The organism is Rhodococcus parequi, assembly GCF_046042785.1.
Classification (GTDB): domain Bacteria; phylum Actinomycetota; class Actinomycetes; order Mycobacteriales; family Mycobacteriaceae; genus Prescottella; species Prescottella parequi.
The window spans coordinates 57672-113544 of the sequence record NZ_JBDLNV010000010.1 but is presented as its reverse complement, the minus strand read 5'-3'; the positions used below and the strand labels follow the sequence as shown (position 1 = coordinate 113544).

General features: G+C 68.1%; 60 protein-coding genes (2 of these 60 only partly in view). 40 read left to right on the top strand and 20 right to left on the bottom strand.

All coding sequences use genetic code 11. The annotated features are described in order from the left end of the window. The 9 genes from ABEU20_RS23975 to dprA all read left to right on the top strand — a co-directional run. Positions 1–918: the 3' portion of a formylglycine-generating enzyme family protein gene (locus ABEU20_RS23975; RefSeq protein ID WP_420166885.1), read on the top strand. 57 nt of this gene lie to the left of the window's left edge; only the last 918 of its 975 coding nucleotides appear in the window; its start codon lies off the left edge, out of view; it ends in the stop codon at positions 916–918. Beyond that, on the top strand, positions 918–1802 hold the full coding sequence (locus tag ABEU20_RS23970; RefSeq protein WP_420166884.1) for a hypothetical protein: 885 nt from the start codon (positions 918–920) through the stop codon (positions 1800–1802). The genes ABEU20_RS23975 and ABEU20_RS23970 overlap by 1 nt, the downstream gene beginning before the upstream one ends. A 73-nt stretch (positions 1803–1875) precedes the next feature. Beyond that, positions 1876–2217: a 50S ribosomal protein L19 gene (gene rplS / locus ABEU20_RS23965; RefSeq protein WP_420166883.1), complete on the top strand. Its 342-nt coding sequence runs from the start codon at positions 1876–1878 to the stop codon at positions 2215–2217. Between the two features lie 97 nt (positions 2218–2314). Next, positions 2315–3088: a signal peptidase I gene (gene lepB / locus ABEU20_RS23960; RefSeq protein ID WP_420166926.1), complete on the top strand. Its 774-nt coding sequence runs from the start codon at positions 2315–2317 to the stop codon at positions 3086–3088. Further along, positions 3085–3777 (top strand): ribonuclease HII, encoded by a 693-nt coding sequence (locus tag ABEU20_RS23955; RefSeq protein WP_420166882.1) that lies wholly within the window; start codon positions 3085–3087, stop codon positions 3775–3777. Before lepB ends, ABEU20_RS23955 begins: the two co-directional genes overlap by 4 nt. 48 nt (positions 3778–3825) lie before the next feature. Next, positions 3826–4143: a DUF2469 domain-containing protein gene (locus ABEU20_RS23950; RefSeq protein WP_005513927.1), complete on the top strand. Its 318-nt coding sequence runs from the start codon at positions 3826–3828 to the stop codon at positions 4141–4143. A 212-nt stretch (positions 4144–4355) separates the two neighbouring features. Further along, positions 4356–4712, top strand: coding sequence for a YraN family protein (locus ABEU20_RS23945; RefSeq protein ID WP_420166881.1), 357 nt, complete (start codon positions 4356–4358; stop codon positions 4710–4712). After that, complete coding sequence (locus ABEU20_RS23940) at positions 4712–6220, top strand: YifB family Mg chelatase-like AAA ATPase (RefSeq protein ID WP_420166880.1); 1509 nt, start codon at positions 4712–4714, stop codon at positions 6218–6220. Before ABEU20_RS23945 ends, ABEU20_RS23940 begins: the two co-directional genes overlap by 1 nt. Beyond that, complete coding sequence (gene dprA / locus ABEU20_RS23935; RefSeq protein WP_420166879.1) at positions 6217–7338, top strand: DNA-processing protein DprA; 1122 nt, start codon at positions 6217–6219, stop codon at positions 7336–7338. Before ABEU20_RS23940 ends, dprA begins: the two co-directional genes overlap by 4 nt. An 11-nt stretch (positions 7339–7349) precedes the next feature. On the opposite strand, the gene hadA is transcribed toward dprA, so the two are convergent. Continuing rightward, positions 7350–7883 carry a (3R)-hydroxyacyl-ACP dehydratase subunit HadA gene (gene hadA / locus ABEU20_RS23930; protein ID WP_420166878.1) on the bottom strand — a complete coding sequence of 178 codons (534 nt, stop codon included), beginning with the start codon at positions 7881–7883 and terminating at the stop codon, positions 7350–7352. A gap of 151 nt (positions 7884–8034) precedes the next feature. Here hadA and ABEU20_RS23925 point away from each other — a divergent pair, with 151 nt between their 5' ends. Both ABEU20_RS23925 and ABEU20_RS23920 read left to right on the top strand, forming a co-directional pair. Next, positions 8035–9168, top strand: a complete 1134-nt coding sequence (locus tag ABEU20_RS23925) for a GIY-YIG nuclease family protein (protein ID WP_420166877.1) — start codon at positions 8035–8037, stop codon at positions 9166–9168. A 76-nt stretch (positions 9169–9244) separates the two neighbouring features. After that, entirely contained in the window at positions 9245–10024 is a 780-nt protein-coding gene (locus ABEU20_RS23920) for a siderophore-interacting protein (protein ID WP_420166876.1), read from the top strand. An 18-nt stretch (positions 10025–10042) separates the two neighbouring features. Here the strand turns inward: ABEU20_RS23920 and ABEU20_RS23915 are convergent, their stop codons facing one another. Beyond that, a complete protein-coding gene (locus tag ABEU20_RS23915; RefSeq protein WP_420166925.1) occupies positions 10043–11194 on the bottom strand; it encodes a multidrug effflux MFS transporter in 1152 nt (383 codons plus the stop codon). Positions 11195–11279: 85 nt separating this feature from the next. Between ABEU20_RS23915 and ABEU20_RS23910 the strand changes: the two genes are divergently transcribed. Then, entirely contained in the window at positions 11280–12221 is a 942-nt protein-coding gene (locus ABEU20_RS23910; RefSeq protein WP_420166875.1) for a tyrosine recombinase XerC, read from the top strand. On the opposite strand, the gene ABEU20_RS23905 is transcribed toward ABEU20_RS23910, so the two are convergent. Then, positions 12206–12796 (bottom strand): M23 family metallopeptidase, encoded by a 591-nt coding sequence (locus ABEU20_RS23905; RefSeq protein ID WP_420166874.1) that lies wholly within the window; start codon positions 12794–12796, stop codon positions 12206–12208. The two genes, ABEU20_RS23910 and ABEU20_RS23905, sit on opposite strands and share 16 nt — an antisense overlap. Positions 12797–13141: 345 nt before the next feature. Between ABEU20_RS23905 and rpsB the strand changes: the two genes are divergently transcribed. From rpsB to ABEU20_RS23870, 7 genes are all read left to right on the top strand, one after another. Continuing rightward, positions 13142–13990: a 30S ribosomal protein S2 gene (gene rpsB, locus ABEU20_RS23900; protein WP_420166873.1), complete on the top strand. Its 849-nt coding sequence runs from the start codon at positions 13142–13144 to the stop codon at positions 13988–13990. A gap of 111 nt (positions 13991–14101) precedes the next feature. After that, on the top strand, positions 14102–14926 hold the full coding sequence (gene tsf, locus ABEU20_RS23895; protein ID WP_420166872.1) for a translation elongation factor Ts: 825 nt from the start codon (positions 14102–14104) through the stop codon (positions 14924–14926). Positions 14927–15208: 282 nt separating this feature from the next. Then, positions 15209–15937 carry a UMP kinase gene (gene pyrH / locus ABEU20_RS23890; RefSeq protein WP_420166871.1) on the top strand — a complete coding sequence of 243 codons (729 nt, stop codon included), beginning with the start codon at positions 15209–15211 and terminating at the stop codon, positions 15935–15937. A gap of 67 nt (positions 15938–16004) precedes the next feature. Further along, a complete protein-coding gene (frr, locus tag ABEU20_RS23885; RefSeq protein WP_420166870.1) occupies positions 16005–16562 on the top strand; it encodes a ribosome recycling factor in 558 nt (185 codons plus the stop codon). 2 nt (positions 16563–16564) lie between these two features. Then, positions 16565–17434 carry a phosphatidate cytidylyltransferase gene (locus ABEU20_RS23880; protein WP_420166869.1) on the top strand — a complete coding sequence of 290 codons (870 nt, stop codon included), beginning with the start codon at positions 16565–16567 and terminating at the stop codon, positions 17432–17434. Next, a complete protein-coding gene (locus tag ABEU20_RS23875; protein ID WP_420166868.1) occupies positions 17431–18165 on the top strand; it encodes a class I SAM-dependent methyltransferase in 735 nt (244 codons plus the stop codon). The genes ABEU20_RS23880 and ABEU20_RS23875 overlap by 4 nt, the downstream gene beginning before the upstream one ends. 60 nt (positions 18166–18225) lie before the next feature. Further along, complete coding sequence (locus tag ABEU20_RS23870; protein ID WP_420166867.1) at positions 18226–19524, top strand: lipase family protein; 1299 nt, start codon at positions 18226–18228, stop codon at positions 19522–19524. On the opposite strand, the gene ABEU20_RS23865 is transcribed toward ABEU20_RS23870, so the two are convergent. Together ABEU20_RS23865 and ABEU20_RS23860 are read right to left on the bottom strand one after the other, a co-directional pair. Further along, a complete protein-coding gene (locus tag ABEU20_RS23865; protein ID WP_420166866.1) occupies positions 19517–20359 on the bottom strand; it encodes an HpcH/HpaI aldolase/citrate lyase family protein in 843 nt (280 codons plus the stop codon). The genes ABEU20_RS23870 and ABEU20_RS23865 overlap by 8 nt on opposite strands. Positions 20360–20429: 70 nt before the next feature. Beyond that, the gene (locus ABEU20_RS23860) at positions 20430–20828 is read right to left on the bottom strand and encodes a LapA family protein (RefSeq protein ID WP_420166865.1); all 399 of its coding nucleotides are present in this window, start codon (positions 20826–20828) and stop codon (positions 20430–20432) included. 80 nt (positions 20829–20908) lie between these two features. Between ABEU20_RS23860 and rlmN the strand changes: the two genes are divergently transcribed. After that, complete coding sequence (gene rlmN / locus ABEU20_RS23855) at positions 20909–22018, top strand: 23S rRNA (adenine(2503)-C(2))-methyltransferase RlmN (RefSeq protein WP_420166924.1); 1110 nt, start codon at positions 20909–20911, stop codon at positions 22016–22018. Between the two features lie 69 nt (positions 22019–22087). Here the strand turns inward: rlmN and ABEU20_RS23850 are convergent, their stop codons facing one another. Next, positions 22088–22357 (bottom strand): DUF2631 domain-containing protein, encoded by a 270-nt coding sequence (locus ABEU20_RS23850; RefSeq protein ID WP_420166864.1) that lies wholly within the window; start codon positions 22355–22357, stop codon positions 22088–22090. Between the two features lie 160 nt (positions 22358–22517). On the opposite strand from ABEU20_RS23850, the gene dxr reads away from it, so the two are divergent. From dxr to ABEU20_RS23830, 4 genes are all read left to right on the top strand, one after another. Beyond that, the gene (dxr, locus tag ABEU20_RS23845) at positions 22518–23675 is read left to right on the top strand and encodes a 1-deoxy-D-xylulose-5-phosphate reductoisomerase (RefSeq protein ID WP_420166863.1); all 1158 of its coding nucleotides are present in this window, start codon (positions 22518–22520) and stop codon (positions 23673–23675) included. A gap of 6 nt (positions 23676–23681) precedes the next feature. Beyond that, positions 23682–24914 (top strand): M50 family metallopeptidase, encoded by a 1233-nt coding sequence (locus ABEU20_RS23840; RefSeq protein ID WP_420166862.1) that lies wholly within the window; start codon positions 23682–23684, stop codon positions 24912–24914. Between the two features lie 61 nt (positions 24915–24975). Further along, positions 24976–26130 (top strand): flavodoxin-dependent (E)-4-hydroxy-3-methylbut-2-enyl-diphosphate synthase, encoded by a 1155-nt coding sequence (ispG, locus tag ABEU20_RS23835; protein WP_420166861.1) that lies wholly within the window; start codon positions 24976–24978, stop codon positions 26128–26130. A gap of 114 nt (positions 26131–26244) precedes the next feature. After that, on the top strand, positions 26245–27081 hold the full coding sequence (locus tag ABEU20_RS23830; protein ID WP_420166860.1) for a GNAT family N-acetyltransferase: 837 nt from the start codon (positions 26245–26247) through the stop codon (positions 27079–27081). A gap of 6 nt (positions 27082–27087) precedes the next feature. Here ABEU20_RS23830 and ABEU20_RS23825 read toward each other — a convergent pair whose 3' ends face one another. After that, entirely contained in the window at positions 27088–27879 is a 792-nt protein-coding gene (locus ABEU20_RS23825) for a prepilin peptidase (RefSeq protein WP_420166859.1), read from the bottom strand. Between the two features lie 324 nt (positions 27880–28203). Between ABEU20_RS23825 and ABEU20_RS23820 the strand changes: the two genes are divergently transcribed. The 8 genes from ABEU20_RS23820 (at position 28204) to ABEU20_RS23785 (ending at position 35968) form a co-directional block, all read left to right on the top strand. Next, a complete protein-coding gene (locus ABEU20_RS23820; protein ID WP_420166858.1) occupies positions 28204–28410 on the top strand; it encodes a Flp family type IVb pilin in 207 nt (68 codons plus the stop codon). Between the two features lie 81 nt (positions 28411–28491). Beyond that, positions 28492–28893: a TadE/TadG family type IV pilus assembly protein gene (locus tag ABEU20_RS23815; RefSeq protein WP_420166857.1), complete on the top strand. Its 402-nt coding sequence runs from the start codon at positions 28492–28494 to the stop codon at positions 28891–28893. A 38-nt stretch (positions 28894–28931) separates the two neighbouring features. Next, on the top strand, positions 28932–29846 hold the full coding sequence (locus ABEU20_RS23810; RefSeq protein WP_420166856.1) for a pilus assembly protein TadG-related protein: 915 nt from the start codon (positions 28932–28934) through the stop codon (positions 29844–29846). Between the two features lie 9 nt (positions 29847–29855). After that, positions 29856–30593, top strand: a complete 738-nt coding sequence (gene cpaB, locus ABEU20_RS23805) for a Flp pilus assembly protein CpaB (RefSeq protein WP_420166855.1) — start codon at positions 29856–29858, stop codon at positions 30591–30593. After that, positions 30590–31789 carry an AAA family ATPase gene (locus tag ABEU20_RS23800; RefSeq protein ID WP_420166854.1) on the top strand — a complete coding sequence of 400 codons (1200 nt, stop codon included), beginning with the start codon at positions 30590–30592 and terminating at the stop codon, positions 31787–31789. The genes cpaB and ABEU20_RS23800 overlap by 4 nt, the downstream gene beginning before the upstream one ends. Beyond that, positions 31786–33183, top strand: a complete 1398-nt coding sequence (locus ABEU20_RS23795) for a CpaF family protein (RefSeq protein WP_420166853.1) — start codon at positions 31786–31788, stop codon at positions 33181–33183. The genes ABEU20_RS23800 and ABEU20_RS23795 overlap by 4 nt, the downstream gene beginning before the upstream one ends. Then, entirely contained in the window at positions 33180–35051 is a 1872-nt protein-coding gene (locus tag ABEU20_RS23790) for a type II secretion system F family protein (protein WP_420166852.1), read from the top strand. Before ABEU20_RS23795 ends, ABEU20_RS23790 begins: the two co-directional genes overlap by 4 nt. Before the next feature lie 26 nt (positions 35052–35077). After that, complete coding sequence (locus ABEU20_RS23785) at positions 35078–35968, top strand: type II secretion system F family protein (RefSeq protein WP_420166851.1); 891 nt, start codon at positions 35078–35080, stop codon at positions 35966–35968. Positions 35969–35980: 12 nt separating this feature from the next. Here ABEU20_RS23785 and ABEU20_RS23780 read toward each other — a convergent pair whose 3' ends face one another. Next, entirely contained in the window at positions 35981–36781 is an 801-nt protein-coding gene (locus ABEU20_RS23780; RefSeq protein WP_420166850.1) for a nuclear transport factor 2 family protein, read from the bottom strand. Positions 36782–36841: 60 nt separating this feature from the next. Next, positions 36842–37714 carry a helix-turn-helix transcriptional regulator gene (locus tag ABEU20_RS23775; RefSeq protein ID WP_420166849.1) on the bottom strand — a complete coding sequence of 291 codons (873 nt, stop codon included), beginning with the start codon at positions 37712–37714 and terminating at the stop codon, positions 36842–36844. Positions 37715–37811: 97 nt separating this feature from the next. Here ABEU20_RS23775 and ABEU20_RS23770 point away from each other — a divergent pair, with 97 nt between their 5' ends. Continuing rightward, positions 37812–39434, top strand: a complete 1623-nt coding sequence (locus tag ABEU20_RS23770; protein ID WP_420166848.1) for an AMP-binding protein — start codon at positions 37812–37814, stop codon at positions 39432–39434. Positions 39435–39568: 134 nt separating this feature from the next. Here the strand turns inward: ABEU20_RS23770 and ABEU20_RS23765 are convergent, their stop codons facing one another. Genes ABEU20_RS23765 through ABEU20_RS23740 form a run of 6 tightly spaced genes read right to left on the bottom strand, consistent with a single transcriptional unit; the run spans position 39569 to position 45382 of the window. Further along, complete coding sequence (locus tag ABEU20_RS23765) at positions 39569–40366, bottom strand: ABC transporter permease (RefSeq protein WP_420166847.1); 798 nt, start codon at positions 40364–40366, stop codon at positions 39569–39571. After that, on the bottom strand, positions 40341–41243 hold the full coding sequence (locus ABEU20_RS23760) for a 2-aminoethylphosphonate ABC transporter permease subunit (RefSeq protein WP_420166846.1): 903 nt from the start codon (positions 41241–41243) through the stop codon (positions 40341–40343). The genes ABEU20_RS23765 and ABEU20_RS23760 overlap by 26 nt, the downstream gene beginning before the upstream one ends. Then, on the bottom strand, positions 41240–42433 hold the full coding sequence (locus ABEU20_RS23755; protein WP_420166845.1) for an ABC transporter ATP-binding protein: 1194 nt from the start codon (positions 42431–42433) through the stop codon (positions 41240–41242). Before ABEU20_RS23755 ends, ABEU20_RS23760 begins: the two co-directional genes overlap by 4 nt. Before the next feature lies 1 nt (position 42434). Beyond that, a complete protein-coding gene (locus tag ABEU20_RS23750) occupies positions 42435–43496 on the bottom strand; it encodes a 2-aminoethylphosphonate ABC transporter substrate-binding protein (RefSeq protein ID WP_420166844.1) in 1062 nt (353 codons plus the stop codon). A 58-nt stretch (positions 43497–43554) separates the two neighbouring features. Beyond that, a complete protein-coding gene (locus ABEU20_RS23745; RefSeq protein WP_420166843.1) occupies positions 43555–44232 on the bottom strand; it encodes a phosphonatase-like hydrolase in 678 nt (225 codons plus the stop codon). Between the two features lie 22 nt (positions 44233–44254). Beyond that, positions 44255–45382: a TIGR03364 family FAD-dependent oxidoreductase gene (locus tag ABEU20_RS23740; protein WP_420166842.1), complete on the bottom strand. Its 1128-nt coding sequence runs from the start codon at positions 45380–45382 to the stop codon at positions 44255–44257. 99 nt (positions 45383–45481) lie between these two features. On the opposite strand from ABEU20_RS23740, the gene ABEU20_RS23735 reads away from it, so the two are divergent. Further along, positions 45482–46012, top strand: a complete 531-nt coding sequence (locus ABEU20_RS23735) for an HD family phosphohydrolase (protein ID WP_420166841.1) — start codon at positions 45482–45484, stop codon at positions 46010–46012. Beyond that, positions 46009–46710 carry a GntR family transcriptional regulator gene (locus tag ABEU20_RS23730; RefSeq protein ID WP_420166840.1) on the top strand — a complete coding sequence of 234 codons (702 nt, stop codon included), beginning with the start codon at positions 46009–46011 and terminating at the stop codon, positions 46708–46710. The genes ABEU20_RS23735 and ABEU20_RS23730 overlap by 4 nt, the downstream gene beginning before the upstream one ends. Before the next feature lie 6 nt (positions 46711–46716). Here ABEU20_RS23730 and ABEU20_RS23725 read toward each other — a convergent pair whose 3' ends face one another. Beyond that, positions 46717–47046 (bottom strand): hypothetical protein, encoded by a 330-nt coding sequence (locus ABEU20_RS23725; RefSeq protein ID WP_420166839.1) that lies wholly within the window; start codon positions 47044–47046, stop codon positions 46717–46719. A gap of 221 nt (positions 47047–47267) precedes the next feature. On the opposite strand from ABEU20_RS23725, the gene map reads away from it, so the two are divergent. Next, positions 47268–48125, top strand: a complete 858-nt coding sequence (gene map / locus ABEU20_RS23720; RefSeq protein ID WP_420166838.1) for a type I methionyl aminopeptidase — start codon at positions 47268–47270, stop codon at positions 48123–48125. Positions 48126–48133: 8 nt separating this feature from the next. After that, on the top strand, positions 48134–49654 hold the full coding sequence (locus ABEU20_RS23715; protein WP_420166923.1) for a cobyric acid synthase: 1521 nt from the start codon (positions 48134–48136) through the stop codon (positions 49652–49654). Between the two features lie 10 nt (positions 49655–49664). Here the strand turns inward: ABEU20_RS23715 and ABEU20_RS23710 are convergent, their stop codons facing one another. From ABEU20_RS23710 to ABEU20_RS23695, 4 genes are all read right to left on the bottom strand, one after another. Beyond that, positions 49665–51035, bottom strand: coding sequence for an MFS transporter (locus tag ABEU20_RS23710; protein WP_420166922.1), 1371 nt, complete (start codon positions 51033–51035; stop codon positions 49665–49667). Positions 51036–51389: 354 nt separating this feature from the next. Further along, complete coding sequence (locus ABEU20_RS23705; RefSeq protein ID WP_420166837.1) at positions 51390–52139, bottom strand: ABC transporter permease; 750 nt, start codon at positions 52137–52139, stop codon at positions 51390–51392. Next, positions 52136–53056, bottom strand: a complete 921-nt coding sequence (locus ABEU20_RS23700) for an ABC transporter ATP-binding protein (RefSeq protein ID WP_420166836.1) — start codon at positions 53054–53056, stop codon at positions 52136–52138. The genes ABEU20_RS23705 and ABEU20_RS23700 overlap by 4 nt, the downstream gene beginning before the upstream one ends. Next, complete coding sequence (locus ABEU20_RS23695) at positions 53053–53421, bottom strand: GntR family transcriptional regulator (RefSeq protein WP_420166835.1); 369 nt, start codon at positions 53419–53421, stop codon at positions 53053–53055. The genes ABEU20_RS23700 and ABEU20_RS23695 overlap by 4 nt, the downstream gene beginning before the upstream one ends. 217 nt (positions 53422–53638) lie before the next feature. Between ABEU20_RS23695 and ABEU20_RS23690 the strand changes: the two genes are divergently transcribed. From ABEU20_RS23690 to ABEU20_RS23680, 3 genes are all read left to right on the top strand, one after another. Continuing rightward, on the top strand, positions 53639–54871 hold the full coding sequence (locus ABEU20_RS23690; protein WP_420166834.1) for a serine hydrolase domain-containing protein: 1233 nt from the start codon (positions 53639–53641) through the stop codon (positions 54869–54871). A gap of 41 nt (positions 54872–54912) precedes the next feature. Next, positions 54913–55479: an alpha/beta fold hydrolase gene (locus ABEU20_RS23685; RefSeq protein ID WP_420166833.1), complete on the top strand. Its 567-nt coding sequence runs from the start codon at positions 54913–54915 to the stop codon at positions 55477–55479. Between the two features lie 64 nt (positions 55480–55543). Further along, on the top strand, positions 55544–55873 hold the start of the coding sequence (locus tag ABEU20_RS23680) for a SulP family inorganic anion transporter (RefSeq protein WP_420166832.1). 1167 nt of this gene lie beyond the right edge of the window; 330 of the gene's 1497 nt are visible here — the first part of the coding sequence; the start codon lies at positions 55544–55546; the stop codon falls past the right edge of the window.

The following is a 55873-nucleotide window of genomic DNA, read 5'->3' as shown; positions in this document are numbered from 1 at the left end:
TGGATTCCCGGCGGGACGTTCTGGATGGGCTCCGAGGACTTCTATCCCGAGGAACGTCCCGTCCACGAGGTCGGAGTCGACGGATTCTGGATGGACACCCACCAGGTGACGGTCGCCGAGTTCCGGCGGTTCGTGAAGGCGACCGGTCATGTCACGACGGCCGAGGTCGCGCCCGATCCCGCCGACTATCCCGACGCGGATCCCGCTCTGCTCGTACCCGGATCGCTCGTGTTCACGCCGCCGGCGCACCCGGTGTCGCTCGACAACCATCAGCAGTGGTGGTCGTGGGTCCCCGGGGCCGACTGGCGGCACCCCGAAGGGCCGGGCAGCAACGTCGGAGGTCGGGAGCGGCATCCGGTCACCCACGTCTCCTACACGGACGCGCAGGCGTACGCCGCGTGGGCGGGCAAGGAACTGCCCACCGAGGCCGAGTGGGAATTCGCGGCGCGCGGCGGCCTCGATCGCAAGACGTTCTCGTGGGGCGACGAGTTCACCCCGAACGGCAGGCACCAGGCCAACACGTGGCAGGGACAGTTCCCGTGGGAGAACCTCGCGGAGGACGGCTTCGTCGGCACGTCGCCGGTCGGGACGTTTCGGCCCAACGGCTACGGCCTCGTCGACGTCGCGGGCAACGTGTGGGAGTGGACCACCGACTTCCACACCGCCGACCACAGCGCGTCCGGGAAGAACGTCGCCCCCGCGTCGTCGTGTTGCATTCCCCGCAACCCGAGGGTCGAGATCGGCGAGGTGCGGGACGGCGAGGCGTACCCGAGGCGGGTCATCAAGGGCGGGTCGCACCTCTGCGCCCCCAACTACTGCCTGCGCTATCGGCCCGCCGCCCGTCAGGGTGAGACCGAGGAGACGTCCACCTGCCACATCGGCTTCCGGTGCATCGTCCGCGGACCGGGACCGTCCTGATGCAGCACTGGCTGGATCGGGAGATCGTCGCCAACGGTCGCCTGCCCCTGCTCTTCTTCCTGATCGGTTTCCTGCTCGCCTTCCTCTTCATCCGGATCAGCGTCCGGATGATCCGGGCCGAGGTGAGCTGGTGGCCGGGCAACATCACGCCCGGTGGTCAGCACATCCACCATGTCGTGTTCGGGGTCGTGACGATGTTCGCGTCCGGGATCGCGCTGATCGCGGTGTACGAGGATGCGTCGCAGAGCAGTGGGGCGATCCTGGCGACGTTCTTCGGGATCGGTTCGGCGCTGGTGCTCGACGAGTTCGCGCTGATCTTCTATCTCAAGGACGTGTACTGGTCCGACCAGGGGCGGGCCTCGGTCGACGCCGTGTTCGTGGCGCTGGCCGTCACCGGGCTGCTGCTGCTCGGGTTCCAGCCGCTGGAACTGCTCGACATCACCGAGTGGCGCGAGAATCCGCACGTCGGCGTCCGGGCCGCGCTCGTGGGACTCGTGGTCGCGAACCTGGGCCTGGCCGCCATCGTCATCGCCAAGGGCAAGATCTGGACCGGGCTGGTGGGACTGTTCGTCTTCCCGATCCTGTTGGTCGGGGCGATCCGACTGAGCCGGCCCGGCGCGCCGTGGGCGCGGTGGCGATACGTCGCCCGGCCGCGCCGCATGCAGCGCGCGTTGGAACGGGAGAAACGATTCCGGCGGCCGATCATTCGCGCGAAGATCTACGTGCAGGACCTCGTCGCCGGTAAACCGAGCGTTGAACACGCCCTCACCGCGACCGAGGCGGAGCTGGAACGGATAGTCCAGGCCGCGCCGGCGCCGATTTCCGCGCACGGCGAGGCGTCTGGCACAATGGTCGGGTTGCCTGGCGAAGGCGACTCAACTTGATCTGAGCACGAACCAGTCGAGCTACCGCCGCTCGGTTCCTCTGCTCCTGCGAAAACGCAAGGATGGAACACCCATGAACACCTTGGATTTCCTCGACGCCAAGTCCCTCCGCAACGACATTCCGGAGTTCCGCGCCGGTGACACCCTGAACGTGCACGTCAAGGTTATCGAGGGCTCGAAGGAGCGCGTGCAGGTCTTCAAGGGCGTCGTGATCCGTCGCCAGGGTGGCGGCGTGCGCGAGACCTTCACGGTCCGCAAGGTCTCGTTCGGCGTCGGCGTCGAGCGCACCTTCCCGGTCCACAGCCCCAACCTCGCTCAGATCGAGGTCCTCACCCGCGGTGACGTCCGTCGCGCCAAGCTGTACTACCTGCGCGACCTCCGCGGCAAGGCTGCGAAGATCAAGGAAAAGCGCTGAGCTTCGACGCTCCGAGCTTCTTCGATTGGCCCGGCACCGTTTTCACGCGGTGTCGGGCTAATCTGTCTCAGTGGCAGATGCACCGCAGGACCCGGACGTGACGCCGGACGCGACCGAGCAGGAGCAGACCGGGGGGAAGTCCCGCAGGCGTAGGGGGAAAGACAAGAAACCCCGATCGTTCTGGCGCGAGATCCCGATCCTCATCGTCGTCGCGCTGCTGTTGAGTTTCCTTCTGCAGACGTTCATCGCCCGGGTCTATCTAATTCCGTCGGAGTCGATGGAGCCGACGCTGCACGGGTGCCCCGGATGTACCGGTGACCGCATCGTCGTCGAGAAGATCAGCTACCGCTTCGGTGACCCGGAGCCCGGCGACGTCGTCGTCTTCCGCGGACCGGAGTCGTGGTCGGAGGGGTACTCGTCGACGCGCTCGGACAATGTCGTGATTCGCGGCCTGCAGGAGGTGGGTTCGTTGGTCGGCCTGGTGCCTCCGGACGAGAACGATCTCGTCAAGCGCGTCATCGCGACGGGCGGGCAGACCGTCGAGTGCTGCGACGATCAGGGCCGCGTACTGGTCGACGGCAAGCCGCTCGACGAGCCGTACATCACGATGGATTTCCCGTTTATCCCCGGAGTCCAGACGTGCGACACCGCCGTGAAGTCCGGACGCTGCTTCGGCCCGGTCACCGTCCCCGAGGGACACCTGTGGGTGATGGGCGACAACCGCAGCAACTCCGCGGACTCTCGCTACCACGTCTCCGACGAGATGCAGGGCACCATTCCGGTGGACAATGTGATCGGTAAGGCGACATTCATCGTCCTGCCGCCGTCCCGCTGGGGATCGATCCCATCCCCCGACATCCAACAGCAGTGAGTACCTGGCCACCGAGAACCGTCATTCGCAGAGCATCCGGCTTGCGAACGATGGAGTCTGCGCTGGTCCGGAGCGGACTCGGGCCGGTCGCCGGCGTGGACGAGGCCGGTCGGGGCGCGTGCGCGGGACCACTGGTCGTCGCGGCATGCGTCCTGGGGCCCAAGCCCAACCCGGCGCTCGCGCGACTCGACGACTCGAAGAAGCTGACCGAGAAGGTGCGGGAAGAGCTGTTCCCGGCGATCACGCGCCTCGCTGTCGCATGGAGTGTCGTGGAGATCCCCGCGGCGGAGATCGACCGGATCGGTGTCCACGTCGCGAACATCGAGGGCATGCGCCGCGCGGTCGCGGGGTTGTCCGTCGCGCCGGGCTACGTGCTCACCGACGGCTTCCGGGTGCCCGGGCTGCCGGCGCCGTCGCTCCCGGTGATCGGCGGCGACGCGTCGGCCGCGTGTATCGCCGCGGCCAGCATCCTCGCCAAGGTCACCCGTGACCGGACGATGGTGGCGCTCGACGACGAACTGCCCGGATACGGCTTCGCCGGCCACAAGGGTTACAGCACCGCGGTGCATACGGCCGCTCTGAACGAGTTGGGTCCGTGCCGCGAGCACCGGATGTCCTATGCGAACGTAGCCGCGGCCGGGCGCGCGTTCGAGGCGGCGGAGGGCCGCGCGTTCGGTGCGACGGGGTAGGTACGAGATGATGAGTGTTCACAACAACGCAGGAGGACGTCGAGGCCGATGAGTGCCGAGGATCTCGAGAAGTACGAAACCGAGATGGAACTGTCGCTGTACCGCGAGTACCGGGACATCGTCGGGCAGTTCTCGTACGTCGTGGAGACCGAGCGCCGGTTCTATCTCGCGAACTCTGTGGAATTGCTGCCGCACAGCGCCGACGGCGAGATCTACTTCGAGGTGCGGATGTCCGACGCGTGGGTGTGGGACATGTACCGGCCGGCCCGGTTCGTGAAGTACGTGCGAGTCATCACGTTCAAGGACGTGAACATCGAGGAGTTGGAGAAGTCCGACCTCCGGTTGCCGGACAACGGACTGGGGTAGACCGAGAGCTGCCGGAGGCCGCGCACCCCGAACGGGGCGCGCGGCCTCCGCGTTCCCAGGGAACGCCGCTCGGTGCTTCCGTTCTTCCACAGCTCCTCGTCCATCCACAGGGCAATCGTGTTCGCCCAGTTCGGGCTTCGAGGGTGTGGGCGTGAGCGGGCACAGTCGGCGTCACCGGCGGGAGGTTCCGGCCGGGTGAGGGGGATGCCCGGATGGCACGCAATCTCGCGCTGGGCGCGATGGGGGAGGAGCTGGCGGCATCGGTCTTGACCGCGGCCGGCATGCAGATCCTCGACCGCAACTGGCGGTGCCGCCACGGCGAGCTGGACCTGGTGGCGGTGGACGGCGACACCGTCGTGTTCGTGGAGGTGAAGACGCGGTCGGGCCTGGGATACGGCAGCCCGGCGGAAGCGGTCACGTACGCCAAGCAGCGGCGCATCCGGATGCTCGCCCAGCGCTGGCTCGCCGCGTCGGACCGGCATTGGCCGCACGTGCGGTTCGACGTCGTCGCGATCCTCGTCGATCGGCGACGCGAACCCGAGATCACCCACCTGACGGCGGTGTTCTGATGGCACTCGGGCGCGCACACTCGGTCGCGGTCACCGGGGTCGACGGACAGATCGTGGAGATCGAGGCGGACATCGGACGCGGGCTGCCGGGCGTACACCTCGTGGGGCTGCCGGACACGGCGCTGCAGGAGTCGCGGGACCGGGTGCGGGCCGCGGTCACCAATTCGGGTGCGAAGTGGCCGGAATCGCGCGTGACTCTGGCACTGTCGCCCGCGACGTTGCCCAAGGTCGGGAGCGTGTACGACCTGGCCCTCGCGTGCGCCGTGCTCGACGCCGCGCGTCAGATCCCGCGCACGCGACTCGAGAACACCGTGTTGCTGGGCGAACTGGCGCTCGACGGACGACTCCGGACGGTGCGCGGGGTGTTGCCCGCGGTGCTCGCCGCGAAGAACGCGGGCTGGGCGGCGGTGGTGGTGCCGCTGCCGGCGCTGCCCGAGGCGGGACTGGTCGGCGGGATCGAGGTGTGGGGCGCGGATCACCTGACCGCGGTCACCGAGTGGCTGCAGGGCAAGGGGCAGTTGGCCGCCCCGGCACCGTTCGACGCGGGAACCAGCTCGCCGCGAGGCGACCTCAGCGAGGTGGTCGGCCAGCCGGAGGCCCGGTGGGCGATCGAGGTCGCGGCCGCCGGAGCGCACCATCTGATGTTGACCGGCCCACCCGGGATCGGGAAGACGATGCTTGCACAACGACTTCCGGGCATCCTGCCGCCGCTGTCGGATCCCGAAGCACTGGAGGTCACGGCGATCCACTCGCTCGCGGGTCTGCTGACGTCGGATCGTCCGCTCGTAACCGAGCCGCCGTTCATCGCGCCGCACCACACGTCGTCGGTGAGCGCGCTCGTCGGCGGCGGCAGCGGAATGGCCAAACCCGGCGCAGTCAGCCGGGCACACCGCGGAATCCTGTTCCTCGACGAGTGTGCCGAGATGGGGACCAAGGCGCTCGAGGCGCTGCGGACGCCGCTCGAGGACGGCGAGGTGCGGATCGCGCGGCGCGACGGTGTCGCCCGGTATCCCGCGCGGTTCCAGCTGGTGCTCGCCGCCAATCCGTGTCCGTGTGCGCCGGCACGGGAAGTCGACTGCGTCTGCGCGCCGACGGTCCGTCGCCGCTACCTGGGGCGTCTGTCGGGCCCCCTCCTCGACCGGGTGGACCTGCGGATCCGGATGAAGGCCGTGGCCACCGGAGCGCTGATGGACGGGGTGGGCGAGAGCACGGACGAGGTGCGCAGCCGAGTCTGCGACGCCCGAACCGCCGCCACCGAACGCTGGCGGCCCTACGGATGGCGCACCAACGCGGAGGTGCCGGGGCCGGCCCTGCGACAACGCTTCCGGCTGTCCCGCGAGGCCGTCGCGCCCCTCGAACGGTTGCTGCGCAAGGGCGTGATCACCGCCCGCGGCGCCGACCGTGCGCTCCGCGTGGCCTGGACACTCGCCGATCTTGCCGGTCTGGGGGCACCGGGGCCCGACCAGGTCACCACGGCCCTCGAGTTCCGCGACCGGGGTGCGGCATGACGGGGCACGACCCGCGGCTGCTGGCCTGGGCGTACCTGTCGAAGGTGGTGCAGGGATCGTGTCCGCCGCTGGCACAGCTGGTGACGGCGGTGGGGCCGGTGGACGCCGCGAGGGCGGTCCGGGAGCGCGACCTGTCGAGCTTCCTGGATCGGCGGACGTCGGCGCGGGCGCACCTCGACACCGCGGCGCGCGACCTGGACCTGCTGCGGTCGATGGGGGGTCGCCTCGTCACCCCGGACGACGACGAGTGGCCGCGATGGCGGCTGCTCGCCTTCGACACACTCGGGACAGGTCGTGACGACGGCGCACCGTTGGCGCTGTGGGTGCTCGGCGATCGGCCGGTGGACGAGTTGACGGCGCGGTCGGTGGCGGTGGTGGGAACGCGTGCGGCCAGTTCGTACGGGGAGCACGTGACCGCCGAACTGGCCGGTGACCTCGCGGCCGACGGGTGGACGATCGTGTCGGGCGCGGCTTTCGGGATCGATGCGGCGGCGCACCGGGCCGCGCTCGGATCGGGCGGGCTGACCGTTGCGGTGCTGGCGTGCGGCGTGGACCGCGCCTATCCGGCCGGACACGGACGGCTATTGCAGCAGATCGCCCGCGACGGTGCGGTGATCAGCGAGTACCCGCCCGGGACGACACCGGCCCGGTACCGGTTCCTGGCCCGAAACCGCTTGGTGGCCGGGCTGTCCGAGGCGGTCGTCGTCGTCGAGGCGGGCTGGCGCAGTGGGGCCCGGAACACGGCGACGTGGGGTCGGCGGCTGGGGCGTCCAGTGCTCGCGGTGCCGGGGCCGGTGACGTCGGCGGCGTCGACCGGGTGTCATCGGATGATCCGGGAGGGAGAGGCTCGGCTGATCGCCGGCGCCGCGGATGTCGTGGAGGAAGCCGGGCCGATCGGGGTGGACGGCGACGACAGCGGACCGGCCCGCGCCCTGGACGTTCTCGACGGTGACGCGGCGACGGTGTACGAGGCGCTGCCGGCGAGTGGAACGTGCGGCACGCGCGAGCTGTCGGAGGAGTCCGGCGTTCCAGTCGGCCGGGTGCGCGCGCTCCTGCCGGTACTCGAGTTGGACGGGTTCGTCGGTTCGGACGATTCGGGTTGGTTCCGGCGCGGATGAGTGCGGACCCGTCAGGCCTCGCGCATCATCACGTCCTTGATGCGCTGGATGCGATCGGGGTCGGATGTGTCGCCGGTGCGTCCCACGAGCGTCGTCAGCGTGGTCACGACCGGCGCCCCGGAATCGTCGAGAACCTCGTTCTTCGTCACGATGATGTCGCTGCCGGCGGTCTGGCGGAACGATTCCAGCGAGACGTCGACCGTCAGGCGGTCCCCGGCCCGGATCGGGCGGTGGAACACGAGTTTCTGGTCCGTCTGCAGAATCTGGCTGAGATCGAAGCCGGGAACGATCTGTTCGAAGAGGTACTTCTGGGCGATCATCCCGATCACCGACACGAATGTGAGCGGCGCGACGAGGGCAGCATGGCCGAGTTCCAGGGCGGCCACCTCGTCGTAGTGAGCGGGATGAGAGTTCTGCACCGCGATCGCGTACTCGCGAACCTTCTCCCGGCCGACCTCGTAGAAGTCCGGCATGCGGTAGCTGTAGCCGACCAGGCGCTCGGCGCGCGCTGCACGGTCTTCGGTCGACTCCGCTGGTCGGGTCACCCCATGAGTGTGACGGAAAATTGCTCGCGGTAGCCGATATCGGGCAGATACGTGTCGCCCCGACCGCATCGTTTCCCCTGGGAAACGGACATCCGGCTGCTGGGCGACGAGGCGTGCCGCGTCGGGTCCTGCGATCGCCTAAAGTCGCGTCATGGCTACCGTCTGGACCGTCCCCGATGACATCACCCGTGTGCTCCTGGCTGCGCCGGGAATCCGCGACTTCCTCACGAATGCCGAGGGAAGCGGAGTGGTGAGCGATCCCAAGGTCCGGCTCGCCGAGTTCGCCGCGGTGGTCGGCGCGCTCGGAAACAATGCGGGGCGGACGTTCAGCACGGTGCGCGACGCGGCCGGTGTCCTGTTCGAGGGCCCCGCAGTCGGGGGTGTCGTCGTCTCCGACGCCCTGCGTCTCGCGGTGATGCGGGTGCTCACCGCCGAGGCGCGGGAGCGGAAGCCGGCGCCGAACCCGCTCTCTCCCCGCGTCGTCGAGAACCTCGGGTTGTACGTGTACGCGTTGCGGGATCCTCGGAACCAGTCGATCTTCTATGTCGGTGTCGGGCGCGGCAACAAGATCTACTCGCACGACTGGGACGCGCTGGGGGAGGCCGGGACCCTCGATTCCGAGTCCGTCGGGGATCCGGATCGCGACGAGGCGCGCCGCGCCTGGATCCAGCGCATCCGCGACATCTACGCGGCCGGACACTCGGTGGACCACATCGTGTTGCGGCACCGGATCGAGAACGCCCACGATGCGACCGCGGAGGCGCGGGAGGCGGTTCACGTCGTCACCGATGCGCTCCGTCTGCTCGAACGGGGCACCGGCAATCCGATTCTCACGAACCTGGCGGGTGAGCCGGTCGACCTGGAACGTCGCGCGATGTCGGTGGAGGAACTGGCGGTGCAGTACTCGGCGTCGCCGGCGCCCCAGCTTCCGGTCCCGGGCGCGCTGGTGCGGGTGCCGGCCGCGGCCCATCGGTCACTGTCCGCCGAGGATCTGTACGAGGCGGCGCGTGGCCCCTGGCCCGCCGGTGCGGCGGCGCGCAACGTCCCGGACCTGCCCGTGATCGTGTTCGCCGACAACATCGTTCGTGCCGTGTACCGGGTGCGTTCCTGGAATCAGGTGGGAGCGAACGCGGATCAGCTGTTCCGATTCACGGGCGAGGCGGATCCCGAACTCGAGGCCGCGTTCGTGGGCACTCGGGTGACGCCGGATCGGGCCGGGCTCAAGGTGTGGCCCACGCACGGTTGGGTGCAGCGTCTCACGACGGCGCGTCCGCACGGGCGCTGAGTGCCCGACACTCCGCGACAGTCTATGGTTAGGTAACGCTAACCATAGACTGTTTGTGATTTCGAGGAGTGTGGCAGTGGCCAGGAAGACGTCGACGTTGACGGTGGTGCGAACCGAGCGGATCGCGCCGCACATGGTGCGGGTCGTGCTGGGAGATCCCGGCTTCGACACCTTCGAACCGTCCGAGTTCTCCGACTCCTACGTCAAGATCGAGTTCGGCACGGGCGAGGACACGGTGCTCCGCACCTACACGGTCCGGGCCGTCGACCCGGCCGCGCGGGAGATCGCGATCGACTTCGTCGTGCACGGCGACGAGGGTGTCGCCGGGCCGTGGGCCGCGTCGGTGCAGCCGGGCGCGACGGTCACCGTGCGCGGCCCGGGTGGGGCGTATGCGCCGCGCCCGGACGCCGACTGGCACCTCATCGCGGGCGACGAGTCTGCGCTGCCGGCAATCTCGACGGCCGTTGCGGCGCTCGCCCCCGACGCGGTTGCCAAGGTCTTCGTCGAGGTGGCCGACGCGGACGACGAGATCGAGTTGCCGGCCGGGGCGGGCGTCGACGTCACCTGGATCCACCGCGGCGCCCCGTCGGACTCGGCGGGGGACGACATCGCCGGGGTGAACGCGCCGCTCGTGTCGGCGGTCCGCGCGATGCCGTGGCTGCCCGGCGACGTCCATGTCTTCATCCATGGTGAGGCCGAGGCAGTCATGCACGGCCTGCGTCCCTACGTCCGCAAGGAGCGCGGGGTACCCGCGGCGTCGGCCTCGATCTCCGGGTACTGGCGACGCGGCCGCACCGAGGAGGGCTTCCGGGTCTGGAAGTCGGAGCTGGCGGCAGCGGAGGCGACCGCGAACTGAGTGCGCCCCGGTCCGCGCCTACGCGGTGCGGGCCAGGGTATTCAGGGCGGTCATCGCGACGGCGCCCGAGACGACGATCGCGATCGCCATCGGTGCTGCGGTGCCGCCGATCCCGACCAGTGGCGACACGATGGCGGCGAGCCCGAACTGGCAGGCGCCCATCAGTGCCGATCCGGTGCCGGCGGCGTCCGGGACCTGTCCCTGAGCCAGTGCGGTGGCATTGCCCATGATGAAGCCGATGCTCGTGACCACGCCGAACAGCAGCGGCAGGACCAGCCAGATCCGGGTGCCGCCGAGCGTGGTCGCGAGCAGGAGCAGCACGCCCGAGGTGAGCAGCAGACCGACGCCGAACGTCAGGAGCTGCCGGGCCTGGTACGTCCCGATGAGCTTGGTGTTGACGATGCTTCCCGTGACGATGCCCGCCGAGTTGATCGCGAAGACGATCGAGAACTGACCGGGGGACAGGCCCATCACCTCCTGGATGACGAACGACGACGCCGAGATGTACGAGAACAGCGCACCGAAGCCGAACGCGAAGGTCAGGAGGTAGCCCACGTAGACGCGGTTGCGCACCACATAGGTCATGTTCCGCGTCAGCGCCGTCAGGCCACCGCCGTGTCGGCGTTCCTTCGGCAGGGTCTCGGGGACCAGGAACAACACGCCCACGAACATGACGATCGACGCGCCGGCCAGGACCCAGAAGATGCCGCGCCACCCGATCGGGCCGAGCAGCGCGCCGCCCATCAAGGGGGCTACCACGGGGGCGACGCCGCCGATGATCATCATGATGCTGAACAACCGGGCCGCGACGTCGCCCTTCGCTCGGTCCGCGATCACGGCGCGCGCCAACACGATTCCGGCGCCGCCGCTGAAACCCTGGAGCAGGCGTGCCGCGATCAGGATCTCCACGGTGGGCGCGATCGCGCACAGCACTCCGCTGATCGCGCACAGCACGGTCCCGACGATGAGCAGCTTCCGTCTGCCGAGGCCGTCGGACAGCGGTCCGACGATCAACTGGCCCACACCGAGTCCGGCCATGAAGGTGGCGAGCGTCAGCTGCACGCTCGTGTCCGACGTGTCGAGCGCGCCGGTCATCGACGGCAGCGCCGGGAGATACATGTCGGTGGCCAGCGGAGCGATCGCCGACAGCAGGGCCAGAACGCACAACATGGGAAGGGGAATCGCTCGTTTCACGCGAGAACCCTACCGGCGCGGGGACTTGCGAAATCCGGTGGCCACGGCAACGGTTGACGGCATGGATTCCCGGTCGTCGGACGCACCACTGCCTCACCCGTTGCGGGCGCACCTCGACGACTACGACGAGTACCTGCGCCTCGAGCGGGGTCGCTCGGAACACACCGTCCGCGCCTACCGTGCCGACGTGGCGAGCCTGCTCGGATTCCTCTCGCGGGATCGGCCCGACGTCGTACTGGCGGACCTGGACCTGCGGGTACTGCGCGCCTGGCTCGCGGAACAGGCCACGGCGGGAACCGCGCGGACGACGCTCGCGCGGCGGACGTCGTCGGCGAAGGGTTTCACGGCGTGGGCCGAGCGCACCGGCCGGATGCCGGTCGACCCGGGGATCCGCCTCGTCGCCCCGAAGGCGCACCGCACGCTGCCTCCGGTACTGCGGCAGGAGCAGGCGGCGGAAGCGATGGTGGCGGCGGAATCCGGTGCTGCCCAAGAGGATCCCGTGGCGGTGCGGGATCGCCTGATCGTCGAACTGCTGTACTCGACCGGTATCCGAGTCGGGGAGCTGTGCGGGCTCGACCTCGGCGACATCGATCACGACCGGCGCGTGCTGCGGGTTCTCGGCAAGGGCGACAAGGAGCGGGTCGTCCCGTTCGGGCGGCCGGCGGAGGAGGCGATCGGGGCGTGGCTGCGGATCGGGCGACCGGAACTGGAGAACGAGCGTTCGTGTGAGGCACTGCTGCTCGGCCGCCGCGGGGGGCGGCTCGACCAGCGGCAGGCGCGGGAAGTGGTGCACGACGTCGTGCAGGCGGTCCCCGGCGCCCCGGATCTCGCCCCGCACGGACTGCGGCACTCGGCGGCCACCCACCTCCTGGAGGGCGGTGCGGACCTGCGCGTCGTGCAGGAGTTGCTGGGACACTCGAGCCTCGCGACCACCCAGCTCTACACCCACGTCTCCGTGGCGCGGCTGCGCTCGGTGCACGACCAGGCTCACCCGCGGGCGTGATCGGTATCGCCGGTCGGTAGCAGTCGCATGCGCACCGCGCGGACCAGCGGAAGCGGGTCGAGATAGTCACGGTCGCGGCGCAGCCCCCAGTGCAGGCATGCCGCCGCGGCGCACTCGGGATGGCCGGGCGCGACGGTGCCCAGGACGGTGCCGCGTTCGACGCGGCGGCCCGCCGTCACCGTGGCCTCGACCGGCTCGTAGGTGGTGCGCAGGCCGCCGGGGTGGTCGACCGAGACGACGGGTTTGCCGGCGACGATGCCCGCGAACACGACGGTTCCCGGTCCCGCCGCGAGGACGCGCTGTCCCGGCGCTGCGGCGAGGTCGACGCCGCGATGCCCGGGCAGCCAGTTGCGTTCGGGCAGGTCGAACGGTCGCGTGACCTGAGGGCGCGGGTGCAGGGGCCAGTCGAACCGTGGACGGTCCGGCTTCGGCCCGGACACCGCGGCCGCGTCCTGGGTGTGCCTCGGTGCGGCGGCGGCCGGGTGCGTCGCTATCGGCGACACCGTCGCGATCGGGGACACCGTGAGGAACAGCGCGACGCACAGCAGCACCCGCAGGGTCGTCGTCGAGATCATGGGATCGAGCCAAGCCGACGCGACCGCGGTTCGGGCCGGCGCGGAGAGAATTGTGGATGAAGGAAATGCTCATCCACAGATTTCGAGTGTGTGCGTCTCCGAGTGCGTGCGCAGACGGTCGATGCCGGTGGAACGGTCCCGGACCGGCCGGTTAGGACGGTGGCGGCGCACGCCGTACACTTGTCGGGCGGTCTGTGCACGCACAGTCCGACTTCGCGCGTCCGCGCACAAAACCGGCTGTCGGCTGGTCCTGCATTCGTGCGGGTCCGACACCGGGCGGGCGCCAGGGCAGAGGCCACCCCGGCCACTGCGACAACCGGCATACGAAAGAAGAGGTACACAGCCATGGCTGTTGTGACCATGAGGCAGCTGCTCGACAGCGGCGCACACTTCGGGCACCAGACCCGCCGTTGGAACCCGAAGATGAAGCGGTTCATCTTCACCGACCGCAACGGCATCTACATCATCGACCTGCAGCAGACGCTGACGTACATCGACAAGGCGTACGAGTTCGTCAAGGAGACCGTCGCTCACGGCGGCACCATCCTGTTCGTCGGTACCAAGAAGCAGGCGCAGGAGTCCATCGCCGGCGAGGCAACTCGCGTCGGGATGCCCTACGTCAACCAGCGTTGGCTCGGCGGCATGCTCACCAACTTCTCGACCGTCCACAAGCGCCTGCAGCGCCTGAAGGAGCTCGAGTCGATGGAGCAGACCGGTGGCTTCGAGGGTCGCACCAAGAAGGAAATCCTCATGCTCACGCGTGAGATGACCAAGCTCGACCGCACCCTCGGCGGCATCCGCGACATGGCCAAGGTTCCGTCGGCCATCTGGGTCGTCGACACCAACAAGGAGCACATCGCCGTCGGCGAGGCGCGCAAGCTGAACATCCCGGTCATCGCGATCCTGGACACCAACTGCGACCCCGACGTCGTCGACTACCCGATCCCGGGCAACGACGATGCGATCCGTAGCGCCGCGCTGCTGACCAAGGTCGTCGCTTCCGCCGTCGCCGAGGGCCTGCAGGCTCGCGCCGGTGCCAGCGCCGACAAGGACGCCAAGCCGGAGGCCGGCACGGGCGAGCCGCTCGCCGAGTGGGAGCAGGAGCTCCTCTCGCAGGCTGCCCCCGCCGCCGAGGCAGAGGCCCCCGCCGAGGCTCCTGCCGAGGCTCCCGCAGCGGACGCTCAGCAGTCCTAGTCGATTCGGCCCCGACCTTGCGGTCGGGGCCGTTTCGCTCACCTGCTTCGCCAGGTTCCCGCGCGATCCGCGGAGCCTGGCATCCGAAACTCATCCGAGGAGGATCGCCCCATGGCGAACTACACCGCCGCCGACGTCAAGCGGCTCCGTGAGCTCACCGGCTCCGGCATGATGGACTGCAAGAACGCGCTCACCGAGACCGACGGCGACTTCGACAAGGCTGTCGAGCTGCTGCGTATCAAGGGTGCCAAGGACGTGGGCAAGCGCGCAGAGCGCACCACGGCCGAGGGCCTGGTCGCGGCCCGCGACGGCGTGATGATCGAGATCAACGCCGAGACCGACTTCGTCGCGAAGAACGCGGAGTTCCAGGAGCTGGCCGACAAGGTCGTTGCCGCTGCTGCCGCCGCCAAGCCGGCCGACCTCGAGGCCCTCAAGGCCGTCGACGTCGACGGCAAGACCGTCGAGACCCTGGTCCAGGAGCTGTCCGCCAAGATCGGCGAAAAGCTCGAGCTGCGTCGTTACGTCGCGTTCGACGGCCCGGTCGCCACCTACCTGCACAAGCGTGCGTCGGACCTGCCCCCGGGCGTCGGCGTGCTCGTCGAGTACACCGGTGAGGGCGAGGCTGCTGCCGAGGCCGCTCGCGGTGCCGCGATGCAGGTTGCTGCGCTCAAGGCCAAGTACGTCACCCGCGACGAGGTCCCCGCGGACATCGTCGAGGGCGAGCGTCGTATCGCCGAGCAGACGGCCAAGGAGGAGGGCAAGCCCGAGGCTGCGCTCCCGAAGATCGTCGAGGGTCGCGTCAACGGTTACTACAAGGACGTCGTCCTGACCGAGCAGTCCTCGGTCACCGACTCCAAGAAGACCGTCAAGGCTCTCCTGGACGAGGCCGGCGCCACGATCACCCGCTTCGCGCGGTTCGAGGTCGGCGCCAGCTAGTCGCGCTCTCACACATCGGCCCCGCCGGCCGGTTGGAAGCGTTCGTGTGTTCGGAGATTTCCGAACACACGTTCCGCCCCTTCCGATCCGCGCGGGGCCGATCTGTGCGGTGGGTGGGTCGACTGGGTCGCCCACCGGTGAATGAGGCAGGATGATAGGGCCTGTTCCGGCGGCTTCGCCGGACGGTCCCGGGTGCTCGGTGTGCGCGGAGCAGCGCCTTCGTCCGCCGATGAACCGAAGTACTTTTAGAACCGAACGATCTGCAGGAACCGAGGGAGAATTATGACCGCAGCGGCCGACGAACGTCCAGGATTCCGACGAGTGCTTCTCAAGCTCGGCGGTGAAATGTTCGGCGGTGGTGAGGTCGGACTCGATCCCGACGTGGTGACGACCGTCGCGGAACAGATCGCCGAGGTCGTCCGTTCGGGCGTGCAGGTGGCCGTCGTCATCGGCGGTGGCAACTTCTTCCGTGGAGCCGAACTGCAGCAGCGCGGCCTCGATCGCGCGCGCTCGGACTACATGGGCATGCTCGGCACGGTCATGAACTGCCTTGCGCTGCAGGATTTCCTGGAGAAGCAGGGGATCGACACCCGAGTGCAGACTGCCATCACGATGGGGCAGGTGGCGGAGCCGTACCTGCCGCTCCGTGCACGCCGCCACCTCGAGAAGGGCCGTGTGGTCATCTTCGGTGCCGGTATGGGCATGCCGTACTTCTCGACCGACACCACAGCGGCGCAGCGCGCCCTCGAGATCGGCGCCGAGGTGGTCCTCATGGCGAAGGCCGTCGACGGCGTCTACACCGCCGATCCGCGGATCGATCCGAGTGCGACCATGTACACCGAGGTCACGCATCGTGAGGTCATCGAGAAGGGCCTCAAGGTCGCGGATGCGACCGCGTTCAGCCTGTGCATGGACAATCAGATGCCGATGATGGTCTTCAACCTGTTGACACGCGGCAATATCGCGCGCGCCGTGTCCGGTGAGAAGATCGGAACACTGGTCAAGTCATGACCGCCGGCAATGTGATCATGGATCGCACTGCACGCGACCGCGATGGATACGAGACGGAGGAACAGCCGTGATTGATGAAGCTCTCTTCGAGGCCGAGGAGAAGATGGAGAAGGCCATCACGGTTGCGAAGGACGACCTCGGTTCCATCCGCACCGGTCGCGCCAACCCGGGCATGTTCAACCGCATCGTCGTCGAGTACTACGGATCGATGACGCCCATCACGCAGCTCGCGAGCATCAATGTGCCCGAGGCGCGGATGGTCATCATCAAGCCGTACGAGGCCGCCCAGCTCGGCCCGATCGAGAACGCGATCCGCAACTCGGATCTGGGTGTCAATCCCAGCAACGACGGCAGCATCATCCGGATCTCGGTCCCGCAGCTCACCGAGGAGCGTCGTCGCGAGTTCGTGAAGCAGGCGAAGGGCAAGGGCGAGGACGCCAAGGTGTCGATCCGCAACGTCCGTCGCAAGACGATGGACGAGCTCTCGCGTATCCAGAAGGACGGCGAGGCCGGCGAGGACGAGGTCGGCCGCGCCGAGAAGGAACTCGACAAGACCACGTCGCGCTACGTCAGCCAGATCGACGAGCTGGTGAAGCACAAGGAAGCCGAATTGATGGAGGTCTAGCGGTGGGGAAAGCTGACGGCGCCTCCGTAGCGTCGCCGGGTTCAGCCGCTGCACCCTCCAAGGCCGGGCGTAACCTGCCCGCCGCGATCGCCGTCGGTGGAGGCCTCGGCGCAGCGTTGATCTTGATCCTGATCTACGCCCCGCTCGTGTGGATCGGGGTCGTGGCAGTCGCGATGGCCGTCGCGACCTGGGAGGTCGCCAAGCGCCTGCGCGAGGCCGACATCAATGTGCCGCTCATTCCGCTGTTGCTCGGCGGCCAGGCCGTCATCTGGCTGAGCTGGCCGTACGGCACGACGGGTGTGTTGGGGGCGTTCGGCGGCACGGTGCTGGTGACGATGGTGTGGCGCCTGTTCGACCACGGACTGGCGGCCACTCCGCGCAACTTCCTGCGGGACACCGCGGTCGCAGTGTTCGTCGCCGCCTGGATCCCGTTGCTGGCGTCGTTCGCGACGCTGATGGTGTTGCAGGACAACGGCGCGGCGAGGGTGTTCTGCCTCATGATCGTCGTGGTGTGCTCCGACGTCGGCGGGTATGCCGCCGGGGTGTTCTTCGGGAAGCATCCGATGGTGCCGGCGATCAGCCCCAAGAAGTCCTGGGAGGGCTTCGCCGGCTCGCTCGTGGGATGTGTCATCGGTGGCGTTCTGGCCGTGACGTTCATCCTCGATGCGAACCCGTTGATCGGTGTGCTCCTGGGCGCGGCCCTCGTGTTCACCGCGACGCTGGGTGATCTCATCGAGTCCCAGGTCAAGCGTGAACTGGGCATCAAGGACATGGGCACGCTGCTGCCCGGGCACGGCGGAATCATGGATCGCCTCGATTCGCTGCTGCCGTCGGCCTTCATCACCTGGCTCGTCCTCACCGTTCTGGTGTGAGCCGCTTGCGTGGGGGCCGTGGACGGGCTCGGGGACCGATCCCGAGCCCGAACATCTGGCATTGGCCCGCGATCTACGAGATCGAGAACCGCGCCCAGGACGCCGACGGCGTCGTCTTCTCGGCCCTCGCGGAACTGGCCGACTGGGGCGGACTCGACGTCGTGGACGTCGGCTGCGGCGCCGGGTTCCATCTGCCTGTCTTCGCCGAGCGTGCGCGGTCGGTCGTCGGGGTCGAACCGCATCCACCGCTCGTGGCCACGGCCTCTGCCCGGGTGGAGGGGCTCGCGTCGATTTCCGTGATGCAGGGTTCTGCGGAGGCGCTGCCGCTCCCGGATGCCTCGGTCGACGTGGTGCACGCGCGCACCGCGTACTTCTTCGGGCCGGGCTGCGGGCCGGGCATTCTCGAGGCGATGCGGGTGCTGCGTCCCGGGGGCGTCCTGGCGATCGTCGACCTCGACGCCACCGTCCCGCCGTACGGCGACTGGATGCGTTCCGACCTTCCGCACTACGACCCGGACGCGGTCGAGGGATTCTTTGCGGCACAGGGGTTCGCGATGCGACGTGTCCGGACGCGCTGGGAGTTCCCGGACCGTGACGCGATGCGGGCGGTGTTCGGGATCGAGTTCACCGAGCGCACGGCGGCACGCGCGTCGGCGGAGACCGCGGGGCTCGGTCTCGAGGTCGGCTACCGAATCCACACCCGGACCGCGCCGACCGGCCTGATCCTCTGACCGGGTAACCGTTACCCGATGTATTGACAACATCTGCTGTCATCGTGTGAGGTGAGCCACATGCTCACACCGCGAGGGGTTCGACGGACGGCAATGATCCTGGGCGCGTGCCTCGCGGCAGCCGTGCCCGGCGGTGTGGCCGGGGCAGCACCGAGGGACTTCTACGAGGTTCCGGCCGCAGATCTGGTGGGGGCACCGGGCACGGTTGTCGAGGCTGCTCCGTACGCCCCGCTGCTGTCGGTCTCGAACCAGCAGGGCCCGTGGCCGTCGGGCGCGAACCGAATCATGTACCGCACCAAGGATGCTCACGGTGACGCGACGGCGGCGTCCGCCACGTACTTCGATGCGAGCCTGCCCTGGACCGGCGCCGGTGCTCGTCCGCTGGTGGTCCTGGCGCCGGGAACGCAGGGACAGGGCGATCAGTGCGCGCCGTCCAAGCTCTTCGCGGACCTCGTCCATTACACCTACCCGCTTGATTTCGCGGTCGAGTACGAGGTGCTGCAGGTGCACGCGTTGCTGTCCCGCGGCATCGATGTCGTCGTCACCGATTATCAGGGGTTGGGGACCGCCGGTATGCACAGCTACGTCGACCGGCGCGCGCAGGGTCACGCCGTGCTCGACGCCGCGCGGGCCGTGAAGGCGCTGCCCGACAGTCGAGTCGGCGACGACAACCCGATCGGGTTCTGGGGCTATTCGCAGGGGGGAGGCGCGGCGGCGTCGGCTGCCGAGATGCAGCCGTCGTACGCGCCGGAGCTGAATGTCCGCGGCACGTATGCCGGGGGCCCGCCCGCGGATCTGCGCGCGGTCGCGGCGGCTCTCGACGGCGGACTCGCGGCGGGACTGCTGGGGTACGCGGTCAACAGCATCTATGCCGGTTACCCGGAGGCCCGCGCCGAGATCGACGAGGCCCTCAACCCCGCGGGCCGGCAGGCGCTCGACGAGATCGCGACCCAGTGTGTGCCGGAGACCATCGCGCGATACGGGCTGCACCGCACCGCGGAGTGGACCAAGGATGGGCGCTCGCTCGCCGAACTCATCGATGCGCTGCCGGCGGTCCGCGCGGTCGTCGACGAACAGCGCATCGGACGATCCACACCGGGTAGCCCGGTGCTGATCGTGCAGGGCCGCAACGACGACCTCATTCCTCACGCGCAGGCCACGCAGTTGGCCGCCGACTGGTGCGGTCGCGGAGCAACGGTGGACTTCCGCACCGAGGAGATCCCGCCGATCGCCCCGGGGTTCGTGATCGGCCACGGTCTGCCGATGGCGTCGGGCCTGCCGTCCGCGCTGGACTGGATGACGGACCGATTCAACGCGGTACCGGCGTCGTCGGCCTGCTCGGCCGTGACGGTCAGGTGAGGCCGAATTCCCCCGCCAGGTGGGTGAGCTTCTTGGCCTTGGCGAGGCGGGGCAGGTCGCTGCCGTCGCGCACATGCTCACCGTCCGTGCCGAGTTCGGCGATCACGTCCCGAGCCCAGGCGATGTCGTGGGCACTCGGACTCAATGCGCGATTGACGACCGGCGCCTGATCCGGATGCAGGCACAGCTTGCCGGTGAGCCCGAGCGAGACCGTCGCCTCGCAGTCGCGTTGCAGGATCGTGTCGTTCGCCGAGACCGTGGGCCCGTCGATCGGACCACCGGGCAGGCGTGCCGCGCGGCTCGCGATCACGAGCCGCGAGCGTGGATATGTCATCGCGAGCACATCGTCGCTCATCCCCGTGTCGCGCCGGAAGTCCCCGCTGCCGAACGCCAGCCGGAACGTGCCCTCGGCGCGAGCGATCTCCGGTGCGGCCTCGAGTCCCGTCGCGGATTCGATCAGCGTGATGATCCGGGTGTTCACCGGCAACCGGTCCCGCGTGGCCTCCACCTGGCCGCCGCTCTCGGTCTTCGCGAGCATCACGCCGGACAGTCCCGGCAGGCCGGCGAGCGCGTCGAGGTCCTCGGCCCAGTGCGATGTCGTCGCGTCGTTGATCCGAACCCACGCCTCGAGGTCGCCGCCCAGCCATCGGGCGACCGCCCGCCGTGCATCCGGCTTGTCGGCGGGGGCGACCGCATCCTCGAGGTCGAGGATCATTGCGTCGACGGCCCCGGGTCGGGGGAACGCGTCCGCTCGGGTCGCCGCGACGAGCAGCCACGACCGGGCGAGGTCGGCGCGGATGGTCGTGTGCGCAGGCCGGTGTGCGTGAGTCGTCACGGGGGCAGCTCCTCGTCCGGAAGGCGTAGTCGCGTTGTGCTCCCATCGTGCCCCGGGTGGGGGAGTGCGGCTACCGGGGCGTGGTGTCGTCGGACGCGGAGCCCGCGCGTTTGGCGACGCGTCGGATCTGGATGATCCGGACCCCACCGGCGAGCGCCATGATGAGCGCGCCCGCGATCGCCGCCAGCAGCAGGCTGATGCCGGCGGGCAGGCTGAACTCCCACGCGAACAGCTCGAAAGTCACCGAGTCGAGGTTCTGCAGGATGAAGATCAGCAGCAGGATCGCGACCACGATGCCCACGACCAGCCCGGTCCACGTGGTGGCGGCCCGGGTACGGCCCAGCTTGTGACGGTCGTGCGAAGTCAATCCGCCGACCTCTTCGTGGCGCCCGGGCGCGGGGCCACCCGGGAGCGGTTCCATCGGTGCCGCCGGGACGTTCTCGGGTTCCTCACGTCGATTCTCGGCCATGTGTCGATCATCACCCACTATGTGGTGTTTCGCACGCGCATCGGACACCCCGCCTCGACAGTGGGAGAATGGCAGACACTATGACTGTCTCCCTTCCCCTCGTCTTCAACGCGCCGCGTCGCGGAATGCCGCCGCGCCATCTCGCCGACCTCGACGCCGACGAGCGCAAGGAGGCCGTCAAGGAACTTGGTTTGCCCGGTTTCCGTGCGGATCAGCTGGCCCGGCAGTACTACGGCCGCCTCGAAGCAGATCCGGACAAGATGACCGATCTACCGGCGGGTATGCGCGAGCAGGTGGGCGCCGCGCTCTTCCCGCAGCTCCTGACCGCGGTCAAGCATGTCGCGTGCGACGCCGGCCAGACCCGCAAGACGCTGTGGAAGGCCAACGACGGCACGCTCCTCGAGAGCGTGCTCATGCGCTACCCGGATCGCGCCACACTGTGCATCTCCAGCCAGGCCGGCTGCGGCATGGCGTGCCCGTTCTGCGCCACCGGCCAGGGTGGACTGCAGCGCAACCTGTCCACCGCCGAGATCGTCGACCAGGTGCGCGCGGCCGCCGCGGCACTGCGCGACGGGGAGGTCGAGGGCGGTCCGGGACGCCTGTCGAACATCGTGTTCATGGGTATGGGTGAGCCGCTCGCGAACTACAAGCGTGTCGTCGCGGCAGTGCGGCGCATCACGTCGCCGGCCCCGAACGGTCTGGGCATCTCGCAGCGCGCGGTGACGGTCTCGACCGTCGGCCTGGCCCCGGCGATCCGCAAGCTGGCCGACGAGGACATGTCGGTCCGCCTCGCCGTCTCGCTGCACACGCCCGACGACGAACTGCGCGACACGCTCGTCCCGGTCAACAACCGCTGGTCCGTTGCCGAGGTCCTGGATGCGGCCCGCTACTACGCCGACAAGTCCGGCCGACGCGTGTCGATCGAGTACGCGCTCATCCGGGACGTCAACGACCAGCCGTGGCGCGCCGACATGCTCGGCAAGAAGCTGCACAAGGCCCTCGGTCCGTTGGTGCACGTCAACCTGATCCCGCTCAACCCCACGCCGGGCAGCGAATGGGACGCCAGCCCCAAGCCGGTGGAGCGTGAGTTCGTCCGTCGCGTGCAGGCCCAGGGCGTCTCCTGCACCGTCCGCGACACCCGCGGTCAGGAGATTGCCGCGGCATGCGGACAGTTGGCGGCGGAGAACTGACCTGACGAACGTCGAAGGCCCCGCACTCCTCGGAGTGCGGGGCCTTCGGCGTTGTCCGGGCGGTATCGACTACCGCGGCTTGCGACGCATGATGATGTCGCGAACCAGGACGAAGACGATGGCACCGGCGAAGCCGATGAGGAACAGGTCCTCGACCTTGCCGTGGTGGTTGCCGATCATCATCAGCAGCAGGAACACGGCGAAGAACCAGCCGGCGAAACGGAACAGTCGCGGAGCCTCGCCACTCCAGCCCCATGCGGCCGAGGGAACCTCGGCGGTGTCGACGTGCGCGGCGACGACGGGGTCGTTGGAAGTGGGGTCCAACTGGGTACCGACCACGGCTCGATCCTCCTGATCTTACGAATGCGCTATCACCGCATATCGTGGCATACGACCGTGCGTCGTACGAACCTGGGTCCCGGCGGTGTCGTGAACGCGCACGTCGGTACGAAGCCACTCCTGTGTGATTCTCTCAGCTTCGGTCAGGAACAATGGATCCGTGGCTGACACCCAACCGACTCGCGTACTGCTGCTCGGCAGCACCGGTTCCATCGGCACCCAGGCCCTCGAGGTCATCGCCGCCAACCCCGACAAGTTCGAGGTGGTGGGACTCGCGGCCGGTGGTGGCAACATCGATCTACTCGCCCGCCAGATCGCCGACACGCGGGTGACGCGTGTGGCGGTGGCGGACCCCGCTTCGGCGGCCCGATTGGACATGGCCGGCGTGCTCTCGGGTCCGGATGCGGTCACCGAACTGGTTCGGACGACCGAGGCGGACGTCGTCCTCAACGCGCTCGTCGGGTCGCTCGGACTCGAGCCGACGCTTGCGGCGTTGGAGTCGGGTGCGCGTCTGGCTCTCGCCAACAAGGAGTCGCTCGTCGCCGGTGGCCCGCTGGTGACGGCCGCGGCGGCGCCCGGCCAGATCGTGCCGGTGGACTCCGAGCACTCCGCGCTCGCGCAGTGCCTGCGCGGTGGCCGCGCCGACGAGGTGGACCGGTTGGTCCTCACCGCCTCGGGCGGCCCGTTCCGGGGCTGGACCGCGGCTGCTCTCGAGGCGGTCACCACTGAGCAGGCCGGCGCCCATCCCACGTGGTCGATGGGTCCGATGAACACGCTCAACTCCGCGTCGCTCGTGAACAAGGGCCTCGAGCTGATCGAGACGCACCTGCTGTTCGGGATCGACTACGACCGGATCGACGTCACCGTGCATCCGCAATCGATCGTGCACTCGATGGTGACGTTCACGGACGGGTCGACGCTCGCGCAGGCCAGCCCGCCGGACATGAAGCTGCCGATCGCGCTCGCGCTCGGCTGGCCGGACCGGGTCCCGGGCGCAGCGGCCGCGTGTGACTTCTCGACCGCCTCGACGTGGACGTTCGAGCCGGTGGACTCCGCCGTGTTCCCCGCGATCGATCTGGCCCGGCAGGCCGGCAAGGCAGGTGGCTGCATGACCGCGGTCTACAACGCCGCCAACGAGATCGCGGCGGAGGCATTCCTGAGCGGCTCACTACGTTTTCCGGAGATCGTGCGTACCGTCGAGCGGGTCCTCGCGGGAGGCGGCGAGTGGGCCGCGCCGCCCGCTACCGTGGACGACGTACTGGCCGCCGACGGGTGGGCCCGGGCTCGCGCGCGCGAGCTCGTGAAACAGGAGGGCTAGAACCGCATGGTCTTCGCTATCGGAGTAGTGCTCTTCGCCCTCGGTATCGGCGCCTCCATCGCGCTGCACGAGGCCGGGCACATGTGGACCGCCAAGGCCCTCGGTATGAAGGTCCGGCGTTACTACATCGGCTTCGGCCCCAAGATCTTCTCGTTCCGCCGCGGCGAGACCGAGTACGGCCTCAAGGCGATCCCGGCGGGCGGCTTCTGCGACATCGCCGGGATGACCGCGGTCGACGAACTCGCACCCGACGAGGTCGACCGCGCGATGTACAAGCAGAAGGCGTGGAAGCGGATCGTCGTGATGTCGGGCGGCATCGCGATGAACTTCCTGCTCGGCTTCGTGTTGATCATGGTGCTGGCGGTGGGCTGGGGGCTTCCCAGTTCCGACGACCGCGCGGTGGTCGGCAACACCGTCTGCGTGGCACCGTCGCAGGCCGGCAAGGACGGCAACTACGAACTGGCCGACTGCGCGGGTGACGGTCCCGCCGCACTGGCGGGGATCCGGGCCGGTGACGTGATCACGGCAGTGAACGGCGAGTCCACCCCGACGTTCACCGACCTGGTCCGCAAGACCCAGCCGCTCAGCGGCACCGCGGACTTCACCGTCGAGCGTGACGGGCAGACCCTCACGATCGCGGTCCCGATCCAGCAGGTCCAGCGTTACGTCAACGATCCCGCGTCGACCACGGAGAACCCCAAGCCGCCGACCTCCCGCGAGGTGGGCGCGATCGGCATCCAGGCGGCGCCCGGCATCGTGCAGTACTCCCTGCTGGGAGCCGTGCCGGCGTCGGCCGAGTACACCGGTCACCTGTTCACCCAGACGGTGCACGCGCTCACCCAGCTGCCGTCCAAGGTCGCCGACCTCTGGACCGCCGTCACCGGTGGTGAGCGCGACATCGACACCCCGATCAGCGTCGTCGGCGCGTCCGTCATCGGCGGCCAGGTCGCCGAGCAGGGCCTGTGGGAGGTTTTCGTCGGGCTGCTCGCGAGCCTGAACTTCTTCCTGGGTGTGTTCAACCTGCTGCCGCTGCTGCCGCTCGACGGCGGGCACATCGCCGTGACGGTCTACGAGAAGATCCGTAACTCGATCCGGAAGATGCGCGGGCTGGCGGCCGGTGGCCCGGTCGACTACATGAAGCTCATGCCGATCACCTACGTCGTGGTCGTGATCGGCGGCGCGTACATGTTGTTGACGCTCACGGCCGACATCGTCAACCCGATCCAGCTGTTCCCGTGACCCGGCGTTCGGATATGTCCGAACGATAGACTTGCCCCGTACCAACGAAAGAAGGCGAAACGTGACCAGCCCCGTCGGTTTGGGCATGCCCGATGTACCCGCGGTCCTCGCACCGCGACGCAAGACCCGTCAGCTGATGGTCGGCAATGTGGGGGTCGGCAGCGACTACCCGGTCTCGGTGCAGTCGATGTGCACCACCAAGACCCACGACATCAACGCGACCCTGCAGCAGATCGCCGAGCTCACGGCGTCGGGTTGCGACATGGTCCGTGTCGCGTGCCCGCGTCAGGAGGACGCCGACGCGCTCGCGGCGATCGCGAAGAAGAGCCAGATCCCGGTGATCGCGGACATTCACTTCCAGCCCCGCTACATCTTCGCGGCCATCGACGCCGGTTGTGCGGCCGTCCGTGTCAACCCGGGCAACATCAAGGAGTTCGACGGACGCGTCAAGGAGGTCGCGAAGGCGGCCGGTGACGCGGGCATCCCGATCCGGATCGGCGTCAACGCCGGTTCGCTCGATCCGCGGCTGATGCAGAAGTACGGCAAGGCCACCCCGGAGGCGCTCGTCGAGTCGGCGCTGTGGGAGGCGGGCCTGTTCGAGGAGCACGGCTTCGGCGACATCAAGATCTCGGTCAAGCACAACGACCCGGTGATCATGGTCGAGGCCTACCGCCAGCTCGCCGCGCAGTGCGACTACCCGCTGCACCTCGGGGTGACCGAGGCCGGCCCGGCGTTCCAGGGCACGATCAAGTCGGCGGTCGCGTTCGGTGCGCTGCTGTCCGAGGGCATCGGTGACACCATCCGGGTCTCGCTGTCCGCGCCGCCGGCGGAGGAGATCAAGGTCGGCGCGCAGATCCTGCAGTCGCTGAACCTGCGCCCGCGCAAGCTCGAGATCGTCTCGTGCCCGTCGTGTGGCCGCGCTCAGGTCGACGTCTACACGCTCGCGAACGAGGTGACCGCCGGGCTCGAGGGGATGGAGGTGCCGCTGCGCGTCGCCGTCATGGGTTGCGTCGTCAACGGTCCCGGCGAGGCACGTGAGGCCGATCTGGGTGTCGCGTCCGGCAACGGCAAGGGTCAGATCTTCGTCAAGGGCAAGGTCATCAAGACCGTTCCCGAGGCGCAGATCGTGGAGACGCTGATCGAGGAAGCGATGCGGATCGCGGAAGAGATGGAAGGCGGGGAGACCGGCGGCGCGCCGGTGGTCACCGTCGGCTGAAATCCTTCCACCCCGGCGCGTGTTCATGGCAATGTGGGTTCCAGATACGGCACTGACAGTTCGACGCTGACAGATCTCATGCCGAGCGGTCCCACTGCACAAGGGGGTGCGTCAGTGCTCAAGCTTCTCGGAGCGAGGCAGTTGGGTGGTCGAGACACCGCCCAGGTGTTGCGTGTCCTCGAAGCCGATCCGGTGGCGGCCTGCATGGTCGCGGCGCGGGTCCAGCAGTCCGGGCTCGACGCGCGGGCGCTCCAGGGCGAGATGTGGAGCCGGGGCGGTCCGGCCGAGTCGCTGTGTTTCGCGGGAGCCAATCTGGTGCCGTTGCTCGGCGACACCGACGACCTCAGGGCGTTCGCGGACCGGGCCACCCGGTTCCCCCGCATGTGCTCGTCGATCGTCGGGCGGGCGTCGCTGGCACTGCCGCTGTGGGAGATGCTGGAATCGGAGTGGGGTCCGGGCCGTGAGATCCGTTCGGATCAGCCTCTGCTCGCGCTCCACGGAGACCCGGGGGTGCGACCGGATCCACGGGTGCGGCAGGTGCGGATGGACGAGATCGACTCGTACCTGCCGGCTGCGATCGCGATGTTCATCGAGGAGGTGGGCATCGACCCTCGGGCCAACGACGGCGGCCGCAACTATCGCCGCCGTGTCGCGAACCTGATCGCGTCCGGACGGGCGTGGGCGCGGTTCGAGAACGGTGAGGTCGTGTACAAGGCGGAGGTGGGATCGATGTCCGCCTCCGTGGGCCAGATCCAGGGTGTGTGGGTCACTCCGGCTCGCCGCGGCGAGGGCATCGGCGCTTCGGGTACCGCAGCCGTGGCGGCCGCGGTGACCGCACTCGGGCGGGTGCCCAGCCTCTACGTCAACAGCTACAACGAGCGCGCCCGCCGCACGTACGCGACGGTCGGATTCACCCAGGTCGCGACATTCGCGACGATCCTGCTCGACTGATCCCGGTCAGGCCGCGCCGGCCCAGTCCAGATAAGCGCGGGCCAGCGGATCGGCGGCGAGGACCGCGATGAGGGCGGCCGCAATCATGTACGGCCCGAACGGAATCGTGGTTCCGATCCGGCCGCGCCGAGTCACCAGGATGACCGTGCCGACGAGCGCGGCCACCAGGAAGGCGAGAAACGCCCCGACGAGCAACGTGCCGTAGGACAGGTAGGCGAGGACGGCGCCGATGACACCCGCGAGCTTGACGTCGCCGAACCCCATACCGGCGGGATAGATCAGGGCGAGCAGGAAGTAGAAGCCGAACAGCACGACGGCACCGATCGCCGCGCGCAGCAGCGCCGGCCAGTCGCTCTGGATTGCGGAAGCCACTGTCAGGCAGGCGAATACGATCGGATACGACGGTACGACCAGGAAGTTCGGCAGGCGCTTGCAGTCGATGTCGATGACCGTGAGCGCGACGCCGACCGCAGTGAACCAGAGATATGCCGGGGCGGCGGGCATGATGTCGAGTGCGGTGAGACGGAGCGTGACCGCGACGAACAACAGGGCCGTGGAGACCTCGACGAGCACCCGGCGGGCGCTGGTGTGGTGTCGCCTTGTGATGGTGTCGATCACGGCGATCCGCGTCGATGTCGCGGCGGGCGCGGGGGAGAGGTCCGACGGGGTTGTGTCGGAGGGGGTCTCGTGCGGATCGGCCTGCGCGGTCTCGCGACGTACCCGGTCGATCGCCCTGTTCGCGAGCGCGCCGGCGCCGATGCCCAGTGCTGCGGCCGCGGCCCCCGTGGCGACGATCATCTTTGGTCACCTATGACTGTCAGTTTGTGCTCTCTTTCGATGATCTTGCTTGTGATCGTGGGGCTGGCGATCGGATCGATCGGCCTGCCGACCGAAAAACTATCGTTGGGGCGCAGTCGATCTCGCTGAAGACTTGTTGAATCGTAGACCAGTTCGGAGTGTTTCACTAGCCCCGATGATCGTGATGAAACCGTGATCTTGAAGGGTGTCCAGTTCACATTTCAGGCCCTACAGTTGCCGATCAGATTACCTGTAAAGGTGATCTGCTTCACATGGCTCGAACTCCAAACAGAGATCCTCTCCCCTACCAAATCAGGAGCTCTCATGAACCTCTTCTTCGCGAACCTGTACCTCATGGGCTTAGACGCCAAGAATCGTCTGACCCGTGAAGACCGCGGTGCCACCGCGGTGGAGTACGGGTTGATGGTGGCCGGCATCGCGATGGTGATCATTGTTGCCGTCTTCGCATTCGGCGACAAGATTACCGACCTCTTCGATGGCTTCAGCTTCGACGATCCCGGTGGTGAGTAAACCAGGACTCGATCGATCTGAACGATCTCGGCGGTCCCAGTCCTGGGGCCGCCGAGATCGTCGGACTTGTAAGGGGTGATCATGAAGCGCCTCACTTCCGATTCCGGTGTTGCCGCAGTTGAATTCGCTCTTGTCGTCCCGATCTTGCTCACGCTTGTCCTGGGCATCGTCGAGTTCGGGCGGGGGTACAACGTCCAGAATGCGGTGAGTGCTGCTGCCCGCGAGGGAGCGCGCACGATGGCGATCAAGAAGGATGCGACAGCCGCGCGTGCTGCCGTGAAGGGCGCGGGCGTGTTCAGTCCGGCGATCACCGATGCGGAGATCTGCATCAGTACGTCTAACGCGCAGGGTTGTTCGGCCACGTCTTGTCCCAGTGGGAGCACCGTCACGCTCACGATCAGCTATCCACTCGAGTATATGACGGGGCTCTTCCCCGGTAAGCCGACGCTGACCGGCACGGGAGTCATGCGATGCGGAGGTTGACGGCGCGACTGTCCCGTGACGAGCGCGGGGTGGTCGCAGTGCTCGTCGCGATCCTCATGGTCGTACTCCTGGGCTGTGCTGCCATCTCGATCGACATCGGTGCAAACTATGTCGTCAAGCGTCAGCTGCAGAACGGGGCCGACGCGGCCGCGCTTGCTGTTGCTCAGGAATCAGGCTGTAAGGCAACGTCTTCGACGACTACGGTGACGAGCTTGGTCCAAGCGAACGTCAACAGTTCGTCGGCCGCCAGCGCAGCCCTGATCGATGGCGTGAAGCGAAAGGTCACCGTCACTGCATCGGCGGTGGGAGATGACGGGCTGACCGGTCGGCGGAACGTCTTCGCTCCCGTCCTCGGATTCGACCGGAGCGAGATCTCGGCGTCTGCGACGGCGAGCTGCGTGTTTCCCCTGGGTGGGACAGCTGAACTGCCACTCACGTTTCACAAGTGCCATTTCGATGAATCGCGAAGTCTGGACGTGAAGATTCTCGTTGCCTACAACGTCACGGCTCCACGCTGCAACGGAACCTCGGGAAATGCGGCACCCGGCAACTTCGGTTGGTTGCAGGGCTCCAACGGTCGCTGCCCGGCAAAGATCGACCCGGCGGTGTACGCGACCCCGGGAGACACCGGCAACAACATTCCAGGTCCGTGCAAGGACACGATCAAGCAGTTTCAGAATGCTGTTGTCCGGGTACCGATTTACGACATCGCAGGTGGAACCGGAAGTGGCGGCTGGTTTCACGTCGTCGGTCTGGCAGCGTTCAAGATTCAGGGTTACCGGCTGAGCGGGAATCCGGAGTTCAACTGGAACAACGATGTTCATGGTTCGCTGAGCTGCACCGGCAGCTGTCGGGGCATCATCGGCACCTTTGTGAAGATAGTCAGTCTCGATGCGGATCTGACGCCGGGAGGGATCGATTTCGGCGTGAGTACGATCAGCTTGCTCGATTAGGAGCCCTCTTTGAGAACCCGAATCATTGCTGCGATCTGTGCGGTCGTGCTCGCCGTCGTCGGGACGCTCGCCCTGATCTCGTACGTGCGCGGAGCTGATGCTCGCGCGCTCGAAGGTACGCGTACCGTGGACGTGCTCGTTGCGACCGAGACGATTCCCAGGAACACTCCCGCGACGTCTCTCGTGGGACTGGTTGCGGTCAAGAAACTTCCGGAGATGGCGGTGCTACCCGAGCGGGTGACCAGTCTCGACCAACTGTCCGGCAAGGTCGCGCTCACCGATCTGCTGCCGGGCGAACAATTGGTGTCGGCACGTTTTGCCGACCCGGCGACTGCCCGAAGTCAGGACCAGGGCGGGATCCCCGAGGGGATGCAGGAGGTGACGGTCCTTCTCGAACCGCAACGCGCGTTGGGCGGGCACATCGCGCCAGGCGATACCGTGGGCGTCTTCATGTCCTTCTCGCCGCCCGTGAAGAACTACGAGACGAATCTGCGGTTGCACAAGGTTCGAGTAACGCGGGTCCAGGGAACGTTCTCCAAGGCAGAGGAGGGAGATTCGAACGCAGTTGATGCGGCACCGAGTCCTGCCCCGAAGGAGGCCTTCCTCGTATCCCTGGCGGTCGACGTTCCGATGGCGGAGCGCGTTGTGTTCGCGGCGGAGCACGGGACCATCTGGCTTTCCAATGAGCCGCTCAGTTCGAACGAGGCAGGGGCCTCCGTGGTCTCCCCGGAAGGAGTGTTCCGATGAGCCGCATCGTCTTGTTGACCGACCGCGACGATTTCGCTCGCCGTGTCTATCACGCCGCGGATGGCAACCTGCGGGTCCTGCCGGCGCAACCGGTTCCTCGCGGTCCGGCGCAGCTGGTCGCGCTCGGTGTGACCGTTCAGCCCGAAGTGCTCATCCTGGGCCCGGACGTGCCCGACGTTGAGGGCCTTTCGCTGGCCGGGCGGATCGATCATTCGACGCCTGGTACGACTGTCGTACTGGCCAGCGATGCCGGCACCGACGTCTGGCTGAGGGCGATGCGCGCGGGCGTGCGGGACGTGATGTCGCCGGAGGCGGAGATCTCGGACGTTCGGGCGGTACTCGATCGAGCGGGACAGGCCGCGCTGGCGCGACGTCAGGGTGCGAGCACGCCGTCGGAGCAGCACGCGGTTCAGGGAAAGGTCATCGTGGTTGCGTCGCCGAAGGGCGGGACGGGAAAGACAACTGTTGCGACCAACCTGGCTGTCGGGCTCGCGGCGGCAGCACCCCACTCGACGGTCTTGGTAGACCTCGATGTTCAGTTCGGTGACGTCGCGAGCGCACTCCAGTTGGTTCCGGAACACTGCTTGACCGACGCGGTCTCGGGCGCTGCCAGTCAGGACATGATCGTCCTCAAGACCGTTCTGACGCCCCACTCGACCGGACTGCACGCCCTGTGCGGATCGGATTCGCCTGCGGCAGGGGACAGCATCACCGGCGAGCAGGTGACCACACTACTGACACAGTTGGCGGCCGAATTCCGATACGTGATCGTCGACACCGCGCCCGGTCTGCTCGAACACACCTTGGCGGCGCTCGATCTCGCCACCGACATAGTGTTGGTGTCGGGGATGGACGTGCCCAGCGTGCGCGGAATGCACAAGGAACTTCAGCTGCTGACGGAGCTGAATTTGGCTCCGGTCGCGCGGCACGTTGTGCTCAACTTTGCGGATCGACGCGAGGGGCTCACCGTTCAGGACATCCAGAACACGATCGGGATACCTGCCGATATCGTGCTCAAGCGGTCGAAAGCAGTTGCCTTGTCGACGAACCGGGGCGTTCCGCTACTTCAGAACCCGGGTAGGGACCGCACCGCAAAGGAACTGTGGCGGCTGGTCGGCCGCATCGATCCGGCGCCGGAGCCGGCCAACGGCAAGCGCGCGCGTCATCGTGCTGCGGAGGCGGTGGGCGCGAAGTGAGACTGTCTCAACGGCTGGAGGCCGCACGCGGCACCGATCCGGGTGATGTCGCCGCACCCGTACCGGCCGGAAAGCCGGCGAGGGCCAGGAGTGCACCGCCGCCGGCCGATGCGCTGGCCGAACTGAAGGATCGCGCCTCCGCGGCCCTGTACGCCCGCATCGGCACGCGCTTCAACGATTCGTCGCTGAGTGAGGAGCAGCTCCATACCCTGGTGCGTGAGGAACTGGGCATGATCGTCGAGCAGGAGGCGACGCCGCTCACCTCCGACGAGCGGCAGCGACTGCTGCGTGAGGTCGGCGACGAGGTACTCGGCCACGGACCGCTCCAGCGCCTACTCGAAGACCCGTCTGTCACGGAGATCATGGTCAACAGTCACGACATGGTCTATGTAGAACGTGACGGGACACTCACCCGCAGCTCTGCCAGGTTCGCAGACGAGGCACACCTGCGTCGGGTGATCGAGCGGATCGTTTCCGCGGTCGGCCGCCGCATCGACGAATCCTCGCCGCTGGTCGACGCGCGGCTGGCGGACGGTTCGCGCGTCAACGCCGTGATCCCGCCCCTCGCGTTCAACGGCTCTTCGCTCACGATCCGCAAGTTCTCCAAGGACCCGTTCCAGGTGAACGATCTCATCGCCTTCGGAACCCTGTCGCCGGAGATGGCCGAGCTGCTGGATGCGTGTGTGCAGGCGCGGCTGAACGTGATCGTCTCGGGTGGCACCGGTACCGGCAAGACCACGCTGCTGAACGTGCTGTCGTCGTTTATCCCGGAGGGCGAACGGATCGTCACGATCGAGGACGCCGTCGAGCTCCAACTCCAGCAGGACCACGTGGTGCGTCTCGAGAGCCGTCCGCCCAACATCGAAGGAAAGGGTGCGGTGACGATTCGTGACCTGGTGCGCAACTCACTGCGTATGCGTCCGGATCGAATCGTGGTCGGTGAGTGTCGCGGTGGCGAGAGCCTGGACATGCTGCAGGCCATGAACACCGGCCATGACGGCTCACTGTCGACGGTGCATGCGAACTCGCCCCGGGACGCGATTGCGCGGCTGGAGACGCTCGTCCTGATGGCCGGCATGGACCTGCCGCTGCGGGCGATCCGGGAGCAGATTGCTTCGGCGGTCGACGTGATCGTCCAGCTCACTCGCCTCCGGGACGGTACGCGTCGAGTCACTCACGTGACCGAGGTGCAGGGTATGGAGGGGGAGATCGTGACCCTGCAGGATGCCTTCTTGTTCGACTACAGCGCCGGCGTCGACGCACGCGGGCGATTCCTCGGCAAGCCGCAGCCGACGGGTGTGCGGCCGCGGTTCACCGACAAGTTCCGAGATCTCGGTATTGCACTGTCGCCGAGTGTGTTCGGGGTGGGAGAGCCCCTCCGGGGGCGGGCATGAGACGGTTCGTGGTGGCCGTTGTGCTCGCCCTCGGAGTGGGTGTGTCGGGAGTTCCGGCCGGTGCCGATGTCGCCGACCCGGATGCCGTCCAGGTTGCAGCCGTCGATGCTACTCAGCTGCCTGACGTCGAGGTCTCCATCTTGGCGCCGCCCGGTCTCGCTGGGCAGCCCGTCGAACCGGGTACCTTCGCGCTCACCGAGGGTGGCGTGCCGCGGGAGATCGAGGTCCGACAGCAGCCCGGATCCGAGCAGGACATCGTCCTCGCGATCGATGTCTCCGGTGGGATGTCCGGACCGGCGCTCGACGACGTCAAGCGGGCCGCATCGGAGTTCGTGCGGCAGGCGCCGACCGGGGCGCACATCGGTGTCGTCGCTATTTCTTCGACACCGCAGGTGGTTTCGGAGATGACATCGGACACAGACGACCTGCTTCGCAAGATCGACGGACTGAAAGCGGGGGGCAACAGCGCGATCGCCGATTCGGTGGTCGTGGCTGCCGAGATGCTCGACAAGGGGGAGGCACCGAACAATATTCTGCTGTTGTTGACGGATGGCGCCGACACGTCGAGTGTCCACCCGATGTCGGAGATACCGAGCGTCCTGAGCCGAGCACGCGCATCGCTGTACACCGTGCAGATGTCTACGCCGGAGACCAATGCGGCGATGTTGCAGCAGATCACCCGCGAATCGCGAGGCCAGCACGCCACCGCGGAGGACACCGCGGCACTCGGTGCGATCTACCAGTCGGCGGCCCGCGCGCTGGGGAATCTCTATGTCGTCCGGTATGACTCGGAATCGGGCGGTGAAACCCAGGTGGTGGTGAGTGTGCGCATCGGCACTGCGCACCGGGTGAGTGATCCGTTCCCGGTGACGCTGCCGGCGTCGGCGTCGGTACTACCCGCCCAGACGTCTACAGCTCACGGGTTCTTCGCGTCCTCGACCGGTATGGTGATCGGCCTGCTGGCCTGCTATCTGGCACTCGCGGGCGGCGCACTGGCCCTGGTGGGCAAGGCGCCCGCGAGGATCTCGGCGGAGCGTCGCGGGCGGCAGGAGAATCAAGACTCGGTTCTGTCCCGCTTCGCGGAGCGGTTGGTGCAGTGGATCGACCAGAACCTGCGGCGACGCGGGCGCATCGCAGCTCGGACCGAGGCACTCCACGAGGCGGGTCTGAAGTTTCGTCCAGGTGACTACATTGCGCTGGTCGGTGCCGCTGTGGTGACAGCGGCCGCATTAGGCCTACTCGTGTCGGGAGTCCTGTTGGCACTCTTGCTTGCGGGAGTCACGGTCGGATTGTCGAACGTCTATCTCCGGGTGATGGCCGGCCGCCGCCGAGCTGCCTTCGCCGATCAGCTCGACGATTCGTTGCAGCTGCTCGCCAGCAACCTGCGGGCCGGCCACAGCATGCTGCGCGCACTCGATGCAGTGTCGAGGGAAGCAGAGAGTCCCACGTCGGAGGAGTTCGCTCGAATCGTCAACGAGACGCGCGTGGGACGTGATCTCGGAGACTCTCTCGACGACGTCGCCCGGCGCATGCAGAGCGAGGACTTCAACTGGATCGCCCAGGCGATCGCGATCAACCGCGAGGTCGGGGGAGACCTTGCCGAAGTCCTCGACCAGGTAGGTCACACCATCCGCGAACGGAATCAGATACGCCGTCAAGTGAAAGCCCTTGCTGCAGAGGGAAAGATGTCGGCGTACGTGCTGATGGCACTGCCTTTCGGGCTCACGGCGTTCCTGATGGTCTCGAACCCTGAGTACCTGTCGAGGCTGACCGACAACGTCGTCGGTTACGTGATGATCGGCGTGGGTCTCGTCATGCTGACCGTCGGTGGACTGTGGATGAACAAGGTTGTCTCGGTCAAGTTCTAGTGCGGCTCTGTCTTTGGGAGGTGTTCGTGATTCCACCACTGGTGCTCGTGGCCGCTCTGTCGGTGGGCGCGGCGTTGGGCATGCTGGTGTGGTTGATGCTCGGCGCCCGGGACCCGGAGCGGGGACCGGCCTTGCAGAATCTGCAGTCGCAGCTGGCATTGCCGAGCCCCGGGGCGGGTAACGCACCGCCGATCTCGCCAGCACGCTTCGTCAAGGTGCTGTCCCCGCCAGGGACGATGACGAGGCTGGAACGCCTGCATGTTCTTGCCGGTCGCCCGGCGATGTGGGCTCCCGAGCGTGCCGCGATGATGAAGCTCGTCCTCGCGGCGGGTGTCGGCTTGCTGGCGCTCGTCGGCGTGAGTTCGTCACCGAGCGTCGGAAGGATCCTTTTTGCGGTCGCCGCAGTCACACTGGCGTACTTCGTTCCCGAACTACTCCTGCACAGCCGCGGTCAGGAACGTCAGGCGGCCATCGAACTCGCACTCGCGGACACTCTCGATCAGATGACCATCGCAGTGGAAGCGGGACTCGGATTCGAATCGGCCATGCAGCGTGCGGCCAAGAACGGCAAGGGTCCGTTGGCCGACGAATTCATCCGGACCTTGCAAGACATTCAGATGGGGCAGTCGAGACGCCTCGCGTACCTGGACCTCGCGGCCAGAACGAAAGCGCCGAACCTGCGAAGATTCCTTCGAGCCGTCATCCAAGCCGACGAGTACGGCGTCGCGATTGCCGACGTCCTACGCACCCAGGCTTCGGAAATGCGACTCAAGCGCCGTCAGAGCGCAGAGGAGAAGGCGATGAAGGTGCCGGTGAAGGTGCTCTTCCCGCTGATGACCTGCATTCTGCCCACCATCTTCATCGTCATCCTGGGCCCGGCGGTGATCAACATGATGGATGTGCTGGGCGGCATGTAGCGAAGACTGTCGCTATCGATGGACGACCGCCTTCACCACCTGCATCGTCTTCCGATTCAGGTAGCAGAACAGCACCGCATGCTCGCCGTCGACCGTGCAGGTCGAGGTAACGGTGTCGCCGGCCGCGATGACCTTGGTGACGTTGTCGACCACCTGTCCGCCGAGCAGCGCGAGCGCAGCAGTGTCGCCGCGCCGGGCGTCGGCGACCAGATGTCGGACCGACCGCTTGCCGCGTTCGCCGACGCTGCGGACCGCGAGCCCGAACACGAGCGAACCGCCGAGCCCCTGCAGTCGCAGCATGCGGGCGCTCATACCCGCTGCGACAGCGAGTTTCGCGCGATCGACGCCGGCTACCTGAGCGAACATCGGTGCGACTTCCCAATGCGCGGCGATCCGTCGGATGCGGGGCGCACCCTCGTCGAGCGTGGTCTCGTACACCAGGTGCATCGGCGCCTTCGCCACCACACCGCCGCCGAGTCGGGTCTCGATGGTGACGTCGCGGATCACGTCGAGTCCGTTGACGATGTCCTCGTTCTCGACGTGGAACCGGATGTCGTTCGGCGCGATGAACGTGTCCCAGAACCGGGCGAGAGGATCGCCGCCGCGGACGTGGCTGCGCCGGTCGTAGAGTCCGCCCAGGACGGGTCGACCGCCGACCGGATCCTCGACGACGTGACGGTCCGCGAACAGCTCCAGCCAGGCAGTCTTGTCGTGCGCCGCGACGGCGGCGGGGGACTGGCGCGCCAGATCGAGCAGCTCCTGCGCGGTGGTGGTGCGGGTGATCGTGGTCGTCTCGATCGGTGTCGCTGACATGGCCGCGAGTATGGCACAGCGGGTGGAACGTGTTCCAGAAGTTCGCGGCGAATGTCTCGGCTACGGCAGCAACCCCAGCCGCCGCGCCGAGACGACGGCCTCGCGGCGCGAATGGGCATCGAGTTTGCTCATGGCGCTGCGCAGGTAGCTCTTGACAGTTTCCGGCTTGACCGACAGACGTTCGGCGATAACCACATTCGAGCAGCCGAGTGCCGCGTGGCTCAGCACATCCACCTCGCGTGGCGACAGCGCCACCGACGGGGCGGGGCGATCTGTGCCGTCGGCCCCGACGCCGGCGAGACGATCGGACAGAGCTCGCAACTGTTCCTGGAGGGCCGGATCGTCGACGGTCTGCGCGAGGCTCCGAAGTTCTGCGTGCACATCGCGGATCTGCTCGGCGTCGGCCCCGCCCGGCGCCGGGGCCTCGGCCGCGGCGGCGTCGAGCAGCTCGACCCGGCGGTCCACCTCGTCGCGGATCGCGATCTCGTTCGCCAGGCGGCGGCCGGCCTGCATCATGACGTCCGCGATCCGATCGCCCAACCGGACACGTTCGCGGATCGCGGCGTACATCACGGCGCGGGAGTTCCCGCGGACGACGACCGGGACCGCGAGCACCGAGCACAGGCCCTCCGCCAGGACCGGACCGTCGTAGTGGTGGGTGATGGTGCGGGCGCGGCCGTAGTCGTGCACGGCCGCGGGATTGCGGCGCGCGACGACGTGCCCGCCGAGGCCCGAACTCTCCGACACTGCCAACCCACGCAGGCCGTCGGTGTAGGTGCCGACGAACTCGTCGAGATGCAGGGTGCCGTCGTGGACCTCGCCGCCGAACACGACCGGAACGATGCTGGTCGCGGCCACTTTCCGCAGCTCGGTGCGCAGTGCGTCGCGGTCACGCGGACGCAGCAGGGACGAGGTGTGGGTGGGCACCCTCATCACCCCTTTCCGGGGGTAGCCGGTCAATCCTGTGACACGCATCATAGGAGCAACGAAGGCCCGATGGTGAGCTGGGCCCCGACGACGAGGAGTGATCATGACCGTCGACACCACCGCCCGTGTGCGCGAACTCTTGGCGCTGTACGACACACCGCAGGCGTGCGCTGCGGAACTGTTGTGCGACCGGCACCCGGCGGACGCGGTGGCGTTCACCGTCGTCGAATCCGATCTGTCGTCGACGGACCTGACGTACGGCTGGCTGCGGGAGCAGTCCACCCGCTTCGCGGCTGCTCTCGCCGACCTCGGCGTCGAACCCGGCGACTGTGTCGCGACGCTGATGGGCAAGTCCGCCGACCTCGTCGTCGCGCTGCTGGGCATCTGGCGCCGTGGCGCCGTGCACGTCCCGCTCTTCACCGCGTTCGCGACGCCCGCGATCGCGTTCCGGCTCGAGGCCAGCGGCGCCAAGGTCGTGATCTCCGACGAGAACCAGCTCGACAAGCTCGCCCCGGGCGAGGACATGCCGGCGAATCCGTCGTGGCAGGTCGTGGTCGCGGGTGAGGGCGACGGCGTCCTGCGGTTCGCCGACCTGCTCGCACAGCATTCCGCCGACGACCCGCGGGGTGCGGCGGTGGCGCTGGGCGGCGACGCCCCGATCGTGCGTCTGTTCACCAGCGGCACCACCGGCACCCCCAAGGGCGTTCCGGTGCCGATCCGCGCGCTCGCCGCGTTCCGGTCGTACATCGAGTGGGGTCTCGACGTCCGCGAGGACGACGTGTTCTGGAACGCCGCCGACCCGGGCTGGGCGTACGGGCTGTACTACGCACTGCTCGGCCCGATGGCGTCCGGCATCCGCAGCATCCTGCTGCACGCGGGATTCTCGGCGCCGCTGACCTGGCAGGTGATGGAGCGTTTCGGTGTCACCAACTTCGCTGCCGCCCCCACCGTGTACCGCAGCCTGCGGGCGGACGAGACCCCCGTCCCGGCGTCGGTGACGCTGCGCCGGGCGTCGTCGGCCGGCGAGCCGCTCACGCCCGACGTCATCGCGTGGTCCGAGACCGAGCTGGGCGTGACGGTCCGCGACCAGTACGGGCAGACCGAGCACGGCATGTTCATCATCAACGCGTGGGCCGACGGGCTGCGCGAGGATGTGGTCCCCGGCTCGATGGGCCGTCCGCTGCCCGGCTGGAGCTGCGCGGTCCTCGCCGACGACGCCGACGAGATCGCCCCGCCGAACACCCCCGGCCGGGTCGCCATCGACACGCGGAACAGCCCGCTCATGTGGTTCACCGGCTACAGCGACGCCCCCGAGAAGACTGCCGCCCGCTTCACCGACGACGGTCGCTGGTACATCACCGGCGACGCCGGCCAGACGGACGAGCAGGGCCGGTTCTTCTTCTCGTCCCGCGACGACGACGTGATCATCATGGCCGGCTACCGCATCGGCCCGTTCGACGTCGAGAGCGTGCTGGTGATGCACGACGACGTCGTCGAGGCGGCCGTCGTCGGCATGCCCGACCAGTTGCGCGGCGAGGTGCTCGAGGCGTTCGTGGTGCTGCGGTCGGGTGTCGAGGGTGGCGACGAGTTGGAGAAGGACCTGCAGCAGTTGGTGAAGAAGAAGTTCGCCGCCCACGCCTACCCCCGCACGGTGCACTTCGTGCCGCACCTGCCGAAGACCCCCAGCGGTAAGGTCCAGCGGTACATCCTGCGTCAGGGTTCCTGACCCGGACGCCCCGCCCCTTCCCTCTCGCGTTTTGCGCACTTGTCGCGGATTCTCGGCCTAGAGAACCGCGACAAGTGCGCAAAACGCGGGGGTGGGGGTGCGGGAGGGGGCGGGCGCTCAGTCCAGGATCGAGCTCAGCGGGCTGCGCCCCGGCCGCGGATGCGCCCGAGCACGAGCAGTGCGACGAGGGTGACGAGCAGAAGCAGGGTGGTGTTCGCGGCCGCCTGGAACACCTGCCCGCGGTCGGTGAGCCCGAAGATGGCCACCGGCAACGTCTTCCATGTCGCGGGGTACACCATGATCGTGGCACCGAGCTCGCCCATCGACAGCGCGACGGAGAGTCCGGCGGCGGCGCCGAGGGCGGGCACCAGCAGCGGCAGCGTGATCCGCAGCAGCACCCGGACCGGGCCGGCGCCGAGTGATTCGGCGGCCTGGCGGTAGGCGGGGTCGAGACGATCGAGCGCCGCGGACACCGAGCTGAACGCGAAGGCCAGCACCAGGACCGCGTGCGCGAGGATCACGATCCACTTGGTGCCGCCGAGCAGCAGCGGCCGCTCGTTGAACGCGATGAGCAGTCCCAGGCCGATCGCCACCGACGGCAGCGCGACGGGCAGGTGGAAGACCGCGTCGGTGACCTTCCGCAGCCACGCCGGTGCCTCCCGCGCGGCCAGCGCCGCCCAGGTCCCGAGGATCAGCGCCAGGCCGCCGGCGATGATCGCGGTCTGCAGGCTGACGATCATGCTGGCCAGGTTGTCGTCGGACAGCGCCGCCGACAGGTTCTTCGTCCCGAGATCCGACGGCAGTGGCCCGTTCCAGGCTCCCGCGAGCGCGGCCGCGATCACCGTGGCGATCGGCGCGACGAACACGATCGCGACCACCGCGGCGAAGAACGTGAGCGTCAGATACCTAGCGCGTCGGGTCCACAGCAGCACGGCTGCCTCCCATCAGTCGGGCGAACAGGAATCGGTAGCCGCCGTACAGGGCGAGCGACAGCGCCACCTGGACGGTCGCGATCACGGCCGCACCGGGCAGGTCGAACGTGACGATGCCGTGCGTGTAGATCAGCACCGGCAGTGTCATGACGTCCTTGGCGCCGGTGAACAGCACGATGCCGAACTCGTTGAGGGTCAACAGCAGAACGAGTGAGCCGCCGGCCATCATCGCCGGCCACGCCTCGGGCAGCACCACCTGGCGCAGCACCAGCAGCGGCGACGCGCCCAGGCTCGCGGCGACGTCGAGCTGGTCGCGGGGGATCTGGGAGAACGCGGCCAGTAGTGGGCGCACCACGAACGGGGCGAAGAACGTGATCTCGGCGGCGATGACGCCGAGCGGGGTGTTGAGGAAGTTCAGCGGCCCCTGCTCGGCGCCGGTGATCCGCGTGATGAGTGCGTTGACCGCACCGGCGGTGCCGTACAGGAACGTGAACGCGAGCGTCACGAGGAACGAGGGGAGCGACAGGATCGTGTCGATCAGCCGTCCCACCACCTTCGATCCCGGGAACGGCACGAACGCGAGCACGAGGGCCAGGAAGGTACCGAGGACGAGACATCCGAGCGTGGAGGCGAGGGCGACCTGGACGGTGCGCCACAACGCGTTCCGGAACGACGCCGATCCCAGGACCTCGGTCCACGTCGACCAGCCGCGGCCGGTGTCGGTGACCGTCGACTCGGCCAGGACCCGCGCCATCGGGTACACCGCGAAGCCGACCACGAGCAGCAGTGGGGGTAGCACCCACAGTCCGGAGCGCCAGCGGGACGGCTGACGGCGCACCGGCAGATCGGCGGCGGGTGCCTCGAGAACCGCGGTCACGACGCTGCCCTCGGAACCGGCACCAGCACCGCGCCGCGTTCGGGGAACCGCATGCCGACCTCGGTGCCGACGGGCCGCTCGTCGTGGCCGGGAACGTCGACGTCGATCGGCTTCTCCGGCAGGCTCGGCAACGCGATGGTCACGCGGGTCGACGCCCCTCGCCACACACTGGTGACGATGCGCGCGGGCAACGCGCCCCGCTCCGCCGGGGAGGTGAGCGTGATCGCGTGTGGGCGCAGGCACAGCAGGGCGCCGGCGTCGGACTCCCACTCGGTGCGTCCGATCTCGGGCTGCGGGGCGTGCGCGGTGACGGGGGTGCCGCCCACCGACACCAGCGCCGACGTCCCGATCACGCGGGTCACCGTGCACGGCAGCAGGTTTGCGCCGCCGAGGAATGCGGCGGTGAAGCTGCTCGGTGGCCGCTTCCACAGGTTCTCGGTGGTGTCCACGTCCACCAGTCGGGCGTCGCGCATCACCGCGATCCGGTCGGCGAGCGCGAGGGCCTCCGACTGGTCGTGCGTGACGTACAGCATCGCGGTGTCGGGCAGCGCGGCGCGCAGTTCCTGCAGTTCGCTGAGCATGTTCTGGCGCAGCTGCGCGTCCAGGGCTGCGAGCGGCTCGTCGAGCAGCAGCACCTTGGGGCGGATCGCCAGCGCGCGGGCGATCGCCACGCGCTGCTGCTGGCCACCCGACAGCTCGCGCGGAAAGCGCTTGCCGTACGCGGACATTCCCACCATCGCGAGCGCGTCGGACACGCGTCCCGCGATCTCGGTGCGCGGAACCCGCTGTGCACGGAGACCGAAGGCGACGTTCTCGGCGACCCGCATGTGCGGGAAGAGCGCGTACGACTGCACGACCACGCCGATCCCGCGTCTGGCCGGCGGCAGCTCGGTCACGTCCCGGCCGCCGAGGCGGACCGTGCCCGACGCCGGCCGGGCGAAACCGGCCAGGGCCTTGAGGGCGGTGGACTTACCGGAGCCGCTGGGGCCGAGGAGGGCGACGGTCTCGCCGCGGGCGACGCGGAGATTGAAATCGATCAGGGCCCGGGTGGCCCCGCGTCCGTGTCCGTACGCGACGTTGACCCGGTCGAACGTGATGGCCGGAAGGGACGAGTCGGTCTCACCCGGCGCGACGCCGGGTGCCGTGCCGATCGTGGTGCGGAGGGACCGCCCGGGCTCGAATCGTGGCATGTCAGTTACCGGTTGCCTTCTGGTAGGCGGCGACGTCGGCGTCCAGCGACGCCAGGACGTCGTTCCAGTTCGGGGTCCACACCTCGACACCGTTCACCAGGCCGGTCGGCGTCGACGGATCGGTCGAGTCGCCCGCCGCCTGACGGACGTCGGTGCGGACCGAGACGCCGCGAGCGTCGGTGGCGACCGACTGTTGCGCCTTCTCCGACAGCAGGAACTCCATGAGCTTCTTGGCCTCGTCGGAGTGCGGGGCGCCCTTGGCCAGGCCCATCACGTACGGCAGTGCGATGGTGGTGCGCTTGCCGTCGGCTTCGGCCGGGAAGAAGATCTGGAACTTCGAACCGTCGTCTGCGATCGACGCGAGGTTCATCTGGACGTCGCCGTTGGCGACGAGGAGTTCGCCGTTGCTGACCTTGGGCTGCAGCTTGCCCGTCGACGACGACGGTCCGACGTTGTTGGCCTGCAACTTCGACAGGTAGTCGAGGGCGCCCTCCTTCCCCTTCAGGTGCTGGAGCAGCAGCAGGACGGCGGTGCCGTCGCCGGCCTGGCCGGGGGTGGAGTACTGCAGCTTGCCCTTGAACTGGTCGGTGAGCAGGTCGTCCCACGTCCTGGGGGCGGGGTTCGCGCCGGGGTTCGCGATGAACGACAGGTAGTTGTCGACGACGGGCACGTACTTGCCGGCCGGATCCTGGACGTCGGCGGGCACCGCGGAGGTGTCGATGCCGCTGGGCTGCAACAGGCCCTGGGCGTCGGCCTTCTGGATGAACGGTGGCAGCGTGACGACGACGTCGGCCTGCGGGTTCGACTGCTCCTTGTCGACGCGGGAGACGACCTCGCCCGAGCCCGCCTCGACGAGGTTGACGGCGATGCCGGTCTCCTCGGTGAAGGCGGCGAACTGGCTCTTGTACCAGCCGGCGAGGCCGTCGGCGCTGTAGACGGTGACGGTCTCGCCGCCGGTGCCGGCCGCCGCGCCGGTGCCGCCGCACGCGGTGAGGGTGAGGGCCGCGGTGCTCAGGGCGACGGCGGCGATGCCGGCGCGGAAACGCTTGGTGTTCCTGCTCATTCGGGAATTCCTGTCTGGGTGAGGGATTCGAACGGTGACGGAAGAACTCGAGAACAACTCAGTGGGAGAGGACGAGGTCGGTGAACTCGCGGACCGACGGCACGACATGGGTGGGCTCGGCGGCGCGCAACTGCTGCTCGTCGTGGGCGCCGGTCAGCGCCCCCGCGACGATGCTCGCGCCGGCGCGCCTGCCGCTGGTGATGTCGTTCGCGGTGTCGCCCAGGACGGCAACGTCTCGCACGTCGTCGACGCCGAGGCGCATGAGGGCGGTGAGGATCAGGTCCGGGAAGGGGCGGCCGCGTCCCGCTTCGGCGGGGGAGAGGGTCAGGTCGGCGAGGGACTGCCAGCCGAGCGCGGCCAGCAGCTTGTCCTGGGTGGTCCGGCTGAACCCGGTGGTCAGCGCCACCCGGACGCCGGCGTCGCGCAGCGCGGTGATCGACTCCGCCGCTCCGGGAATCGCGGTGGCGCCGCCCTCGTCGACCAGCCGGTCGTACTCGGACTCGAACGCGCGGTTGGCGGCCTGAGCGCGGTCCTCGTCGCCGAACAGCGCCCGGAACACGACGATCTTGGACTGGCCCATGGTGTCGAGTACGTACTGGCGGGCGGCGTCGGCCTCGGGGCCCGTCGCGGTGAGCCCGGCGGCGGCACCGGCGGCGTCGAACGCGCGGAGCACGAGGCCGTTGTCGGCGACGGTGGTGCCGGCCATGTCGAGGACGGCGAGCTTGATGGTGGTCACGGTCTCTCCTGAGATGTCGGGGTTACAGGGCCAGCTGATCGGCGGTCTGTTCGGCGAGGGCAGGTCCGAGCGTCATCCCGCGGCCGCCGGGACCGGCAACCACCCACACGCCGTCGGCTGGCTGGGCGCGGTGGACGAGTCGGGTGGGGTCGAGGCACTGGCTGTAGACGCCGGCCCAGCGCTTGACGACCGGCGGCAGATCGCGGCCGAGCAGTTCCTCGACGACGCTGGTCAGATGGCGGTACGGGGCCTCGTCGACGTCGAAGTCGAACGGCTCGTCGTACTCGTGGGTGTCCCCGATGGTGAGCCCGCCGTGCAGGCGCTGCACGCACAGCAACTGCATGCGGTGCTCGGCCGCGGTCGGCTCCTGTGGTTGGGCGGCGCGCAGGGCGTCCAGTGCCGATCCTGCGAAGGCCGGGTAGTAGCGCATGCTGTCGCCGTCGGCGATCGCCGTGGTGAGCGCCTCGCCGAGCGGCGCGGTCTGCATCATCTGCAGACGGACCCGGCGCAGCGGCAGGTCGCCGGCCAGGTCGCGGGCGAGACCACCCAGGGAGGCGCCCGGGCACACGATGACCAGGTCCGCCTCGAACGTGCGGTCGTGGTCGTCGCGAATCCGCACACCCGCTGCGCTGGTGGTGATCTCGCGGGCCTCGGTGCCGGCGTGGAAGGTGTAGCGGCCGGACGCCGCGAGGTGGCGACGGATCGCGGGTAGCGCGGTGCGGGACTCGACGGCCCCGTCGCGGGTGCAGTGCAGGCCGGCAAGGAACTTGCCGCGCAGGGCGGGGTTGACGGCGCGAACGTCGTCGGGCTCGAGCAGGCTGAAGCCTCGGACCTCGGCATCGTCGCGAGCCGCCATGTCCTCGGCGACCGCGACCTCCTCCGGGGTGCGCAGCAGCGTCATCGATCCGGCGGCGCGGAAGCCGATCTCCGGCACCCGCCGGGCGAGGTCGGCCCACAGTTCGCGGGAGCGCAGCGACGCGTCGAGTTCGTGCTCGGCCCGCCCGGAGACCCACACCAATCCGAAGTTGCGTACGGTGGCACCGCGGGCCTCCAGTTCGCGTTCGAGATGGACGACGTCGTGTCCGCGGCGGATGGCCTCGTCGGCGTGCGCCGTGCCGAGGATTCCTCCGCCCACAATTGCAATTCGCATGGGGCACAGCCTGACTATTGGTCTAGACCAACTGGGGGTCGTTCGGGAAACGCCAGATGAACAATTGGTATAGACCGGAATTTGTGTAGTCTGACAAGCGTGAACGACGATTCCGCGGTGCTCGAAGAGGCTGCTGCGCTGTTGAATTCGCTCCGGGGAGTGTTCGACGGCGAGGCGGTCGACGAACTCGACCACGCGCTCCAGTCGGCCGCGATCGCGATCGCGGACGGCGCCGACGACGAACTGGTTCTCGCGGCCGCATTGCACGACCTCGCGCGCAGTCCACTGCTGGGTGTCGCCGACGACGCGGCGCACGACCGCGTCGCGCAGACATGGCTGACCCCCCGTTTCGGGCAGCGGGTCGGCTGGCTGGCCGGCGCACACGTCGCTGCCAAACGCTATCTCGCGGCCACCGACCCGTCGTATGCCCGGACACTCTCCCCGGAATCGGTTGCGACGCTGCGGTGCCAGGGCGGCCCTGCTGTCGACGCCGCCCGCCTCACGCATCCGTGGTGGCCGGACGCCGTCCGGTTACGACGCTACGACGACCGCGCGAAAGTGCCCGGCGCGCAGTCATCCGCGATCGACGACGTCCTCGAGATCGCGCGCCGCGTGCGGGTGGCACGATGACCGCCGAGAGTCTTCCTAAGCACTACGTCGTGCGGACGCACGTGGAGGACCTGCTCGCGGACCTGTCCGAGGGCGACCCGGTGCCGGCCGAACGCGAACTCGCTGCCCGCTGCGGCGTGTCCCGGGAGACGGTCAGGCAGGCTCTGCACGAACTCCTCGTCGCCGGGCGCGTGGAGCGGCGGGGACGAGGTACCGTGGTCGCCCGCCCGAAGATGGTGCAGCCCCTCTCGCTCGGGTCGTATACCGAGGGTGCGCTCAGCCAGGGCCGGGAACCGGGACGAATCCTGGTGCGGTGGGAGGAGATCGACTCGCACGCGAAGCTGGCGGAGATCCTGGAGATCGCGGTCGGCGATCCGGTCATCCACCTCGAGCGTGTGCTGCTGGCCGACGGCGAACGGATCGGCCTCGAGAGCACCTACCTGCCGCTGCGCCGGTTCCCGGACCTCGTGACCACGTTCGATCCGGAGACGTCGCTGTACGCGGCAATCCGATCGAAGGGGATCGAGTTCACCACGGCGACCGAGCGGATCGAGACCGCGCTGCCCACTCCGCGCGAGGCCGGTCTGGTCGAGTCGAGCACGGCGATGCCGATGCTGAAGCTGCACCGCGTGTCCCGCGACGTGGACGGGGTGCCGATCGAGCGGGTGCGGTCGCTCTATCGCGGCGACCGAATGGCGTTCGTGACCGAGCTGCGCTGAGCCGCTCTATTGGCCGACGAGTTCGAGCGCGAGGCGCACGTAGAGGTTCACTTCCTCGACCGCGTACAGGACGACGATCTCCGCGCTGTCGCCGTGATCGCTTCCGGCGGTCAGTGTGATTCGCGGTGGTTCGGTGTCGTTGTGCAGGAACAGGCCACTCTTCCTGCCCTTGCTCATCCGATCGAACGCCCGAGCCCACTCGGGATGGATGTCGCCGTCGAGTTCGGCATCGACGTGGACGACGTCGCCCGAACGGGTCGTGACGACCTTGCTGACCTTGACCGGAGCCCACCGCTGTTCGGCGGCCCGCGACTGCTGGCCCATTGTCACCCTCACTTCTGATCAGGTTGATCGCTCACCATACCCACTTTCCGGCAAAGCGCATCTGTGCAGGTCGAAGAGCTGTACGGGTGACGGGCGAGGAACCCGCGAGGTGCTCGCCGGCCCTTCTCCCCTGACGGAGCCGCGCAGTGACGTGCCTCCGGCGCGCGATCCGGGCGGCGTCGCAACGCGGGACGCACGACGACTGTCCTGCGGGTGCGGTCTACCCTGAACACATGTCTGTTCGCACTGCGCTCGTTCCCGGAACCGTCTCGCCCGTCCTCGACGTGCCCAAGAGCATCGAGCGTCCCGAGTACGTGTGGAAGGCGACGGCCCGTGAGGGCAGCGAGCCGTGGGTGCAGACGCCCGAGACCATCGAGAAGATGCGGGTGGCGAGCAAGATCGCAGCGCGGGCGCTGCAGGAGGCCGGCAAGGCCGTCGCGCCGGGCGTCACCACCGACGAGCTGGACCGCATCGCGCACGAGTACATGTGCGATCACGGCGCCTACCCGTCGACGCTGGGCTACCGCGGCTTCCCGAAGTCGTGCTGCACGTCGCTCAACGAGGTCATCTGCCACGGCATCCCCGACTCGACCGTCATCCAGGACGGCGACATCGTCAACATCGACGTCACCGCCTACATCGACGGTGTGCACGGCGACACCAACGCGACGTTCCTCGCGGGCGACGTCTCGGAGGAGAACCGCCTGCTCGTCGAGCGCACCCATGAGGCGACGATGCGCGCCATCAAGGCCGTCAAGCCCGGCCGCGAACTCAACGTCATCGGCCGCGTCATCGAGTCGTACGCCAACCGCTTCGGTTACGGCGTCGTGCGCGACTTCACCGGCCACGGCATCGGCGAGACCTTCCACAACGGCCTGGTGATCCTGCACTACGACCAGCCGAACGTCGACACGATCATCGAGCCCGGCATGGTGTTCACGATCGAGCCGATGATCAACCTCGGCACCGTCGACTACGACATCTGGGAGGACGGCTGGACGGTCGTCACCAAGGACCGCAAGTGGACCGCCCAGTTCGAGCACACCATCGTCGTCACCGACGAGGGCAACGAGATCCTCACCCTGCCGTGACGGCCGCGCTGCGCGGCGCACTGCTGGTCGCCGGCACCACGTCCGACGCCGGTAAGAGCGTCCTCGTCGCCGGTCTGTGCCGAATGCTCGCGCGACGCGGAGTCCGGGTGGCGCCGTTCAAGGCGCAGAACATGTCGAACAACTCCGTCGTCACGCTCGACGGCGGGGAGATCGGACGCGCACAGGCGCTGCAGGCGCGGGCCTGCGGGCTCGAACCCAGCGTCCGGTTCAATCCGGTGCTGCTCAAGCCGGGCGGCGACCGGACCTCACAGCTGGTGGTCCGCGGCAAGGCCGTCACCACGGTCGGCGCCCGCGACTACATCACGCACCGGGAGTGGCTGCGCGAGATCGTCGCCGACGAACTCGCTTCGCTGCGAGCCGAATTCGACGTCGTGATCTGTGAGGGTGCCGGCTCGCCCGCCGAGATCAATCTGCGGGCCACGGACCTGGCGAACATGGGGCTCGCACAGGGCGCGCAGCTACCGGTGATCGTGGTGGGCGACATCGACCGCGGGGGAGTGCTGGCGCACCTGTTCGGCACCGTCGCGGTGCTCTCGCCCGAGGACCAGGCGCTGATCGCCGGGTTCGTGGTCAACAAGTTCCGCGGCGACGTGAGCCTGCTCGCGCCCGGCCTCGACCAGCTGACGGCGCTCACCGGGCGTCCGACGCTGGGGGTGATCCCGTTCGCCGAGGGCTTGTGGCTCGATGCCGAGGACTCGCTCGGCGTGGTCGGTGATGCGCCCGTCGGACGCCCCGGTGCGCCGATCGGCGACGAGTGGCTGCGCGTCGCCGCGATCCGGCTGCCGCGCATCTCCAACTCCACCGACGTCGAGGCGCTCGCGTGCGAGCCAGGTGTCTCGGTGCACTGGGTCAGCGAGCCGTCGCGGCTGGCCGACGCAGACCTCGTCGTGGTACCGGGTAGCAAGTCCACCGTCATCGACCTGGAGTGGATGCGGCGCAGCGGAATCGGCGAGGCGTTGATCCGTCGCGCCCAGGCCGGCGGGGCGATCCTCGGCATCTGCGGCGGCTACCAGATGCTCGGCTCGGTGATCGACGACGGCATCGAATCCGGAGTGGGAACCGTGGCGGGCCTCGGCCTGCTGGACCTCGAGATCGAGTTCGCGTTCGACAAGGTGCTCGCGCAGGTCGAGGGCGATGGGGACGGAATCCCGGTGCGCGGCTACGAGATCCACCACGGCCGGGTGCGTCGAAACGGTGACGCCCCGCTGCTGACGGCGGCCGACGGGGCGAAGGAAGGTAGCGTGCGCGGCAGCGTCCGCGGCACCCACTGGCACGGGATCCTCGAGAACGACGAGTACCGGCGCCGATTTCTCGGCGAAGTGGCGGAAACGGCAGGACGGGCGGGCTTCGTCGCGGCGCCGGACACCGACGTCGCGCAGGTCCGGGAGGCGCAGCTGGATCTGCTCGCCGATCTCGTCGAGCAGCATCTCGACGTCGCCGCGCTCGACGCGCTGCTGGGAGGCGGCGTACCGAGCGGGCTGTCCACGATCAGGTCTTTCCTCGTCTGACGTTCGCCGTCTACACGCGTAGGTGTCGAGGTAGGAGCAGCGCCGCGACGACGGCGACGACACTGGCCACCAAAGCGGTCGACGTCGCCCAGATGTACCCTGACGCCGATGGCACGCTCAGCGTGGAGCCGGGAACGGGTGAGACGTTGTGCGCCAGAATCATTCCCACCACGGCGGCTGACGCGGCGAGGCCGATGATGCGCATCAGTGCGTTGAGGCCGTTGGCTTCTCCGGTTTGTTCGACCGGCGTGGCTTCCATGATGAGGGTGGGCAGAGTGGCGTAGGTGATTCCGACGGAGGCGCCGACGAGGCAGGTAATGCCCACCAAATACACCGTCGGGAAGTCCCATTCGACGGCAAGCGCGATCAACATCGCGGACAACGCGGTGAACAACAGGCTGCCGGCAGCGACGAGAGTGCGCCGCGCCCCCAACGATACGACCATCCGTGCCCCTATGTTCGACGACACGAATGCCGCCAGCCCGGAGGGCGCCATGAGCAGCCCTGCGGTCAGCATCGAGGCGCCCGATCCGTGCTGGGTGGACGTCGGCGCCATCAGCATCTGGATCGGGGCCAGTTCCATTCCGTAGAACGCGAAACCCGACATGAGACCGGCGACATTCGCCAGGACGACGACGCGACGCGACGCGATTCGCAGATCGAGGAGCGGATTGGCCCGTCGACGTTCGTAGACCACCCACCCGAGGAAAGTGAGGGCCGACAACCCGAACAGCAACAGGGTGGTCGGCCTCGTCCACCCCCAGTCGAGGCCCTTGCTCAGCGGAAGCAGCAGCAGTACCAGGACTGTGCCGAGGCCAACCGCACCGATCAGGTCGAAGCGGCCGCCCGTGCGGACTCGGCTGGGGGCGACGAGAGCGCAGATGCCGACGAAACAGGCCACCGACCCGGCCGCGGACACCCAGAACAACACACGCCAACCGAAGGCTTGCGCAAGGAAGGCGGCGAACGGAAGACCGAGGGCACCACCGACGGCCATGGAGGAACTCATCATTCCGACCGCGGCGCCGAGACGCGCCGACGGGACGAACTCGCGCATCACGCTGATCCCGACCGAGACGAAAGCGACGCCGAGACCCTGCAGTCCACGTCCTGTGAGGAAGAGGGGAAGGCTGGGCGAGAGTGCGCACACCAACGAGCCCACCGCGACCGAGGCGATGCACAACAGGAGAAGGCGCCGCTTCCCGTACATGTCACCGAGACGGCCCACGATCGGCGTGGCGACCGCTCCGACGGCCATCGTCACCGTCACCGCCCACGATGCGTTCCCCGCCGTCGTGTCGAGCATTCCCGGCAACATCGGGATCAGCGGAACGATGAGGGTGTGGGTCAGGGACATCGCTATCCCCGCCGCGCACAGCACGATTACTCCGATGCGCGCCTTCCGGACGGACTCGCCGCCATCCGCCGGAAATCCTGATTCCTTGTCTGCTGCGTCATGGAGTAACGACTTCGACTCCGGGGTTTCCACTGATCGTTGCATCTGTGCTCTTCCTCGACCCTGTTTCGGCTGGACTCTATGCAGTTCGACCGCGGTGAGCGCAGATTCAACTGCGTCACCGCGCCGATCGGACTGCCGAGAAGGAAGCGCACGTGGTGGTTCGACTGGGTTCTCCCTGATCACAGCGTCCAAGGGGAGCGATGTGTGTCGTTCGATCAGCGTGACATCGTTTTCCCGATCAGCGGGAAGATGGACCTGACATCGGGCTGACCACGATCAGGTCGTAGCTCGTCTGAGAACCGACCAGGTCGCAGCGATCGCCGCGACGGCGGCGGCCAGCGGCACCCCGACGAACACCAGCCAGCGGGGTGCGTCGACGAACCACGAACCGATGGCCGGCCACCAGCGTGCCCACGTCACGACGACTGCGGTGAGACCCAAGAGCCCGATCGTCCCGATTCCCGCGATGAGGAATCCGGGGGTCCGCCAGCGCTGGTACACCGCACCGAGCAACATCGCGATCGCGGTGGTGAGCAGCAGGCTCGCGAAGAGGGTGACGGATTGGAGTACAGCGGAATCAGTCACGTAGCGAAGGACGCCGAACATGCGCATATCGACGCCCCACCCGCCGGTGGCGGCTTCGATCACGGACAGCGCCTGAAGCACCGTTGCGAAGGCGATCGACTGGAGGACCGCGACCACGGTGGTGGCGGCGAAGAACTGGCGCCGCGTCACACTCAGTCCGAGCGCGAACGGATACGTCTGGGTCATCGCCTGCGTGTAGAAGGCGACGACGAAGCCGTACAGCGCCAGCACCGCGCCGGTGCCGTGGATCTCACCCTCGGAGTCGATCAGCGCGAAGATCGTCAGATTGATGGCGAAGGTGACGGCGAGGATCGCGGCGGGTGCGACCAACAGCAGTGGCCATGACACGGCGTGGAGACGGCAGACCGCCATGAGCCGCTGGAGGCCCACAGGGGAGCGGCGCTGGGGAGCCGCGGTGGGGGAGACGATGGCGACGGTCATGAGTGGTTCTCCTTGCCTGCGTCGGTGCGGCCGTCGAGGGCATCACGAATCGTGATCTGCTGCAGGGATATCGGTGACAGTTCGATGTCTGATCGCGCTACATCGGCGCGGTCCGACGGGGAGAGCTTCCCCTGCACAGTCGCGCGCGAGAAGCCGCCGAGGTTCTCGCGATGCAGAACCGTCCTGCCCGCTGTGAAGGCGTCGACCGCCGCGGTCCGTCCGCTGGCGAGCACGTATCGGCTGCGGAGGTCGTCGGTATCGGCGTCGATGGAGACGCGGCCGTCGTCGATCACAATGACGTGTTCGAGGAGGTCGGCGACCTCGTCGATGAGGTGGGTGGACAGCACGATCGTTCGCGGGTGGGCCGCGTAGTCGGCGAGGAGTCGGTCGTAGAACAGCTGGCGAGCGACCGCGTCGAGGCCCAGATACGGCTCGTCGAACAGCGTCAACGGTGCGCGGGACGCGAGCCCGATGACGACGCCGAGCGCGGACGTCATGCCTCGCGAGAGCTTCTTGACTCGGCGGCACTCGGGAAGTTGGAAGTCGTCCATGAGTCGGCTGGCGAACTCGTTGTCCCACCGGGGCAGCAAGAGTTCGGCCGCCGACAGGACGTGCTTGACCTTCAAATCGTCCGGATACTTCTGGCTCTCCTTGATGAAGCACAGGTTCTGCAGAACGTGCGCGTTCTCGAACGGCGTGCCGCCGAACATGTGCGCCTCGCCGCTGCTCGGAAGTTCCTGGCCCGTGAGGATCTTCATCAGCGTGGTCTTGCCTGCGCCGTTCCGGCCGAGGAGGCCGTAGATCGTCCCTGCTCTCAGATCGAACGAGACGTCGTCGAGAGCGGTGACGTCGCCGTACCGCTTCCCGATGGCACGTACCGAAACGATTGTGTCCCGGTCGATGTCCGTGATGGTCATGGACGTTCCTCCCATTGGTCCAGCATGGATTTGAGTTCGGCGATGCTCATTCCGAGCTTGTCGGCCTCGCGCACGAGCGGTGCCAGGTACTGATCCGCGAACTGTGTGCGCCTGCGAGCTGCGAGGGTGTCACGCGCGCCGGCGCTGACGAACATTCCGATTCCTCTTCTCTTGTAGAGGATTCCGTCGGCGACCAATTGATTCAGCCCCTTCGCTGCGGTCGCCGGGTTGATCCGGTGGAAGGCCGCCAGTTCGTTCGTCGACGGCGCCTGCGACTCCTCCGGAAGTGAACCGTCGATGATCGCGTTCTCGACGAGCCCCGCGATCTGCTGGAAAAGGGGCTTGCCCTCCTCGTTCAGCACCATGCCCCGCCGCCGGCCTGGCTACCTGGTTCATTACTCATGTAATGAACCATAGAAGTGTTGTCGAAGCTCCGTCAACCCGTCGATCGCGGCGTGTGCTGTTTCCGCTGTTCGCCCCGCGATGCGTGTTCGACGCGCCTAAGCTGCGGAGCGACGTCAGTAGCCACGACAGGCCCGATGGTGAGGAAGTGTCGACGTGCGCAGAAGCTTCTGTACCGGAATGAGTGCGCGCCTTGCCGGTGGATCGCTCGTCGTAGCGCTGGCGCTCACGGGATGCTCGTCGGACGAGTCCGACACCGGAAGCGCGACGTCGTCTGCGCCGACCACGGCTAGCGCGGCGTCGTCGACAGTGGCGCTCCAGAAGATCGACCTCGCAACGCTGGACGGGATCGTCAAGAGTGTCGCCGAGAATCTGCAGATTCCGGGTGCCGTGGCGATCCTCAAGACCCCCGACGGTGACCTGACGGTCAAGTACGGGACAGGCGCTCGGGGACAGGACAATTCGGTCGATCCCGCCGAGCACGTCCGGATCGGGTCCAATACCAAGACCATGACCGGCACCGTGATCCTGCAGCTGGTGCAGGAGGGCAAGATCAAGCTCGACGATCCGGTGTCGAAGTTCCGCCCGGACGTCCCGAACGGCGACAACATCACCATCGAGCAGCTGCTCGACATGCGCAGCGGACTGTTCAACTACACCGAGACCGCCGAACTCAACCAGACGCTGGACGACGACCCGCAGAAGCAGTGGAAGCCCGAGGACCTGCTGGAGCTCGGTTTCGCGAACCCCCCGTACTTCCCGCCGGGGCAGGGCTATCACTACTCGAACACCAACATCGTGTTGCTGGGACTCATCGCGGAGAGCCTCGACGGCAAGCCGTTGCCGCAGATCTTCCAGTCCAGGCTCTTCGGTCCGCTCGGGCTGACCGGCACGTCGTTCCCCGATACCGCCGACAACACGATCCCTGCGCCCTACTCGCACGGCTACGTGTTCGGAACCAACATGGACACGTTGACCGATCCGGCGCTACCCGAGCAGATCCAGGCCGCCGCCGAGGACGGATCGCTGCAGCCCAATGACGTCACGAACGTGAACCCGTCGTGGGCGTGGGCGGCCGGCGCGGGCATCTCCACCGCGAACGATCTCGTCACGTGGGTGCAGGCTCTCGTCGGCGGCAAGCTGCTGGGCGCCGATCTGCAGGCGCAACGCCTCGCCAGCGTGCAGCCCACGAGCCCCGACAGTGGTTCGGCCGAATACGGTTGGGGCATAGCGAAGATGGGACCGATGTTCGGCCACACCGGCGAGCTGCCCGGGTACAACTCGTTCATGGGCCACGATCCCGTGAACAAGGTGACGCTGGTGGTCTGGGCCAACCTCGCCCCGGCCGCGAACGGTCAGGACCCGGCGACCACCATGGCGAAGGAGATCATCGGCAAGGTGTATCCCGGATAGGTGTCCGATTTCGTGACGTCGATCGCGTACCGTTTTCGTTCATGGAGTCGACGAACGTTGCCGTGGGAAGTGGGACCGTGACGGTCCGTATCGGGGGACCGGAGAGTCGGCACACGGTACTGCTGTTGCCCGACGCCGGCGCCCCCGCCGACGTGTTCGACGCCGTCTGTGCCCGCCTGCACGACTCGGATCTGCGGACCGTGGTGCCCGAGACCGTCGACGGGCTCGACGAGCCGTCGGTGATCGCGATGCTCGACGAGCTCAAACTGCCCTGGGTCAACCTGGTGGGTGCCGGTGCCGGGGCGGAACTCGCCTGGCAGCTCGCGGCCAAGACCTTCGGGCGCTTCGCGAGTCTCATCGTCGCCGACCGCGGGCACCCGGCCGTTCCCGGCGTGGACGGCGCAGTGGTCGACGCAACGTGCCCCGCCGTCGAGCTGCCGACCACCGTCGTCGTCGGCACGTCGCTCGGACGCCCGTCCGCCGACGCGAGCGGCCGCTACGCCTACTCGGAGTTCCGGATCGTCCAGCTCGACGGCGTCGACGACATCCCCGCGAAGGCCGCCGCGGAGCTGGCGACGGAGATCGTCCTGCGCACCGGCTCGTGGTAGGCGCGTCCGCGACTACTTCGGCTCCGGGGCGAGCGGTCCGGTGAGCGGTCCCTAGACTCTCCCGGTGCACGACACCCTCTCCACTCCGGCCGACGCCACATCCGTCCGCGCCGCACTGCGTTCTCCTCGCCGACTGACCACGGAGGCGCTCGCCGGTCTCGTGACCGCGCTCGCGCTCATCCCCGAGGTGATCTCGTTCGCGGTCATCGCGGGTGTCGACCCCCGAGTAGCGCTGTACACCTCGTGCATCATGGCGATGACGATCGCGTTCGTCGGCGGACGGCCGGCGATGGTGTCGGCGGCGGCGGGGGCGACCGCGCTGGTGGTGGCGCCGCTCGTCGCCTCGCACGGCCTCGACTATCTGATCGCCGCGGTGTGGCTGGCCGGTGGGCTG

Excerpts from the sequence above, each read along its gene's own strand:
- ABEU20_RS23970 (WP_420166884.1), top strand. The coding sequence starts at position 918 with ATGCAGCACTGGCTGGATCGGGAGATCGTCGCCAACGGTCGCCTGCCC.
- rplS (WP_420166883.1), top strand. The coding sequence starts at position 1,876 with ATGAACACCTTGGATTTCCTCGACGCCAAGTCCCTCCGCAACGACATT.
- ABEU20_RS23950 (WP_005513927.1), top strand. The coding sequence starts at position 3,826 with ATGAGTGCCGAGGATCTCGAGAAGTACGAAACCGAGATGGAACTGTCG.
- ABEU20_RS23945 (WP_420166881.1), top strand. The coding sequence starts at position 4,356 with ATGGCACGCAATCTCGCGCTGGGCGCGATGGGGGAGGAGCTGGCGGCA.
- ABEU20_RS23940 (WP_420166880.1), top strand. The coding sequence starts at position 4,712 with ATGGCACTCGGGCGCGCACACTCGGTCGCGGTCACCGGGGTCGACGGA.
- dprA (WP_420166879.1), top strand. The coding sequence starts at position 6,217 with ATGACGGGGCACGACCCGCGGCTGCTGGCCTGGGCGTACCTGTCGAAG.
- ABEU20_RS23925 (WP_420166877.1), top strand. The coding sequence starts at position 8,035 with ATGGCTACCGTCTGGACCGTCCCCGATGACATCACCCGTGTGCTCCTG.
- ABEU20_RS23915 (WP_420166925.1), bottom strand. The coding sequence starts at position 11,194 with ATGTTGTGCGTTCTGGCCCTGCTGTCGGCGATCGCTCCGCTGGCCACC.
- ABEU20_RS23910 (WP_420166875.1), top strand. The coding sequence starts at position 11,280 with ATGGATTCCCGGTCGTCGGACGCACCACTGCCTCACCCGTTGCGGGCG.
- ABEU20_RS23905 (WP_420166874.1), bottom strand. The coding sequence starts at position 12,796 with ATGATCTCGACGACGACCCTGCGGGTGCTGCTGTGCGTCGCGCTGTTC.
- rpsB (WP_420166873.1), top strand. The coding sequence starts at position 13,142 with ATGGCTGTTGTGACCATGAGGCAGCTGCTCGACAGCGGCGCACACTTC.
- tsf (WP_420166872.1), top strand. The coding sequence starts at position 14,102 with ATGGCGAACTACACCGCCGCCGACGTCAAGCGGCTCCGTGAGCTCACC.
- pyrH (WP_420166871.1), top strand. The coding sequence starts at position 15,209 with ATGACCGCAGCGGCCGACGAACGTCCAGGATTCCGACGAGTGCTTCTC.
- ABEU20_RS23870 (WP_420166867.1), top strand. The coding sequence starts at position 18,226 with ATGCTCACACCGCGAGGGGTTCGACGGACGGCAATGATCCTGGGCGCG.
- ABEU20_RS23860 (WP_420166865.1), bottom strand. The coding sequence starts at position 20,828 with ATGGCCGAGAATCGACGTGAGGAACCCGAGAACGTCCCGGCGGCACCG.
- rlmN (WP_420166924.1), top strand. The coding sequence starts at position 20,909 with ATGACTGTCTCCCTTCCCCTCGTCTTCAACGCGCCGCGTCGCGGAATG.
- ABEU20_RS23840 (WP_420166862.1), top strand. The coding sequence starts at position 23,682 with ATGGTCTTCGCTATCGGAGTAGTGCTCTTCGCCCTCGGTATCGGCGCC.
- ABEU20_RS23825 (WP_420166859.1), bottom strand. The coding sequence starts at position 27,879 with ATGATCGTCGCCACGGGGGCCGCGGCCGCAGCACTGGGCATCGGCGCC.
- ABEU20_RS23820 (WP_420166858.1), top strand. The coding sequence starts at position 28,204 with ATGAACCTCTTCTTCGCGAACCTGTACCTCATGGGCTTAGACGCCAAG.
- ABEU20_RS23815 (WP_420166857.1), top strand. The coding sequence starts at position 28,492 with ATGAAGCGCCTCACTTCCGATTCCGGTGTTGCCGCAGTTGAATTCGCT.
- ABEU20_RS23800 (WP_420166854.1), top strand. The coding sequence starts at position 30,590 with ATGAGCCGCATCGTCTTGTTGACCGACCGCGACGATTTCGCTCGCCGT.
- ABEU20_RS23790 (WP_420166852.1), top strand. The coding sequence starts at position 33,180 with ATGAGACGGTTCGTGGTGGCCGTTGTGCTCGCCCTCGGAGTGGGTGTG.
- ABEU20_RS23780 (WP_420166850.1), bottom strand. The coding sequence starts at position 36,781 with ATGTCAGCGACACCGATCGAGACGACCACGATCACCCGCACCACCACC.
- ABEU20_RS23775 (WP_420166849.1), bottom strand. The coding sequence starts at position 37,714 with ATGAGGGTGCCCACCCACACCTCGTCCCTGCTGCGTCCGCGTGACCGC.
- ABEU20_RS23770 (WP_420166848.1), top strand. The coding sequence starts at position 37,812 with ATGACCGTCGACACCACCGCCCGTGTGCGCGAACTCTTGGCGCTGTAC.
- ABEU20_RS23755 (WP_420166845.1), bottom strand. The coding sequence starts at position 42,433 with ATGCCACGATTCGAGCCCGGGCGGTCCCTCCGCACCACGATCGGCACG.
- ABEU20_RS23750 (WP_420166844.1), bottom strand. The coding sequence starts at position 43,496 with ATGAGCAGGAACACCAAGCGTTTCCGCGCCGGCATCGCCGCCGTCGCC.
- ABEU20_RS23740 (WP_420166842.1), bottom strand. The coding sequence starts at position 45,382 with ATGCGAATTGCAATTGTGGGCGGAGGAATCCTCGGCACGGCGCACGCC.
- ABEU20_RS23730 (WP_420166840.1), top strand. The coding sequence starts at position 46,009 with ATGACCGCCGAGAGTCTTCCTAAGCACTACGTCGTGCGGACGCACGTG.
- map (WP_420166838.1), top strand. The coding sequence starts at position 47,268 with ATGTCTGTTCGCACTGCGCTCGTTCCCGGAACCGTCTCGCCCGTCCTC.
- ABEU20_RS23705 (WP_420166837.1), bottom strand. The coding sequence starts at position 52,139 with ATGACCGTCGCCATCGTCTCCCCCACCGCGGCTCCCCAGCGCCGCTCC.
- ABEU20_RS23700 (WP_420166836.1), bottom strand. The coding sequence starts at position 53,056 with ATGACCATCACGGACATCGACCGGGACACAATCGTTTCGGTACGTGCC.
- ABEU20_RS23695 (WP_420166835.1), bottom strand. The coding sequence starts at position 53,421 with ATGGTGCTGAACGAGGAGGGCAAGCCCCTTTTCCAGCAGATCGCGGGG.
- ABEU20_RS23690 (WP_420166834.1), top strand. The coding sequence starts at position 53,639 with ATGAGTGCGCGCCTTGCCGGTGGATCGCTCGTCGTAGCGCTGGCGCTC.
- ABEU20_RS23685 (WP_420166833.1), top strand. The coding sequence starts at position 54,913 with ATGGAGTCGACGAACGTTGCCGTGGGAAGTGGGACCGTGACGGTCCGT.